Origin of the sequence: Chitinophaga sp. 22308 (assembly GCF_052045305.1) — a bacterium.
Classification (GTDB): Bacteria; Bacteroidota; Bacteroidia; order Chitinophagales; family Chitinophagaceae; genus Chitinophaga; species Chitinophaga varians_A.
The window spans coordinates 344,815-402,485 of sequence record NZ_JBQEOP010000008.1; the positions used below are offsets into that span (position 1 = coordinate 344,815).

A 57,671-nucleotide genomic window follows, 5' to 3' on the forward strand; every position below is an offset into this window, starting at 1 on the left:
TGCCATAAGGTTCCCTGGTGTTCTGGTCAAGTCCCATCAGGTTCAGCAGTGCGGCATTACTTGCGCTGGTGGGCACGGCGCCACCGGTACCATAGGTGATGCGCACGTCGAGGTTATTGAGCCAGTCCCGGGATTTCATAAAGTCTTCTGAAGTAACGTTCCATTTAACACCAGTGCTCCACAACGGCCTTGCACGCTGGCTGCGGGAAGCGCCGGCCAGGGAGAAATCGTCGAAACGCAGGCTTCCGGAGATAACGTAGCGGTTGTTCATCACAGACAAAGCACCATTACCATAGTAAGACAGGAACCTGTTGATGCCCCTGTTGATGCTGCCATCGGAGAAACCAAGGGTGGAAGACCATCCCATCACCGTTGTATAGCTTACGTTAGGGTTCCAGGACGCGGAGGCATAGGTGTCCTGGTCAAACCCGAAGCGGGTTTGTTGATAACCAGTGTATTTGCTTTCCCGGATTTCCGTGCCGGCGAGCGCATTCAGCGTTAAAAAAGGCGTCAGTGTTTTATTCACGTTTACCTGTCCGCGAAGGCCGTAGCTGATATCCGTCCGGTTGGTGCTGATCATTTTTCCTCCATAAGGCACGCCGTATACCAGTTTGCCGTTTGGCCCCACCGTGGTGGCGGTATTGATCAGCACCCTGCTGTCGTAGCTGTTCAGCTCACTAAGGTTGATCGTTTCCGTCAGATTGCGTTGCAGGCTGCCTGCCACGCTGACGTTCATCCAGTCGGTGATTTTGGTGGTGATGTCTGTGTTAAGGCGATAACGATTGGCTTTAGCAGTGGTATTGCCGTAGTTAAGCTCCTGCAGCGGGCTATAGGTCCATGGCAGGTACCCTTTGCTGAGAAAGTCTGCCGCCACTTCATCCCGGAAATCGATGGAACGGGCGATAGGATTGCCGGAAGCATCTGCCAGCATTTCATACGGGCGTAATGCCAACCGCCCGTTTCCGATGGCGTTTAGGGCCGCCATGTTGGAAACGGTGTTGGCAAAGTTATAATTGATGCCGGTGTTGATGGTCACACGGTTATTGAACAATTCATTACTGAGATTGGCGGTCACAAAGTAGCTCTCGCCTTTGTTGCTGCGGAACACCGGTACATCTTTCGTATAGTTGGTAGAAATATAATAGGTGCTGTGTTGTCCGCCACCGGAGAAAGACAGGTTATACTGTTGCGATACGGCCCGTTGCAAGAGCAGGTCGCGGATCTGCCCGCGGTTATCCTTCTGGCTGAGGGCAGACAGGGCAGAGTCGCGCTGACTGGCAGTGGCCGTGCCCCTGTCTACTTTAAACATCCACTCCAACGCTTCGCTGACAGGCTGGTTCTGGTTAAAGGTCATCCAGCTGTTGTCCCATTTGGCCGGGTCTGAGAAGAAGCCGAGGCCTTTCATCTCTTTTTCCAGGTCGATGTAATCCGCCGCGTTCATGCGGTTGAGTTTTTTCATATCGACAGGATTGGACAGGCTCAGATTAGTGCTGAAGTTCAGCTGGGAGGAATTTTTCTTCCCTTTTTTGGTAGTGATCACAATCACGCCGTTGGCGGCTTTGGCTCCCCAGATGGAGGTAGCGGCGGCATCTTTGAGGATGGTGATCGATTCAATGTCTTCGGGATTATACCTGCTTAATACAGAGCTGCCGCTGGCGCCGTTGATGGCACCCCTGGTTTCCAGGTCCTGGTCAACGGCCGGAAATCCGTCGATGACAATCAGCGGCGTGCTGCCATCTGAAGGCTGGAGGGTATTGACGCCCCGGATGGAAATTTTATTGTTGCGTACATCGAAGCGTACGCCGGGCGCCACGCCTTCGAGACGTTCCATCAGGCTCACCGCCGGCACTGTTTTAAGCTGTTTGCTGGTGATCTGTTCAAAAGCGCCGGTAGCCCTTTCTTTGGGCAGCGCCTGGTAACCGGTGGACATGACATTGACTTCCTGTAGCTGGCGCACATCGGTTTCCAGTTGCGCGTTGATCACTGTCTTATCGCCCACCTCCACTTTCAGCGGCGTCATGCCCATGAAGGTAAAGACGATGGCATTGGTCTTCTGATGCAGGCGCAGGGCGTATCTGCCGTCGCTGCTGGTGATGCTGCCGAAGCGAATGGCATAGCCCTCCGGGATGACGGTCACCCCTATGAGCGGACGGCCGTCTTTATCCGTTACCGTGCCAGTGATGGTTTGCACATATTCCTGTTCCGTTTTGAGCGGCGCCGCGTCGTCCGCCATGGGCATGGCGTCCTGGCTTTTGGCCGGCCGGGTGTCGCGGATGATGGTATAATAATTTTCCTGTACATAGAGGAAAATAAATCCTTTATTGTAGAGCAGTTCCTTCAGTACCGCTTCCACCGGCTCTTTCTTTGTCAGCGGCTTTTTCAGGCTGACGAGGATATTGTCCAGCAGATGTTCTTCATAGGAAAAGCGGGTGCCGTACACGGCCTTCACTTCGTCCAGGGCGGCTTTCAGCTTTATCTGCTGTTGTGCAAATAGTTTCCCCGGCAGTGTTACACAGAGGCAACACATGACAAATAACAATCGTCTGTACATGTAACTAATTTTGGCTGATAATTAAATGATTGGCTTCTCTTCTGATTTTCAGGTTAAATATTTTACGGACCACAAAAAGGATGTCTTCCGCGCTGTTGGCCGGCACCGTGCCTGACAGCCGTTTTTGTGCCAGCTCCGGCGGACCTTCGAGTATAATTTCATACCCGTAGTTGTCTTCCAGCAGGTCAATGATTTCCCGGAGGGAATAACCGTCCAGGTCCAGTTCGTTGACAGTCCAGGCTTTGTTGGCCTGCGGCTTTCTGTCCATGGCCGTCAGCTGTTGTTTGCTGCTGTCATAGGCAAAAGCCTCTCCCGGCCGGAGCACTTTGATAAATACACCGGCTTTCTCTATCCGGAGGCTGCCTTCCAGCAGGGATATTTCGGTATGGCCGCGGCGGTTGCGGACGTTGAACTTAGTGCCCAGTACCGTCAGTGACAGATCGCTCACGTGCACATGAAACGAATCCGATTGCTGCAGGCGGTTTTTGATGGCCACATGCCTGACTTCAAAATAAGCTTCCCCGTTGAGCCATATTTCCCTCGGCTTGTCCGTCTTCCAGGAGCGGGCATAATGGATAGAGGAATTACCATTCAGCGTAACAATGGACTCGTCTGGCAATAATACCTGCTGATGATTGCCAAATACAGTACGATAGGATTTCTCACCATGTGAAGACAGCTCCCTGATAAACAGCATGGACATCACCACTGCGGCCGCGGCGGCCGTCCATCTGAATATCAGCTTCAAAGGCCGGTAGTAGCGTTGGCGGCGTTGTTCATAGACCGCTATTTCCCCGCTGATTTTGTTCCAGAGACGGGACTCGCCCATAGCGGGCGCATACGCCTGCTGATTGTTCAGTAGCAGTATCCAGGCACGCGCCTCCTCCATGGAAGCCCTTTTGTCCGGATACTGTGCGGACAACTGCCCCCACCAGGCCTTTGCGTTCTCGTCCCACTTCAATACATGACGTGTAAACTCATCGTCTTCAAAAAAAGAAGCAGTGGTATACCGTGCATAGTTCCTGTCCTGTTTTTCCATACCTGTTTATAGATACACGACACTTTTAAATTTTATCCCTTCCTCCCGGAAGAAATTAAAAAAATCAATATAAAGGGCACAAAAATGAATATCATTCAATAACAATAGAGAAAAGGAATGCTGTATTAGATTTTTTTCAATGCAATAACAGCAGACAAAATAAGGAGATCAGTTTTGGACAGGTATTGCCGAAGCGTGTCAATGGCTTTGTAAACCAATTTATAGGTACTGGACACGGAAAGCTGCATGAGTACAGCTATTTCCTCGTATTCCATTTCTTCATAATAACGCAGGTGGATGATTTCCCGTTGGCGCGGCGTCATTTTTCCCAGCGCCGTGGCCAGGTCCCGGCTTATTTTCTCCAGCCGTTCACGGCTGATCATAGTATGCTCATAAGCCAGTTCCTGCGGTAATTCGGGCCAGTCGTCCGGCACCGAGAAGGTATATTTCCGTTGCTGCGCCTCCAGCATACGAAGCAACACCCGCCGGAAAGCCTTGTACAGGTAGTTCTTCACCGAACCTGTTTCCCGGATGCTTTCACGGTTCTTCCAGAGCTTCACAAACAGCTCCTGCAATGCATCTTCAATCAGATGATCGTCTGCGGAAAACCGGTGTCCATAATTAAAAAGCGGAGCATAATATTTATCAAAGACCGCCTGCAGGGAGGATTCATCTCCTGAACGAAAAGCATCCCATATATCTCTTTCATCCTGCATGACGTTTAGCTAATTCGGTTGGCAACGGTGCGAAGTTGCTGAAAATGTTTTACATTTCAAATATTCCACAGCAACCGGAACTGACAATTATTTACCGCCACCAATACGCAACACACTTAACGAATCAGGCATATATGTAAGTCAGGCAGTTTGTTTACCTAACCGGCAATTGCTTCTTTTTTGATGGCGTTATTTTTCTTCATAACATTGCACCTGAGAAGCAGTCAACGGATAATTTAAAAAAATTATTTGTCTTTTTTACAATTATTTTTAATTTACAGGCAGTCGGCCGCTTTGAGCCGGGGATACGTTTTAGCAGAGTTTTAGTCAATATTAGCTGTCGCCGCTGCATTTTATTTTAGAAGCCGGGATATCACAATAGCGTTCCTATGCTGCGACCATAAATTCCAAGTTCAACACGTTATGATGCGCGTTTTCCTTTTGATGGCCATGTTGGCGCTACCTTTTCAGGCTTTCACCCAGACGGCCCCTTACAACTTTTCCAAACTGGACATTTATTCCGGTTTGTCCCATAACCAGGTAACAGCCATCCTGAAGGACACCGCAGGTTATCTCTGGTTTGGCACCGTGTCGGGGCTGAACCGGTATGACGGCTATACCTGTAAGGTACTACGTCACCGGCAGAACGACAGCACCTCGCTGACAGACAACTACGTGCTTTCCCTATATGAACTTCCGGATGAAAAAATGTGGGTGGCCACAAAAGGCGGGCCCGCTGTTTATGACATTTACAGGGAATGTTTCAATACTAACTACAACGCCTATCTGAAATCTTTAGGGCTTCCCGAAGGGAATGCCTCCAATATCACCAAAGGACCTAGAGGAAGATACTGGTTCCTGTATGAGAACGGCGATTTATGGCTATATGCCGGCAAACAGGCGAAAAAAATGACAACCGGCCCCGGTGAGAAGATCATTGCCGTGCAGGAATCAGCCGACGGCAAACTGTGGGCACTACGCCAGAACGGCATTCTACTGGCGTATGACATCACTTCCGGCAAAACTGTCCTCACCAGCACCGCCGTGCAACAACAGGCCCAGGGACACAATCCCGCCAGCCTGTTTATCGACAGCGACGGCGATATATGGCTGTGGAGCTTCTCCGGCGGTGCCTTTCTTTATCATCCGCAGGACAATTCCGTGAAACCGTTTAATGAAAACTCCGCTCCCTCCCGTCTGCAATCCAGCCTTGTCAGCCAGATCGTGCAGGACAACAACGGTACCATATGGATAGCCACCGACCATGGCGGAGTAGCGTTAATTGACAAAAAGAACGGCTTTCATACCAGCTACCTGCTCAACGACCCCAAAAACCCGCAGAGCCTGAGCCAGAACAGTATCAACGCGCTGTATAAAGACAACAACGGCATCCTCTGGCTGGGCACCTATAAACAAGGGGTGAACTATCTGAACAGCAATATCCTGCGGTTCCCGTACTACCACCACCAGGACTCAGACAGCAAAAGCCTTCCCTATGATGATGTGAACCGCTTCGTGGAAGACAAACTAGGTAACCTCTGGATTGGCACCAACGGCGGCGGGCTTATTTACTTCGACAGAAAAAACAATACCTTCCGGCAATACCTCCACGATCCCGCTAACCCTAACAGCATCAGCAATAATGTGATCGTCAGCATGTGGCTCGACCATCAGAACGTACTCTGGATAGGCACCTACTTCGGAGGGCTCAACAGCTTCGATGGTAAAAAATTCACCCGCTACCGCCATAGTGACCAAGACACCACTTCCCTTGCTGATGATAAAGTATGGGAAATTTATGAAGACAGACACCACAACCTGTGGGTCGGCACCTGGGGATCGGGGCTGGACCTGCTCGACAGGAAGACCGGCCGCTTTACGCACTTCTACCGGGAAAAGACCGGCAACCAGTCGTCCAACTACATCTCCGCCCTGATGGAAGACCGCAACGGCAATTTATGGACCGGCACCACCTATGGTATCATGGTTTTTTCCCGCGACAGGAAACAAATTACCACCTACCGCCAGGGTACCGGCAAGAAAAACCTGAGCAGCAATAACGTGCTCTGCTTCCTGGAAGACAGCAAAGGCAGAATATGGATAGGCACCCATGAAGGACTGAACCTTTTCAACGAGAAGACCGGCGACTTTGAGCTGTTCACCATGGCCGATGGATTCCCCGACAATATCATCCTCAATGTACTGGAAGACAACCATCAAAGGTTCTGGCTTTCCACGCCCAGCGGCCTTTGCAGCGCCATGCCACATCAGAAAGGCAACTGCATTACGTTGTCTGTTGCCGGTTATGACGAATCCAACAACCTGCAGAACCGGGAATTCAATGACAATGCTGCACTCAAAACCAGCACCGGTGAACTGGTTTTCGGCGGTCCTTCCGGTTTCAATATCATCAACACCGGCCAGACGCAAAAACCGGCCAGTCATGCCAAACTGATCTTCACCGGCCTGCAGATACTGAACAACACTATCAAACCGGGAGAAACCGTCAATGGCCGCGTGGTGCTGGAACAGTCCCTGTCTAAGCTCCCCGGCATTGATCTAAAATACAGCGAAAATGTTTTTTCCATCGAATTCGCGTCGCTGGACTACGGCCACAAGACACACTACCGGTACGCCTACACGCTGGAAGGGTTTAATACCGACTGGCTTTATGCAGACGGTGATCAACGCAAAGCCACGTACACCAACCTGGACCCGGGACATTATACTTTTAAAGTCAAAGCGCTCAACAGCGACGGCTCCTGGAGCGAGCCCATATCATTGAACATCCATGTGGAACCGCCTTTCTGGCGAACGCCCTTCGCCTTTGTGATATACCTGCTGACAGCCGCGGGCCTGCTGCTGCTGGTCCGCCGCATTACTTTGGACAGGATACACATGCGGTACGAAGTGGAACAGCAGCGCCGCGAAGCCGAAAGGGCCCATGCGATAGAACAGGTCAAAACAAAATTCTTCACCAACGTAAGCCACGAGTTACGCACACCGCTCAGCCTGATCATCTCCCCTCTGGACACCATCATCAAAAACACGCCTGATGAAGGCCAGCAAAAACAACTGGGACTGGTGCTCCGTAACGCCAAAAGGCTGCTGAACCTCGTCAACCAGCTGCTGGACTTCAGGAAAATGGAAGTACAGGCGATCCGGCTGCACCTGGCCATGGGCGACATTGTACAGTTTATCCACGATATCAGCCGCTCCTTTACGGACATCGCCGAAAAGAAGAAAATCACGTTTAATTTCTCTTCCGCTATCGACAGCCTCGGGATTTATTTTGATAAAGACAAAATTGAAAAGATCCTGTTCAACCTGTTGTCTAACGCTTTCAAATACACGCCGGACGGCGGCGCTGTAGACCTTCGCCTGGCGTATGATCCATCCGGCAACGAAAACGAAGCCATGCTGGTGATAGAAGTGGAAGATACCGGCATCGGCATTGCCGACAACCAGCAACAGAAAATCTTTGAACGTTTCTTTCAGACAGAAGTGCCGGCAGATATGGCCAACCAGGGCACAGGGATAGGACTGGCCATCACCCGGGAGTTCGTCAAACTCCACCAGGGCATGATCTCCGTAAAAAGCACGCCGGGCAAAGGCACCTGTTTTACGGTACGGATTCCCGCCAGGAAAATGTATGACCACAGCATCCGCAGCACTACCCCACTGGTAACAGAAGAAGATGCCGCACAGATGCTCTCGGAAGAAATGCGGAAGAACGGTAAAATGAAAACTATTCTCGTGGTGGAAGACAACGAAGACCTGCGCTTTTACCTGAAAGACAACCTCAGAGGACAGTATCATATTGAAGAAGCCACGAACGGACTGGAAGGCTGGGAGAAAGTAAAACAATGCAACCCAGACCTGGTTGTCAGTGATATCATGATGCCTTTATCAGATGGTATCGATCTTGTCAAAAAAATCAGAACGGAAACCGGCACAGCGCATATCCCTGTAGTGCTGCTCACCGCCGTAGGCGATGAAGGCCGGCAGCTACAGGCATTTTCAGCCGGCGCCAACGATTATATCACCAAGCCCTTTACCTTTGAAATACTGGACTCCAGAATTAAAAACCTGCTGGCCCAACAGAAGCTATTACAGAAAAGATTCCAGAAGCAGATTGAAGTAAACCCGGCAGAAATAACCGTCACCTCGGTAGATGAAACCTTTTTACAGAACACCCTGGACGTGATCGAAAAACAAATGGACAACCCGGATTTTTCTGTAGAAGACTTCAGTGCGGCCATGCATATGAACCGGGTAACGCTGTACCGCAAAATACTGGCGCTTACCGGCAAATCCCCGCTGGAGTTCATCCGTTCCATCCGGCTGAAGCGCGCGGCGCAGCTGCTGGAGAAAAGCGGTATGACCGTCGCCGAGATTGCCTATAAGGTGGGATTCAATAATCCCAAACAGTTCTCAAAGTTCTTTAAGGAAGAGTTTAAGGTATTACCGTCGCAATATGCTGTCAGTAAAAAAGAGACAGACAGTTGATCGTTGTGGCTGCGTTATTCATCTTACTGAAAAAGGAAACAGCGGCCATAAAAATGACCGCTGCCTGCAAATAGGGGTTTATACAAAATATCATATCAACGTTTACGGGCAAACGAAATTCAATCATATCAAAACACCCGTCAACAGCATTATGGTTGTTGCGCAACGTAATTGTACACCATGAGCGCGGGCCCGTCGCACGAGGTCCGTATGACACCCAGCTGCATGGACTTTTCAGACAGTGAAATTAACCGGATGTTGCCCCATGCGCTCACGCAGGCGTCGCGGCCGGCATCGTGGATAGGCGTGGCATCCGTCATCGTGAGCTTTTTGGTATTGACGTCCAGGTAAAAAGTTCCGCTTTCAGTGCCCCTGGAAGGCACCTGGGTATGTACCACTTTCACGAAAGGACCTCCCTTCAGGCTAAACGTCATGGTACCATAATCGCCGGCCGGCATCAGCCAGGCATTGTCTGCGTATTTAGGCGCCCATGACCAGCAGTCGCCGCCGGTTTTCATACAATCGCCTCCCCAGCCGTTGTCAGTACCGTAGAAAAAGAGCGGGCCGTCAAACACGGTGGCCTTGATGTCCAGCACCCATGTTCTCTCCTGCCCCACACCACCGGTTAATGCGTTCCACATAGGGTCATTGACGTAGTTCAGGTTGTCGGCGGTCACATGGATAGTGACAGCATCCAGTTGCACCATACCGCCGCCGGTAAGTGCAGACCGCCGGACCACATAATCACCTTTGAAGGCAAAGTGAACAGTGTCTGTCTGGCGGCTGGACCTGCCGGTGCCATAATCCCATACCGGGATGATTTCACTGGTATGGTTGATCAGGTACAACGTGTTGCCGCCCGGATCAACGGTAAGGTCCTGTTTCACTTCCATATTGACCGCCGCTTTATCAGGCAATGCCGGCAGGCTGTATTCTTTCTTTTTACAGGATATTGATATCAACAGCAGCAATAACGCCGCTTTCAGGTATAGAGGCTTATGCATAAAAGTGTTTTTTGGATGATCACCAGCCGGCGTTCTGTTTCAGTACGCCATTAGACAGGGTCACCTGGGAATAGGGAATTTGTGACAGTCCTTGTGTTTCAGTGATTTTACCAGCCTGTATCGTTTTGGGCGTGCTCACATCGCCGTTTTTCACCGTGGTGGTTTCCGCGATGGCAGCGGCTGCCGTGGCAATGCCCTGGCGCAGCAGGTCCCAGTAACGGATACCTTCTCCGGCAAATTCCAATCTTCTTTCGTTCATGATATTATCCTTGCTGACCGGCAGCTGTACAAAACTATCGCCGAAAGCACGTTTGCGCACATTGTCAAAATACAGCTGCGCATTGGGGGAGCCCAGTTCCGCGGCCATCAGCAACACGTCGGCATAACGGATAGACACGTAGTCCTGGTACTGCCCGATCATAAAGTTGGTACCGCCCATTTTCACGGCGAGGCTGTTGCCCGCATTATCTACCAACGGCGTGTATTTCTTCATATAATAACCGGTATACTCACGCTGATCTTTACTATTGGTAAAAGCCAGCCCTTCATCTGCGATAGATATGATCGTGGCTTTCCTCCTGGTATCATTGGCCGCATAGGCATTCCAAAGCCGGGGCGCGACAGGGCTTCCGCCCCATCCCATGCCATAGGGAAAAACGCTCTGACCGCGCATTCCATTCATTACCATCCAGTAGTTACCGTCAGCGTTACCGTTGTAATCACTGGTATAAGTGTATTTAATGGCAAACACTGTTTCTTTGTTGTCCTCTCCCGCATAGTCATCGAGCGACGCAGCCGGCCACAGGTTCCCGAATTTTTCCACGAGCCCGAACCCGCCGTTGGTCACCACGTCTTCGAGATAGGACAACGCCTGTTGTTTGGATACTGTGCCCACGAGGTCTGTCTTGCCATAATAACCGGTATAATACAGATACACACGGCCTAACAGGGCTTCTGCCGCCCATTTTGTCACCCTTCCATGGGTGGCGACAGGCTGGCTGGAATAATTCACGGCAGGGAGATTATTGGCCGCAAACACCAGGTCGTCCGTAATGAGTTTATACACGCTGTCCGGACTGGCCTGCGGCAGATTGTCGGTGGTAGGTTTGGCCAGCAGCGGGATATTTCCCCACAGTCTCACCATATCAAAATAAAGATAAGCGCGGATGAACCTTGTTTCGGATTCATATACCGGGCGCAGGTTTTCGCTGCCTTTCCATTCCACCTGGTCCAGGTGCGTGAGCAGCATATTGGCCCGGTAGATGGCTTTATAGTAGGCGCTCCAGTTGTCACCGTACAAACTTTGATCGGAAGGAGAACGGAGCTTGTCAAACTCGTCGATCATCTGGTAACCGAATCCGTCGGCATTGCCTGTGCCGCCAAAAGCGTTATCAGACAATATTTCCGATGCTATCGGCAGTGAAACGCCGCCGTTCCATACGGTCTGCAGTCCGTCGTATACGCCTACCAGCGCCTTAAACGCATCGTTGGGCGTCTTATAAAAGTTCTGCTCTGTGGCGGTCGTCACATCTTCTGTGTCAAGGAAGCTTTTGCTGCAGGCGGCCAGTGATGCCAGCGCGAAGAGCAGTGTATATATGCGTAGCTTTTTCATCTTTCAGGTTGATTTTGGTTAGAAGCGAAGATTAGCGCCTATCATAACGGTCCTGGGCCTTGGGTAATACCCTATGTCCACACCGGTGGAGAATCCTTCATTGTAGCCAATTTCAGGGTCCATACCGTTGTATTTGGTAAAGGTGAAGGCATTCAGCACGGAAGCGTATATACGCAGTTTCCCGGTGTAGTTGCGTGATATCATTTTGGAGAAATCATATCCCAGCGTGATAGTGTTAATACGCAGGAAGCTGCCGTCATGGATGTACAGGTCGGAGAACTGTGTCCAGTTGCGGTTGTCTTCCGTTACCCTCGGCATAGTGTTGGACGAACCGGGACCGTGCCAGCGGTCTAGAATGGCCGTGGAATAGTTGCCCAGCGCGCTGGACTGGTTGCGCCATGACTGTACGATTTTATTGCCTGACACGCCGGAAGCCTGTACGAGGAAGTCGAAGCCTTTATAGTCCAATGCTATGTTAAAGCCAAAAGTGAAGTGCGGGTTCGGGTCGCCGATCATGGTCTTGTCATTGGCGTCGATAACGCCGTCGCCGTTGAGGTCCACGAAACGTACATCACCGGGTTTGGCATCCGGCTGGATAGGTTTGCCGGCTTTGCCTTTGTAGTCGTTCACTTCTGCTTCTGTCTGGAAGATGCCTGCGGTTTTCAGTCCCCAGAAATATCCGATAGGCAGTCCGTTGGCCGCTCTGTAAAACTCGAGCGCATTTTCATACAGCGTATTGGTATTGCCGTGGATGATATGATCGTTCGTAGGGATGTTACCGATTTTGTTTTTGTTGTAAGCGCCGTTGACACCCACTGTATAATGGAACGAGTGCCCGATGCTGTTCTGATAGGAAAGCGCCAGTTCCACACCGGTGTTGCTTACGTCACCGCCGTTGATCAGCGGTGCGTCAGCGCCGGCAGTGGCCAGTATCGGCGCGCTGATCAGCCAGTCCTTGGTCTTTTTGATATAGTAGTCGAACGTAACGCTGAGGTTTTTCATCAGTGATGCATCGAAGCCGATGTTGGTCTGTTCCGATGTCTCCCATTTCACATTGGGATTGGCCAGCCGGCTGGGATAAGCGCCTTGTGTATTGACGCCTTCCGTTGGCCCGAAGATATAAGATGCATTATTGAAAGCAATGGGTGACAGGTACTGATAAGCCGCTACGTTCTGGTTGCCCACCTGGCCCCAGGTAGCGCGCAGCTTGAAGAAGTCCAGCCAGTGCACGTCTTCCATAAATCCTTCTTTGTTGACTACCCAACCGGCAGACACGGAGGGGAAATACCCCCAGCGGTGGTCCGGCGCAAAGCGGGAGGAACCGTCTGCACGGAAGGTCATATTCAGGAGATACTTCTCTTTGTAGTTATACTGTAACCTGCCGAAGTAAGACGCCAGCGAGTTGGTGAACGGGCCGCCGCTCAGGCTCATGTACGGTGCGCCTCTGGTCACGTTCTGCGCCACGGAAAGATAGGCATGCCAGATGTCAGCGATGCGCAGATCACGGTTGTTGCCTGTCATGCTGACACCGGTGGCTTTCAGTGCCGAAGTACCTGCCATCACGCTGAAGCTGTGATCGTTGCCAAGCGTGAAATCATAGCTCAGGGAGTTATCAAACTGGATGGTCTGACCGCTGCCCATGGACTGCGTCACCCTGGAGGTATCGTTGAACGAATAGATAGAGAGATGATACACCGGCGTGAAGCCATGGCTTTGGTTGGCGTAGTAGTTCAGCCCAAGGCTGGAGCGGAACTTCAGCCCTTTGATGGGTTCTGCCTGAAGGTATACATCACCGAAGAGGCCCTGGCTGCTGTTGCGGCTCTGGTTGGAATAGTACATCACCGCATAGGGATTGGACTCGCCGTTATTCCAGGCTTGGTCAGGCTTTCCGGGATACCAGCCGGTTTTATCTGCGGCGAAGAAATTGCCGTCGCTGTCATACATCGGCAGGAAGGGGCTGGTGGTAAAGGCTGCGCGCAGCGAGTTGTTATACTGGTTGCCTACGCCGATACCATAGGTGTTCTGGTAGTTGAACGTCAGGTGCTCCCCTGCTTTGATGATGTCTTTATATAATTTATGCTCCGAATTAATACGGAAGGTGTAACGTTCCAGGTTGGAGATACTGGCGCCTCCCACGATACCGCCCTGGCTGGTATACCCTAACGACATCGAATATACGGAAGCGGCGCTGCCGCCCTGTACGCCAAGCACATAGTTCTGGGTAGGCACGTTGCTTTTAAACATCTCGTCCATCCAGTTGGTACCGGCTGACAAGTTGTTGATCACATCGTTGGTGAAATACGGCGCCTTGCCGGAGTTGACCGCCGCTTCATTCATGATCACTGCATATTCTTTTGCGTTGAGCAGTTTCGCTTTGCGGGCCACGTTTTGCAGGCCGTAGAAAACATCCAGCGTAACCTGCGCTTTCTGATTGGCTTTGCCGGTGCGTGTAGTCACGAGGATAACGCCGTTGGCCGCCTGAGAACCGTAGATCGCTGCGGAAGCGGCGTCTTTCAGCACATCGATGGAGGCGATATCAGCGGGATTGAGGTAGGTGATATCGCTGGTCTGTACGCCATCAACAATATACAGGGGCGCAAAATTGCCCACGGTGCCTTTACCGCGGATGACCACGTTCATGGCCGAACCGGGCTGACCGGAATAGCTGGTGAGCTGTACGCCCGGCGCCTGTCCCTGTAAAGCCTGTAAGGCGTTGGTGGTATTCTGTTTTTGAAGATCATCGCCCCTCACCTGCAGATTGGCGCCGGTGACGAGTTTCTTCTTTTGCACGCCGTAACCGATTACAACGAGGTCTTCGATCTGAACGACGGATTCCTGTAGTTGCAGGTTCATTTCTGTGCCGGTCACTTTTGCCTCCTGTGGCACATAACCAACAGAAGTCACCACCAGTACGGCGCCGGGAGCGGCTTCAATTTTAAAGAAACCGCTGTTGTCCGTAACAGCACCTTTGGTGGACCCTTTCAGGGTTACGGAAGCGCCCACTACTGACGCGGCTGTTTTGCCGGAAGTGACCCGGCCCGTTACCATGTGCGTTTGCGCGATAACGGAATGGCTTATCAGTAATATGACAGTCAGCCATGCATACAGCAATAACTGTCCTGTATTTTTTTGAGCTTTTTTCATAATAGTCTGGCGTTTGGATTTTGGTAGTAGATAAAACCGGTGCTTATATGCTGATCGTCAATTTTTTCCCTTCGTAACGGACTTCCTGATCGGCTTTCCCTCCAGGGTCCAGCGGTTTGGGCGCTGTTGCGCTCACCCGGACGATCCGGAAAGTGCGCTGTTGCAACATGCCGCTGAATGCCCCTTTACGCTCGCCGATGGTGAGTTCCCGGGTGCTTTCGTTGTAGTCGATCGGGATAATGGTATACTGTCCTTTCTCGTAGTTGTAGGAACTGCCATCATCTTCGTACAGGCGGAAAGTGCCGTTCTTACCGGCATAGACATACAGCGTAATGGTGTCTGCCGGTTTTTCGGACGTGTATTGCAGTTCCGGCCCTATCGGAATAATGGCCCCTTCTTTTGCGTACAGCGGCATACGGCCATAGGGCGCATCGGCGGTGATCCTTTTTCCGCCGGCATTCCGGACGCCGGTGTACAGGTCATACCAACCTTGTCCTGCAGGCAGGTACACTTCCCTGTTGCGTTGTTTGTACTGGTAAACAGGGTTCACCAGCAAGGAAGGCCCGAACATGAACTGGTCGCCGATGTTCTGCACGGCGGTGTCGCCGGCAAAGTCCATGACCAGTCCGCGCATGATCGTATAGTCGTTGTGGTAGGCTGCCCCGGCGAGTGAATAGCTGTAAGGCAGCAACCGGTAACGGAGCTTATCGTAGTACAGGAAACTTTCGTAGGCGGGATGGTCTTCCGGTGCGACGTTAAAAATTTCCCGGTAGGGGAACTGGCCGTGTGTGCGGAACAACGGCACAAAGGCGCCGAACTGTGTCCAGCGGGTGTTCAGCTCCCGCCATTCTTCCAGGCTTTCCGCGTCCGGCTTTTCAAATTTCGCCGGCACTACGAAACCGCCGATGTCCATGGTCCAGTAAGGCAGGCCGGACAGGGAGAAGTTGATACCAGCGGCGATCTGTGTTTTCATATCGCGCCAGGTGGCGCCGATATCACCGCTCCAGATGGCAGCGGCATAGCGCTGCGAGCCGCCGAAGCCGGAGCGGGTCAGCAGGAACACCCTTTTATCAGGGTCCGTCTGCCGTTGTCCTTCATAAATACCTTTGGCATTTTGCAGCGGATAGGCGTTCAGGTATTCCGCTGCGGGGCCCAGCGCGGTGGGCGTCATCTGCAGTTTGCGTTTAGCCGGGCTTACATTGGACAGGATATCCGGCTCACTGGCATCCATCCACCAGGCATCGATACCTTTGGCATACAGCTTTTCGTTGATCAGGTCCCAGAAACCTTTACGGGCATCTGCATTAAAAGCGTCGTAAAACGTAGAGACGTAACCTTGAGCGATCCAGTCCCGTTGTTCATCGGCTATATTTCTTTTATAGAGCCATCCTTTTTTATCAAACTCCCGGTAAGCGGGGATATCTTTATAAAACTTGGGCCATACCGATATCATGATCTGTGTATGGTATTTTTTGTGCAACACATCGATCATACTGTCAGGTGACGGGAACCTGGCCGCGTCAAACTCCTGGCTTCCCCAGGCGGCTTCTTTCCAGTAGCTCCAGTCCAGCACAATATTGTCCAGCGGGATGTTCTTTTTGCGGAACTGGTCCACCGTGGTCAGTATCTCCTCCTGTGTTTTGTAGCGTTCCCGGCTTTGCCAGAAGCCCATCGCCCATTTGGGCATGATCGGCGCTTTACCGGTGAGTGTGCGGTAACCAGCGATCACTTCGTCCATATTGGCACCGTAAACGAAATAATAATCCACCTGATGACCGGCTTCCGAAGAGAAACCAACGCAGCGCTGCTCTTCCTTGCTCAACGGCGCCTGCCACTTCAGCGACAGATAAGATTCCGGGCTTTCGGGCGTCCATTCAATTTTTACCGGCACTTTCACCCCTTTTTCAAGATGAACAGGCACCAGCGCCGGGGCCGGGTTCCAGGCTTTGCGCCAATGGTCCAGCACCAGTTTTCCGTTGAGCCATACTTTGAGCGTGCCACCGAAGGTAAACCGCAGTTGATGCAGCCCGGAAAGGTGACTGGCCACACTTCCCTCCCATGAGGCCACCCCGGTGGCCGGTGTGAACCCTTGCGGAAGCACGACTTTTGAATCTCCCAAAAACTCCATATTAATAGCTGATTCCGCCCTGGTAGCAACTACCTCCTGCGGCTTACGGGCGTCATTGGCATAAGCGGCCGTGAGCCATCCTTCTTCCCCGTTTTTGGAGAAAAGCTGTAAGTCGGACAGCGGGTGCAGCGGACGTATATCTCCTGCGGTAGTGAGCGAGTAGTTGTCCCACAGGATACCATAATTTTTAGGGGAGACGAGGAAAGGGATGGCCACCTCGGTGTTGTTCTGGAAAAAAGAGACCTGCTGGCCTTTATAATTATATACCCCGTCCTGGTGTTGTCCCAGGCCATACCAGGCATCATCATCCGTGCCCTCGAACTGTTGGGTCAGCTGGTAATATGAACGGCCATCAAATATAGCGGGTTGAAAAGTCCTGCCGCCGGCAGGTTTCTCCATCAGTATTTTTTTACCTTTGGCATCCAGGAAAGAGACGGCGCCGGTCTTCAGCTGCACTACTGCCGTCAGGTTTTTGGTTTTCAGGCTGACTGTTTCACCGGAAGCTGTCAGCTTCCATTGGGGAACCGGTCTTTTGGTGTCCACTGTCATCAGGCTCGGCGCGGGTGACAGTTCTTTTCCCGGTGCGGCCACTACCCTGATGATATCATCGCTAATAACATATAGCCGGACGGTGTTGGAAGTACCTGTAAAAGAGGGGTCGGTATATATGGTGACCCCATCTTTGGTTTGTAAATAAAACGGCGTGCCTGCCATCGAAACGTGGTAAACAAGCATAAGCAAAAGCCAGGCGACAGTTATCGTCCTTTTCATAACGTGGTAAAAATCTTGCGTGGAACAATGCTGTAAAGTTGGTTAATGTGGGGGAATATGAGGGGTGGCAGATGTTGCGTTTTGGGGTAATAAATGTTGCAACGGGCTCATTTTCATGCTTCCTGAAAATAAATTCATTCATATACAGTTATTGGAATGTTTTTTTAATAAACCCTGATTTATTATCTATGAACTTTGACACAATCAACCGGCGCCGCTTCCTGGCGCAATCCGGCACCGCTGTGATGGCGGCGCTGTTCTCCACCCCCAGCCTGGCCGCGCTCGCCCCTCCACGTTTTAAAATGGGACTACAACTGTACACCATCCGTGATGCGATGGAAAAAGACGTTACCGGTACCCTTAAAAGCGTAGCGAAAATGGGATACCAGGATTTAGAGACCTATGGTTTTGACCCTTCGCAGGTAGGATATTATGGCTTACGCGCCAAAGACTTCCGGACGTTGCTGAAAGACCTGGGGTTAACCACCACCAGCGGGCACTATGACCTGTTCAAATACCTGAACGCGCCTGAGGCAGACTTGCTGGCCTATGTGGACCAATGTATTGAAGGCGCCAGGCAGCTGGACCAGAAGTACATCACCTGGCCCTGGCTGGCCCCTGAAGACAGGGGCATCGATAAATTCAAACTGCTGGCATCAAAACTGAACCTCATCGGGGAACGGGTAAAAAAAGCCGGCCTGGGCTTCGCCTATCATAACCACGATTTTGAGTTTATCGATCACGGAGGGGAAAATGGTTACCAGATTATCATGAAGGAAACAGACCCTAACCTGGTAAAACTACAGATCGACCTTTACTGGGTTGTTCGCAACTCCAAAAAACAACCGGCGGATTACTTCCGGGAACAACCCGGGCGTTTTGTCATGTGGCATATTAAAGATATAGACCGTAAGACGCGGGACTATACGGAGTTGGGCAACGGCACCATCGACTATACGAAAATACTGCCGGACTACCGTACCGCCGGGCTGCAATACTATTTCCTGGAGCAGGGCGGTAATTTCCGCACCGGCAACGCTATGGACAGCATCGCAGAGAGCGCGGCGTTTTTCAAGCGCAAACTCAGCAAATTCCTGTAATGAAGCAGCGTTTCCGGTATATTCTTACCGGAAACGCGCTTTAAATGGCGTACAAGACGCCGCACAGGGAGATCATGATCAGGAAAGTGACCAACCCTCCGGCGATACCAATACCGATCGTCTCGTTTTTATACCTGCGTTTGAGATGGTCTTCCGGCTTTAATTGCCATTGTTCCATCCTTTTCAGGTAATGTACCGCAGCGATATGGGTGAAAACAGCCACGAGGGACAGCGTATAATACGGAATGAAAAATAATTTCTCCGGGTAGTGGTTTGCCACGCCGGCCGCAAAGTAGAAGCCGGTGTTCATCTTCCATTGGAAACGCCCTCGCAGCACAGCCTGTACATGATAGATCAGAAAAAAAGACAGATACAGCCCGCTCAGTACCTGGGCCACCACATACCAGGGTTGCCGTACAAATCCTTTCTTCATAACGAGGCCCAGCCCGCTGACTACCTGAAAACCCACGCACAACAACAATAACAGCTCCACCGGCCAAAACCGGTAAACATGTCTTAGTATATCCATGACCGTGATATGGCACTGCGGCCCGCCCAATGCGAACAGATGATTAGTGATATGCAACAACAGAAATGAGGCTAAGATAATACCGGACAGGCGGTGCAATCGTTTCAGGGATATCGGCATAACGTGGAAATAAGTTACCGGACCGCTGCTGAATTAATCAGCAGCGTATCCGGTATAAAATTAACATCGGGACACAAAAGTAAAAATCTATTTAAGCTCCAGTACTACCACGGAAAACGGAGGTAACTTTACTGACAGCGTATTATTTTTCAATACCGCATCTTTAAATGCCGTTGGTTTAATCTTATCAGGCTGCGTGAAGCTGTTGTAATCCTGCAATTTGGACGAGGCGAGGATACGGCCGGAAACAGTACGGTAGGCCGTGCCTGTCTGTACGGTGATCTCCTGGGCTTTGGCAGGGTCGATGTTCACCAGTGAGATATGCGTTGCGCCGGACTTGTCTTTGGAAGCAGAAGCAGTGACCGCTGGCAGTTGTTCGCCTTTGTAGGTATAGCTGTTGCTTTGCACTTCCACCGGTACCAGCGTGGCGTCCTGGTGTACGTTGTACATCTCCATGACATGATAGGTAGGCGTCAGCACCAGTTGCTCTCCTTTGGTTAAGATAACCGCCTGCAGCACATTTATCGTTTGCGCGAGGTTGGCCATGCGCACCCTGTCGGAATGATTGTTGAAGATATTGAGCGTCACGCCGGCGATCATGGCGTCGCGCATGGTGTTTTGCTGAAAGAGGAAGCCCGGGTTCGTACCCTCCTGCACGTTATACCAGCCGCCCCACTCGTCTACTACCAGCGCTACTTTTTTCTTCGGGTCGTATTTGTCCATGATGGCGGAATGCTTGCGCACCAGCGTATCCATCATACAGGTGCTGCGCATGGTCTGGAAATACTGTTCTTCCGTAAAATTAACAGCGTCTCCCTTTTTGCCCCAGTCGATAATAGAATAGTGGTGTAATGCCAGTCCGTCCAGCATGTGCAGCGGAATATTTTTCATCAGCACCTCTGTCCAGTTATAATCGTTGGAATTGGCGCCTGACGCTATTTTGAAAGTGTTGCCGCTCATGAAGGTGGCGTATTTGCGGTAAACGTCCGCATAATATTCAGGCCGCATGTTCCCGCCGCAGCCCCAGGCTTCGTTGCCAACGCCCCAGTAGCGGACTTTCCACGGCTGCTGCCGGCCATTTTGCTGCCGCAGGTCCGACATCGGGCTTTTTCCCGGGAAATTGACATACTGCACCCAGTCGGCCAGCTCCTGCACGGTGCCGCTGCCTACGTTGCCTGCCAGGTAAGGCTCTGCGCCCAGCTCCTCGCACATGTTCAGAAAATCGTGCGTGCCGAAACTGTTGTTTTCAGTGACACCGCCCCACCAGGTATTCACGATCGTGGGCCGCTTGTCCTTTGGCCCGATGCCGTCTTTCCAGTGATAGGTGTCTGCGAAACAGCCTCCCGGCCAGCGCAGATTGGGGATTTTCAGGGTTTTTAAAGCAGCAATAATATCTTTCCTGACCCCATTGACATGGGGGATGCGGGAGGTGTCCCCCACATAAAATCCTCCATAGATACAGTTTCCTAAATGCTCAGCAAAATGTCCGTAAATATTGCGGTTGATCGTCTGTGTTGGCGCGTCAGGATGAAAGGTGACTTTATTCTGCGCCCGTAATGCCTGCGAACATGCCAACAGACAGAAGATGCCGGTAATAAAGCGATGACGATAGGTTGTTTGCATAACGTGGAATTATAGCGATTCTTTTAAAGTGCTTCAAAGAAATAAAATATTTGTCAATTTTACAATTATTTTTTTTCAGCGGGATGACAGGAAGAAAAAAACCGCGGGCAATCAGCGTCACAGGCCTTGTAATACCAGCTACCGGGCCACCACCGTAATATTAGGATGATCTGCAATGATCTCCATCAGTATATCAAAGTAAGTCTGCCCCCTGCCGCTATCCAGTTCTGCCAGCTTCTCCTGAAAATACGTTTTGTTATAAGGCGACCCCGGCGACAACTTCCCTTCGTAATATTTCCTGGTGGTGGCAATGCCCAATGCCGCCCGGCTGTGCGCCATATCTTTCCAGACAAGCGTAACAGGCCCGTCACCATCAAGGGCGCCAAAACCACCATGCAGTAAATCATTGAAGCCATCCAGGCTGCCGCCCAGCTGCCAGTCTTCACCGGTCATGAACAAACGGTTTATTTCCGCATAGAAATCAGGAATATCATTGATCCGGCTGCCTTCGATGACGAATTGTTTTTGCTGCATAAAATATGTTCTGCGGCCAAGTTAATGAAAATGACAGGCTTTGTATTTTTTTGAAATTTGTTGTATATTAGTTAAATGATGGAACTCCCCCCGCCGGGAGAATTCCTTGTAGCAGAAAACCTGTAGACAGCCATTATAGAGAACAACAGACTATCCATTAAAACATCTCTTCATGCAGTACTTAAAAAAGAACCTGAAAGCAGTTATTTTCGTAACCTGCATTATTGTTGAACTGCTGGCACAATTATTTAAGCACAGCTGATCATTTCCTGCCTTACCTGGGTTGCTGCTGTGTCACGCAGTGTACCATTCCTCCGTTGGCAAACAGGTTGCGGCAGTCAATGCCAATAACCTTTCTTCCCGGATAAAGCGATTGGATGATACTATTGGCGACAGCATCGTTAGGATCGTTGTAGTTGGGTACCAACACAGCATTGTTGGCTATGTAGAAGTTGATGTACGACCCTTTCCCCACATTCTTTCCGTAAGTCGTTACCACGTTGTTTTGCGTAAGCGGCACCTTCACAAACTTATAAACCGTGCCTTTCCTGTTGACAGCGCTATACAGGGTACGGATATCCTGTTGCGGCACCTGCCAGTAGTCGAGGTCATCTGCTGACATGGTAATGATGGTATTACTGTCTGCGAACCGGGCAAAACCGTCGATATGCATATCTGTGATATCCAGTCCGGCTTTCCCATCCAGCCAGATAAAGCGGGTGACGCCGAGGTATTTTGTGAACAGCGCTTCCGCCTGTTCCTGTGTCATGCCGGGATTACGGTTTTTGTTCAGAACGGAGCTTTTGCAGGCCATTAATACGCCATCGCCGTCCATTTCCACGCTTCCGCCTTCATTGATCATCACGGTGTTAAGGTCTATGCGCTGCATGCCACTATTGGCGGCGATCACACCGGGTATCCGGTCGCAATTTTCGTAAGCTGCCTTATTGCCCCATCCGTTGAAGCCCCAGTCTTCCACAAGCAGGCGGCCATTGCCGTCTTTTACAAAAATGGGACCGTTGTCACGCACCCATACATCGTCTGTGCGGCTGATGGTAAAATCCACATTGGCCATTGGCACCTGTGCTGTTTGCAGCAAGTCAGCAACCCGTTCCCGTTCGTCCTGGTCATATACCACCAGATGGACTTTCTCTCCCGGCACTAACGCCTGTGTCATGGCAATCCAGGCGGCGTCGAGGCGGTTGCGGTAGGCCCTGCCGTACTGGTACTCGTGCGGCCATTGCAGCCAGGTACCTTCATGTGGGGCCGCTTCTTCCGGCATTTTGTAGAGAACAGCTGTAGTGTCGGCCGGGACTGCGGGTGTTCCGGCGTCTTCTTTGGCGCAGGACATCACGAGTGCAGACAGGACCATAAGTGTTGTTGTCATTTTACTTGTCATTAAAAACTAACATTTTGATAGCACAAAACTATCGCAGCGTACAACCATCCTGTTGTCCTAAATTGACAATCTTACTGGAGCGGCAACCATATGGCAGTTTCCTGTTCTGCTATGGAAGCTGTGTTATCGGGGTGCTTGATATATTTTTCAATGACCGGTGTCGGGGCAAATTCAAGGTGGGTGTCCAGTATCCAGCCTGCGTAAATTTTCTGATAGGTATCTTCTATGTTTTCATAGCTGCCATAATGCATAAAACTGGCGTATCTGCCAGCGGGGATTGTTTTTGATGGCAGCTTTCCTTTTATGCCCTGTGTGGAAGCACAGGCATCATACCGGCATTTCAGGCTTTCCCGTATCAGTGGCTCATCTGCCACGATGCCGTAAAATACCGTTCCGGCGCCGTCAAACTGGTGGAGCATAAACCGCTCCCACAGCGCCTCCACATCTTCATGGTTATAATCGATAAAAGCGCTTTGGTAATAGACAGTTACCGGTGGTACATAAATAATTTCCGGCATCAACCGCGTTGCTGTCTCCTGCGGAACAATCTCTGCACCGGCCAACAGCGGCAGTTTACGTTCCCTCGCTTCGCTGGGCGACATCCCAAAATGCAGCCTGAAAGCCTTGGAAAAAGAAGCTGCATTGGCGAAACCCACTTCCAGCGCGATGGAGGATAGTGTTTCCCGGGTATACAAAATCATTTTGTACGCATTCTCCACTTTAAGCCGTTGCTGATAGGCACCAATCGTCTCTCCACAGGTATACTTAAATATCCGCTGAATGTTCCGGTAAGAATAGTGGGACACCTGCTCCAGCTCTTTGACGGAAATAAGCCGGCTATAGTTCTCTTCCACAAAATTCAGCGTGTCATATACCCTGACCAGATTCGAGGTATCGCCGGTATTCATTTCGCGCTTTTTAAAACAAATTTACCCCAAAGCAGTCAAACTGCAGTTGCTTTTCCGGTATGCTATCGTAACATCACTTTCCGAACGATTAACAAATTATTAATTCCACGTATCTGATAATCAGAATCCAAAGTTTTTTTGCTCACTTTAAACAAACAAAAGTTCCCATGAAACACCCTCAATTTCTGCTGGCTATCGCCATCTGTGGCCTGTTTGGCTGTAAAAAAGACCTTACGGACAACATTCAGCCGGGCAAAGTGACGGCCGACAATCAGTCTGTCGCCAACAACGCCGCCCTCGCCTTTTCGCTCAACAGCTGGATGAGCACTATTCCGAATGACCGCAACCTGGCGGCCATCAGCATTCCCGGCACACACGACAGCGGCGCCCGTTTTGAGCCCATCGGTGGCACGGCCAAATGCCAGGACCTCACTATCGCGCAACAACTGGACGCCGGCATCAGGTTCCTTGATATCAGGTGCCGCCACATCGGTGATGCTTTTGCCATCCATCACGGCAGCATCTATCAGAACATGAACTTCAATGATGTGGTGACCGCCTGCTACGCCTTCCTGTCGGCCAATCCTACAGAGACCATCGTGATGAGCGTGAAGGAAGAATATGACGCGACCAACAACACCAGGACTTTCGAGCAGACATTTGACAGCTACACCGCCCAGCAACCTGGCAAATGGTATCTGTCCGCCACCGTGCCCAACCTCGGCGATGTACGCGGCAAAATAGTGCTGCTCAGAAGATTCGGCGCGTCCGCTACGCCTAAAGGCATTGAAGCCACCAACTGGGCCGACAACACTACTTTCACCATCAACAACAGCAATTCCACCCTGCGCGTACAGGACCAGTACCAGGTACCGGACAACAACGCCAAATGGTCCGGCATCACCACCCTGCTGAACGAAGCTAAAAACGGCACACCGTCAACGCTGTACATCAATTTCACCAGCGGCTACAAACCACTGATATTTGGCATTCCCAGCATTACCACCGTTTCTAACGCCATCAATCCGCAGATCAACACCTACTTTACCAACAACACACACGGCAGATACGGTATCCTGCCGATGGACTTCGCTACTTCGGACAGAAACAATCTCATTATCAGCACTAACTTCTAAAACAAAAAGGACGTCTCAAATACATGAGACGTCCTTTTACTATATCAGGTCCTGTAGTCTGCTTACTGTTTCACTATTTTCTTCAGATACACCTGCTTCACGCCGTTCTTCACCCTGATCAGGTAAACGCCCGGAGGCAGCGAAGAAATGTCCAGCTGTGAATTCACAAGCCCCACTTCCCTGCGCAACACCTCACGGCCATTCACGTCCAGCATGCTCACTTCAGATTTTCCGGTGAAACCGGTAAGGCTGATGTTCACGATATTATTGACAGGATTCGGGAAGATGTCCACCTTTTGTCCTTTGATTTCTTTGATATCTGTTCCTTCCTTGCTGACAACGACGTCATTGTCGGTGCGGCTGGCCGTACCTAACTGTACCCGTAAGGTATAGCAGGAAGTAGCGCTGTTGGCGCCATTGTAGCCATACACCTGTGCATAATAGGTACCCGGCGTAACGGTCCTGCTGATCGTTTCATTGGAAGTACCGGCAGCCTGTGATATCGCCAGCTGTGTACCGGCGCTGTTCAGCAGTTTCAAATCATAATCACCGGGCAAAGTCCGCAGCGTGATGGTAATAGTGCCACCGGTAGTGATCACAAATTTGTAATGGTCCACGTCTCCGCTTGGGCTGATCAAACCGGTAACATCGGTGTTAAACGGAATGGTAGCAGCGCCGGCTGTCGTTCCATTGGTGGAGTTGTCCAATGGGTTGGCACAACCGGAAGAGGTTAAAGTGGTAAACTGTGCAGCGGCGTAAGTGCTGCTACCACTGCTACAATTGGTCCTCACTCTCCAGTCATACAAAGTAGCGGATGTTAAACCGCTTATGTTCACGGAGGTGGCGGTGGTGGCAGTGGCTGCATTGGTCCAGGTAGACGAGGTATTAGGCTTGTAGTCTACATCGTACGATACAGCGCCGCTTGCGGCAGTCCAGCTGAGCGTAGCGCTGGCAGCGGTGACAGCGGAACTGGTCAGACCAGCCGGTGCATTGCAGGTACCGGTGGAAGTCGTAGTGAACTGTGATGCTGCATAAGCGCTGCTGCCGCTGCTGCAATTGGTCCTTATCCTGTAGTCGTAGGTAGTTCCGGAGGCAAGGCCTGTCAGGTTCACAGAAACAGCGGTGGTGGCTGTGGCGGCGTTGGTCCAGGTGGAAGAGGAAGTAGCCTTATAGTCCACATCATATGATACGGCGCCGCTCACGGCTGTCCATCCTACGGTAGCGGAAGTAGTGGTGATGGCGGAAGCTGTCAGTCCTGCCGGTGAAGCGCAACCAGAGCCGGAGGTAATGGTAAAGTCGGCATTGGAGATATCAAAAAAGATATTACCTACCGCTTCCACTTTTATCCTGGCATTGGTGGTAGGCGTATTGGGCACCGTGATCGCTTCACTGCCGTCGTTAGGCGTGCTGGCCACCAGTGTGCTGAAGGTATTGCCGCCATCTGTGGAGATGGATATTTTGACATTGGCGCAGCTGACCGCACCGGTGTTGGTATTGGCCACGTTCCAGGTAACTGTTTGTGATGAATTACCTGCCCATGATACATTGGTATTGGGTGCTGTTATAGCGAAAGGCCCGGACGTATTGGTCACTGTTATCGTGGCATCCGCGAAGTTGGTCTGCCCTATGGTCACCGGCGCCGTAGAGCTGTAAGGCACGTTGTCCCTTACTGTCAGGCGGAATTTCAAGGTTCTGCTAACGGAGCTCAATGCTTCGGTATTAGCACCTGCATCGCCGCCGGGCAATGGGCCGGACACCAGGCCGCCCGCCAGGATAGTGGCCAGTTTGGGAAAATACCTTACCGGGGAAGTGGTAGGCGCATAGGATATCCAGTTAGGGCCGGTTGCCTTGGTGGCGCTGGCCACGCTGGCTGATCCTGTTTGTGAAGAAGTGGCGTTGTCATTCTGCTCCCAGGAATAGGTCAGCGCATCACCGGGATTAGCATCGGTGGCTGAACCGGTCAGCGCAAACGGCGTGCTGATGGGAATTGTGAAATTGCCGCCGGCATTCACCACGGGTGTGGCGTTGGTACCCGAGATGCTGGTCGTTACCGGGCAGGTCTTGCCGGCAAGATTGGCCTGGATCTGCGCAATGGAAGCAGCATGATAGAAGGCGATGGAGTGCGGGGCAATATCCTGGCTGGTAATACCGGCATACCCCATAATGGTAATACCGGAACCGGGTTCCACGTTAACACCGGTGCCTTCATTGCTCATGGAGAAGGTATGGTTGGCGCCCAGCTGGTGGCCTACTTCGTGCACCACATAGTCGATATCGAAATTATCTCCCTGGGGGATGTTATCTGCGGGAGAAGTAAAACCGCTCCCCTTTTGATTATCGACACAGATACAACCGATACAGCCGGCATTACCGCCGCCGCCGGATGCACCAAACAGGTGGCCGATATCATAATTCGCCGCCCCTATTTTGGTGGTCAGCGTGTTCTGTAATTCACTGTTCCATGCTCCGCCGGCACCTTGTGATGCATCAGAATAAGGGTCTGTTGACGGATCATAAAAAATAATGTTGGTAACCCCTGCGATCAGGTTCAGATGGATGGCCAGGTCTTTTTCATAGACGCCATTGCAACGGGTCAGCGTAGCATTGATGGCCGCCAGTACGAGGTTGACCTGAGAAGCGCTGGTAGCGCCGAAATAGTTGGAGTATTCCGCTGTAACAGATTGTGCCAGGCGTAAGGTCTTCGCGTCGCCGGTAGACCGTGCCACAGTGCCTACCTGGTGGCCGATACCCGTGGCCAGTTTCTGTTCAGGAGTAGAACACTTCCAGGGTAAGGTTTTTGCTTGTTTTTTGAACACGGTGTATACCGTGTGGTCAGCAGAATAAGGCTCAATAAATTCGCTCTCTTTTTCAGTACGGAACACCATGGCCTGTACTCCCTGCGGGGAAATGCTCAGTTTTAAAGTGGCTTGTTTGTCGGTAATACCTTTACCGGAGAAAGCCCTTATCTCCGGAAAGCGTGCCTGTAAGGCAGGTTCAAAATTGGAAGCCTCCCTGATTTCGTATTGCTCAATTTGCCCGTCCGCATTGGGCAGGGAGATGATGGTGGTGCGGGCCTGTTTGCTGTCAACCGTTTTAAACACTTCACTCCGTAAAGGAGCGATGTTCAGGTCAAACAATTTGTAGGTGGCTGGAAATGCAAGCCGGGCAACGGCTTTGTCTTTAGTGATCCCGGCGGCGGCAGTATGCGGCCTCCAGTAATCCTGCGCAAACGCTGTTATGCTACACGACAGCGCCATTGCGAAGAGTAAAACTTTTCTCATGGCTAGTTGAGATTTTGGTGAAGAATGGTTGTTTCAATAATGGTTGTTTTAGTAATGGCTGCTTCAGTAATGGTTGCTTCAATAAATTTAGACCAACTCTCTGCGACAGAAATTGTAGCGGCGCAAAAATAATCACTGCGAAAACCGGCATCTTAACGTTGTCCCATAAACGAAAAGAGGCCGCCCGGAGCTTCTCCGGCGCAGCCTCTTATATACAAAGGGAGGAACTTTTCTACAGCACCATCGTTTTTCCTTTAGCGGCCGGCGTTGCAGGTTTCGGCAGGAATCCTTCCTGTTGCAACTCCCGGATACTTTCTTTCACCGCTTTCGTAATATGGCGGACATGTTCTTCTGTATGGGCATCAGAGAGGAAGCAGGTCCTGCCCTCCCATATATATACACCTTTCTCTAACAGGTGATAGAAAAAGAGGTCCATATTGGAAGTGATGGCAAAATAGAACAGGGAGCCAAAATTATGTACGTCCATGGGCACATTGTTTTCTTTAAAGAAAGCCGACAATTCGCTGACCAGCTTCGTGGTGCGGCTGTTCAGCTTTTCCTGCAGCGCAGGGCCCCGCTGTTGCAGTTCCTTCAGCAGTGCCAGCGTAGCTGACATGCTGAGCGGATGTTTGCAGAAGGTGCCGGCAAAGAAAGTGGTGTCTGTGGCCGGGAAGGAGTCGTCTCCATACTGCCATAGGCCACCGTCGAGTGCGTCCATGTACTTACGGGTACCGGCGATAATACCGATGGGCAGACCGCCTCCCGCGATCTTGCCGTAGGTGGCCAGATCAGCACGTACTTCAAAATGCGCCTGTGCGCCACCGGGATGGATGCGGAAACCGGTGATCATCTCATCGAAAATCAACGCGATGTCTTCTGCATTTGTCATATCACGCAATGCATGTAACAAAGCTTTAGGTTGATATCCCGGCTTGCGGCTCTGCACCGGTTCTACCAGTACGGCAGCCAGTTCGTGTTTGTGCGCACGGATCTGTTCCACCACATCGGGATGATGATAGTCGAACACCAGCACATCGGCCACCATGTTATGCATGATACCGAGGGCCATCGGAACGCCTGCATGTGATTTTTCCAGATCTTCCGGCGCCGCCAGCGTGCCGTCGAAGTGACCGTGATAGGCGCCTGCGAAGACAGCCACTTTTTTTCTTCCGGTAACGGTACGCGCCAGTCTGATGGCCGTCATCACCGCTTCGGTACCGGAGTTATGGAAACTGGCCCGTTCTGCGCCGGTGAGGGACGTCACCAATTCCGCTACCTGTCCGGCAAGCGGTGTTTGCGGCCCGAGCTGGAACCCTTGCTGCAGTTGTTCCTGGATAGCGTTCACCACTACCGGCGGGCAATGCCCCAGCAAGTCCACGCCAAAGCCCATCGCCAGATCGATATAGGTGTTGCCGTCTATGTCAGTGATGGTGGCGCCGGCAGACGATGCGGCCTGAATAGGATATACCAGTTCCTTGGTAGAGAAACGGAACCCTGCCGACGCACGGTTGTCCGCTAATACCGGCCGGTATTGTTGCGTGAGCGCTTTTGATTTTTGTGTTTTTTGATTATACCGCCGGATGAATGCGTCGAGGTATTCCTGCTGGGCGGCCGTATAGCCGGACTGGCCAGGGGTTTTTTCCATCTTGGGGAAGATAGAACGATGCTGCGCGGGCGCTTTTACCACTTCTACCGCCGCAGGCGCAATTGGCGTGTGCCCGTTTCCGTTAGTCTTCACCGCTTCCGGTGGTGCCGGTACCGCCGTGGAGAACTGCGGCAACTCTTCCGTGCCCAGGTGCTGTGATAACAACGCCAGCTGCTGTTCCAGGAAATTGAACAGGCGTGTGGACACCGCGGCGTCGGGTGATGTAGCCTGTGGCCGGACGCCGTTCGTCTTCACTGTACGGACCGGTGCCGCGGCATTGACAACCGGCTGTGCAACGATCTCCTGTATTGCTTCCGCCACCACCGGAGCAGCGGTAATTTCCGGCGCCGGGTTCTTCGCCACAATGTAGTCCGTTATCTGGTGAATGGTGGACAGTGTTTCAAACAACTGCCTGATAGAAAAATTCACATTGTATTTCTTCTCTATCCTTCTCACTGCGCTCGCCAGCACCAGCGAGTCTGCACCCATTTCAAGGAAACGGGCGTGTATGTTAATATCGGCAGCCGGAATCTTCAGCAGGCTGCTGAAGATATCCGTGATATCCCGCAGAATGGCGGTACGCTGAGCTGGTACATGATTTTTTTCAGGCATGATCTTACTTTTTTGTTCGTATTGCGGATGAATAATGGGTGTCGGTTCTTTTGTTTCGGTCCAATAACGTTGGCGGTTAAACGTATATCCGGGCAGTTTGATTTTGCGGTAACCAGGATGGTCAAACAGCTGTGCTATCCGCACAGGCAGCCCTTTCACGTATAAAGTCAGCAGTACCTGCAACATCATCTCCCAGGAGGAATGACCTATTTTCATACAGGGCAGCAGGTGATCTTCCGCATATTCAGCGCTAAGCTGCACCATGGACAACAAATTGGGCTGTGGTCCCAGTTCCATCAGGATATCGCCTCCCAGCCGCGCAATGGTCTGTATGCTTTGGGCAAACAATACCGGTGAAATGATCTGATCGCACCAGTACTGATGGTTGGGCACGGCGGAGACCACCTCTCCGGTGATATTGGAAATCAGTTGCAGCTGTGGCGCCCGGAACTCAATCTGTTGGGCCACCTGGCGGAACTCGTCCAACATGGACTCCATTAGCGGAGAGTGGGACGCATGGGCTATCAGCAGCTGGCGGCTGTTGATGCCGGCCGCTTCCAATAATTTCAATGCATCGGCCACTGCCTGTTTTTTGCCGGAAATAACGGTCAGCGCAGGGCCATTCACTGCCGCGATGGCCAGATCGTTGCCAAACGGCCGGATAATGGCCGCCACTTCCTCTTCTCCGGCGAAGGCGGTCGCCATAGACCCGGGCTCTTTCACGGCCTGCATCAGCCGCGCTCTTTCCGTTACCAGTTTCAGGCCGTCATCCAGGCTGAACACGCCCGCCACATAGGCGGCAGCGTATTCGCCCACACTATGGCCGGCCACAATGGCCGGTGATATGCCCCATGATTTCCACACTTCCGCCAGCGCACAGGAAATAACGAAGATGGCCGGCTGGAAATAAGTCATCTCCAGCAGTAATTCATTGGCAGCTTCTTTTTCCATTTTGTACAACAGGGAGGTCAGCGAAAATCCCCACTGTGCTTCAAGCCAGCGGTCGCAATGGTCCACCACCCCGCGAAAGACCTCATTGTGCTGATACAGCTCTGTCCCCATGTTCCAGTACTGGGAGCCGCCTCCGGTGAAAAGCCATACCAGCTGGCCATCGCGGGGCTGCACCATACCGGACAGCAGTTCTTCCGTATAAGGATTGTCTGCATAAGCCCGCAAACGGCGCACCGCTTCCGCGATCGTATCCGCCTGAAAGGCGATGCGGTAATTAAAGGCATCTCTTGTGGTGAAGGTGCTGTAAGCGATATCCGCCAATGTTTCGGGCGTATGTTCAAGGGCTGCCGCGTAACTGCCAGCCAGCGACTGTAACGCTGCCGGTGATTTAGCAGAGAGCGTCAGCGGAAAGGAAGGCCATGCAGGTAACGGTCCGGTATATACGTTGTTGATAACGGCAGGCGCTTCTTCCAGGACCACATGCGCGTTGGTGCCGCTCAGCCCGAAAGAGCTGATGGCCGCGCGTCTTAAGCCGCTGGTCGCGGGCCAGGCCGTCAGCCGGTCTACCACTTTCAGCCGCATATCATTCCAGGGGATGTAACTGCTCGGGATATTAAAATGCAGGGTAGCGGGCAGCTGCTGTTGTTGCAGCGACAAGACGGTTTTGATGAGCCCTGCGATACCTGCCGCCGCTTCGAGGTGACCGATATTGGATTTCACCGCCCCGAGCAGCAGCGGATTGTCCACCGCGCGGGACTGGCCATAGGCCGCATGCAGCGCCTGTGCTTCCACAGGGTCGCCCAGCTTCGTGCCGGTGCCGTGTGCCTCTACATACTGCACGGTATGCGGTTCAACGCCGGCCCGTTGCAAGGCTTTCCTGATCACCTGCTGCTGGGCGATACCATTGGGTGCCGTAAGCCCATTGCTTTGTCCGTCGTGGTTTACGGCCGAGCCGCTGATGACCGCGAGGACATTATCGCCGTCCTGCAATGCATCACTGAGGCGCTTCAGCACGATCATACCGGCGCCTTCTCCCCTCACATAGCCGTCTGCCTGCTCATCGAAAGCATGGCATTGCCCGGTGGGCGACAGCGCTTTCATACGGCACAGGCGGATAGTGGTATCGGGCGTCAGCATCAGGTTCACGCCGCCGGCCAGTGCCAGCGAGCACTCGCCCAGCAGCAGATGCTGACATGCCTGATGCACGCTCAATAAAGAAGAGGAACAGGCGGTGTCCAGCTGCACGGCGGGCCCATGGAAATCAAACAAATAGGCGATCCTGCCGGCGGCCACGCTTCTTTGCAGTCCCAGGCTGCTGAAGGCATCTTCAAACATGGCTGGTGGCGTATGCTCCTGCACGATCTGCTGATAGTCGTCTGTTCCCAGCCCGATAAATACGCCGGTGTCACTGCCTCTCAGCGAGGAAGGACGTATGCCTGCATGCTCCATGGCCTCCCAGCTGACTTCCAGCAACAGCCGTTGCTGCGGGTCCATGCCCGTGGTCTCTCTCGGCGAGATGCCGAAGAACAGCGGATCAAACTGGTCTGCCTGTTCTATGAAACCACCATGACGGGTATACATCGTTCCTGTCTCATCTTCGTCTGCGCTATAATAATCTGCTATGTTCCAGCGGCTTTCCGGGACAACGGTCACGCCACTACGTTGTTCACGCAACAGTTCCCAGAATGCAGCGGGACTGTTCACACCGCCCGGGAAACGGCAACCGATGCCGATGATGGCCACTTTCTCGCCGGCAGCCTGGTGCCGTGGCTGATCTGTTTTGGTATTACCGGTTTCACCGGAAAGATACGCCGCCAGGGAGGTGGCGGTAGTATAGTTATAGATGGCCGTCTTGTCTACCGGTTGCTGCAGCCACTGTTCCAGATCGGCCGCCAGCATGACCGCCTGCATGGAGGTAAGGCCGTATTCCGCAAAGACACGGTCGGCCGACAACACTTCATTCGTCAGCTTAAAGCGCTGTTGCAGCCATTGCTGCAACCAGTTGCGGATTTCTTCAAAACTGCGTGTATGCGTTGTATTGATAGCGGCGGCTTGTTGTTGTGCGGCAGCTATCTCGCCGATAATATCATTATAAACACCCTGCCGGTATTCTTCCATAAAAGCGTAACGCTTCACTTTTCCGCTGGTGGTTTTAGGCACCTTCCGGATCGGCAGCACGTGTTTTATTTCCAGCCCCAGCTGGGAAGCCACATATCTTTTTATAGTGGCAATAACAGGGAGAAATTTCTCTACAGAAGATTTATGGATAACAAAAACGACCACCGCTTCCGTACCAGTCTCTTCATCCGTTACCCCACAGGCCACCACCTTACCGGCTTCCAGCCCCAGCCCCCGTTCTACTGTATGTTCTATATCATGCGGGTAGATATTCAGGCCATTGACAAAAATGATGTCTTTCGAACGGCCGGCGATATACAGATAACCATCTATCATAAAACCCGTATCGCCCGTGTTAAGCCATCCATCTTTGATAGCGGCAGTTGTGGCCGCTTCATTGTTATAATAGCGGCTGGTGACAGCATCGCCTTTGATCTGAACAATGCCCAGATGACCGTCTTTCAAGGGCTTGCCTGCTTCATTGGTAATGCTGACAGCCACGCCGCCAATAATTTTTCCCACATTCACGACTTCGGTATTTTCAACCGATATGTCTTCGCCACTGGTGACAGCTACGGGCTGTCCCATTATCAGCGAGTCTCTCCGCACGAATACGCTGCTGAAAACAGTGTCCATATCGGCCAGGCTCACTTCCAGCGTGCCTTCTGCCAGGCCGTAACAAGGGAACATAGCTTTAGGGTCCAGCTTATAATCGCCCAGCACTTCTATAAACTGACGGCATAAAGGCGCCGCTATCGGCTCTGCCCCGTTGAAAATGATTCTCAGGGAAGAGAGGTCAAGCCCCTCTCCTTTTTCAGGCGTAAGCTGGTTCAGGTAATATTTATACCCGAAGTTGGGAGAACCCGTTATGGTGATGCGGTGTTCCGAAATTTTCTGCATCCACAATAAAGGGTTGCGGATAAACAGGTCTGTTGGCATCAGGTAATGGTTCAGTCCTGCGGCAAACGGATACAGGTGAAAGCCGATCAGTCCCATGTCATGTGTCAGCGGCATCCAGCTCAGGTGGCTGTCGTTCTCCGTAAGCCGGTGTGCCGTGATGGCTTCATATACATTTGTAATGAGGTTCTTGTGCGTGAGCACCACGCCTTTGGGGTTTCCTGTAGACCCGGAGGAGAACTGCAGGAAAGCGATGGTTTCCGGTGTAACGGGAACGACTATCCCTTTTTTATCGTTGTCTTCTTTGTCATCTGTAAAGATGATATGGTCGAAACCCTGACTATCGGCCGCAGCTGCGCCAGACAGCAGTTTTTCGTAATGGGCGCGTTTAACGGCCAGCACGGGTTTGTTGAGGAAGTTTTTGATCCGGTACAGTTTCTGCGCGTTTTCACCTTCATAGGTAACCGCAACGGGCACCGGTATGATAGCGCCGAGTAAACAGGCCCAAAAGAGCTGTAAAAAGGTTTTGCCGTCTTCCACCTGCAATACCAGTTCTGTGCCCGGCGTGAGGCCCTTCTCCTGCAGATGGGCCAGCCACGATAAAGCGTCTGCATACAACTGCTGATAGGAAAGAAACGTTTCTTTGTTGCTGCCCGTGACAAAGGTGATCCCTTTGTTTGGTTCATCTTTGAGTCCGGTCAATAACTCCTGCAATGTATCCGGACGCGATGTGTACTTCATAAATGATACAATTTTGTAAATAGCTCCGCCAGAAGGCTGCGCACAGGCAGCCCGCGAATGCCGGCATGTGAATGGTGAATGAGGATATATGATTTTTCAGCGCCGCGTACAACACAGCACTTTAAAGGGGTAACGGTACCGGCCAGGACATAGCTGTCGCTATACTGAGTCCAGTCGCTTCATTCAAATATATTTCTGGTGAAATGATCAGTGGCCTGGTGTAGCCATTATCAATAACATGTAGGTTATAGGACCTTCGATAGTATCACTGCGTACCTCCCGGTAAGAGGAATAGGCAGTAAGAAATAAATGGTTAAAAATTTTGAGTTAAAAAAGTATACGTTTACGCATACACCACTAAAGTAGTGAAAATTATTCATCAAAAATAAAAAAATTTGCTTGCTGATGGCCAAACCGCGTCATATATGTCAACGCGATCACCAGCCCGATCAGCGCCATGCCCACACCTACCAGCGACGGGTACGTATAGGCCATACCGTATTCCAGTGGTATCCCGCCCAGATAAGCGCCCAGTGCATTAGCGATGTTAAAGGCAGCCTGCATAAACGCAGCGGCCATCATTTCCCCGCCAGGCGCGGCCCGCATCATCATCATATTTACCGGCGCGGCAACAGACATGGATAATCCGCCACATAAAAAAGTCAGCACCACCGATGCTGCCGTGGAGGTGGAAAAGAAGAATACGCCAGCCAATGCCGTCATCATAAGAAACAGTAGCAGCGCGCTGGTGCGTGCAGCCCCTATCCGGTCGGCCAGGTAACCGCCCAGCAGATTGCCCACCACCATGCCGCCGCCTGCCAGCACCATGATATAGGCCATGTTGCCCTGCCTGATGCCGGATACCTCCGTCATCAGCGGCGTGATGTAGCTGAACCAGGTAAAAAGGCCGCCGAAGCCAATGGCCGTGATCAGCAGCACATACCAGCTCTGCTTGTTTTTCAGGAAACGAAGTTCCCCCGCAATATTGCCTGCGTCGCTCTTCCCGTCCATAGCGGGAAGCCACCATCGAAGCGATATCAACGTCAGCAATCCTATTCCGCTGACCACCGCAAAATACCAGCGCCAGTGGAACATATGCCCGATATACGTCACCAGCGGCACCATGGCCAGGTTGGCCACTGTAAGGCCTGTAAACATCAGCGCGATGTACCGGGCCTCCTTCCCTTCCCCTGCAATGCGAGAGGCCACTACCGCCCCTACGCCGAAAAAGGCGCCGTGTGGAAGACCGGACAGAAACCGCAGCAACATCATAGCGATGTACCCTGGCGCCAGCGCCGATAACCCGTTAAAAACGGTAAACAGCGCCATCATCGCCATCAGCACCTTCTTCGGTGGAAATTTCACCGAATAGCCCACCAGCAGCGGAGCACCCAGCACCACCCCGATGGCGTAGGCGGAGATAAAATGCCCCGCCTGCGGAATACTGACGTTAAAAGACCGGGCAATATCGGGCAACAGCCCCATGATCGCAAATTCTGTAGTGCCTATCCCCAGGCCGCCAATAGTCAGCGGCAATATCCTTTTATCTATTACGCTGTTTCGCATGCTGTTGCTTTGTGCTCATATGTTTTCCAATCAATGTAACCCTCCATTGTCAGGCCGTAGTGCAGCTCACGCTTAGGCGGCGTCAGCGGCCAGTTGTGCTGCAGCCGGTCCACCAGGTCGGGGTTGGCAATGAAAGGCTCGCCGAAGGCCGCGATGTCAATTGTGCCGGCATTGATCAGCCTTTCGGACTTTTCACGGTCCATGCCGCCGGCCAGTATAATAGTACCATCGTACCAGCTGCGGAACCTCTCCAGGAAACCTTCGGGCAAAGCAAAGCTGCCGCGTGACTGCTGGTCCATAATGTGGATATAGGCAATTTTCCTTGCGGACAATTCCTTTGCCAGATAGGCGTAGGTGGCCTCAATTTCATCATAATGCGGCAGTTCATGCAGGCCGCCATAGGGCGTAAGCCGGATGGCCACTTTGGAAGCCCCTATCTCAGCGATGCTGGCATCAATGGCTTCCAGCAGAAAACGGCTGCGGTTCTCTATGCTACCGCCATAACGGTCTGTCCGGTTGTTGACATGCGGATTCAAAAACTGCTCAATCAGGTAGCCATTGGCACCGTGCAGCTCTACGCCGTCAAAACCAGCGGCGGCCGCGTTTTTCGCTGCCAGCGCAAAATCCTGCGCAATGCCCGCTACCTCTGCTGTAGCCAGCGCACGGGGTTTAGAAGCGGTCACAAAGCCCTCTTTGCCGTTCCCGTCATATCCCCAGGCTTTGGATTGCGCCGCCTGTATGTCTGACGGGGCAACGGGCGCCTGTCCGCCTGGCTGGTTGGACGTATGGGAAACTCTTCCCACATGCCACAGCTGGGCAAATATTTTGCCGCCCTTTGCATGGACTGCGGCGGTGACTTTCTTCCAGCCTTCCACCTGTTCCCTGGTATACAGTCCCGGGATGTACAGCACGCCTTTGGCGGTGTCTGATATGGCCACGCCTTCTGTTATGATCAGCCCGGCGCCGCCACGCTGGGCATAATACAGGGCATTGTTGTCGTTAGGAATACCATCTGCGTTCCTGGCCCTTGTCATAGGGGCCATCGCGATGCGGTTGTTCAGTTGCAGCAGACCGACAGTGGCCGGTCCAAAAATGTTTATGCTCATGATATTTTCTTTTCTGTATCCATCCACGATTTCCGTGATTGACAGTGCAAATTTCCATTGTATTAATTCATCATCAAAATAATTTAACTTCTGGCTTTCTATTATAATTATTATAGCAAAAACAGAACGTTAAAATATTCCTGTAAAAACGCGTACTTTACCCCGCATCCAAAAAAAGAAGATCAACAGTGAACACGTATTATTCTCCACGAGCGCAGGAGAAGGACCACCGTTTATTACGGCGATACGCCGCATGGTGCCTGCTGCTGCTGACATTAACCACCGCCACCACCGCACAATCCCGTCTGTCTCCCAGACTGGTACTGGACTTCAACAGTAACTGGGCATTCTGTCAACAGGACGTCAGCAACGCTGCAGCGGCAGACTTCAACGATGCGTCATGGGAAGCGGTGACTATTCCCCATGTGATGGGCATCACCGCTAAACATAACGGAGGAGGCAAGGTATACCAGGGCATAGGCTGGTACCGCCGCTACTTCACCATACCGGCTGACTGGGCCGGCCGCCGGCTTTATCTCTCCTTTGAAGGTGTGCAGACAGACTGCGAAATATACCTGAATGGCGAAAAACTGGATGAACACCACGGAGGATATATGCGTTTCGGCACAGACATCTCCGGCAAAGTACGTCCCGGGCAGTCAAATGTGCTGGCCGTAAGGGTTTCCAATACCGACAACCCGCAAACGCCGCCCGGCAAAAAAATGTCCACGCTGGACTTTAACTATTACGGCGGTATCTACAGAAAAGTGTCGCTGGTCATCACCAACCAGCTTTACATTCCCGATGAAACAGAAGCCGGCAAAATAGCGGGAGGCGGTATATTTACCATGAGCAGAAACGTATCTGCAAAAGCCGCCGACCTGCTGGTCAATACGCAGGTCATGAACAGCGGACAGCCATCAGTTGCCACCACCCTGGTAAGCAAACTGACAGACAAAAGCGGGCGGGTTGTAGCGTCCTCCAGGCAGACGGTCTTTCTCAACGGCAGAAAGGACACCACGTTCCGGCAACAACTTCATATCACCGCCCCACAACTGTGGCATCCGGACCATCCCTATCTCTACCAGCTGGAATCGGAGGTCTACAACGGTAAATTGCTTGTCGACAAACGGGTAACGCCAACGGGTATCCGCACAATTTCCTTTAAAGCAGATGGCTTTTACATTAACGGAGAAAAACTCTACCTGCGAGGCGCCAACCGTCACCAGGTTTATCCTTATATCGGCGATGCAGCGCCGGCCTCCCTGCAATACCGCGATGCATGGCAGCTCAAAAAAGGCGGTTTCAACGCAGTACGGGCGGCCCACTACCCGGCGTCACCTGATTTCCTGCACGCCTGCGATGAACTGGGCCTGCTGGTCATCGAATGCCAGCCCGGCTGGCAACATTACAGCGAAGACAGCATCTTCAAAGCACGCACCTTCCGCGATATCAGGGAAATGATACGCCGCGACAGGAACCACCCTGCGGTATTTCTCTGGGAAACTTCCCTGAACGAATCCCCTACTCCTTCCACCTGGATGCAGGAAGCAGTGCGGATAGCACATGAAGATATGCCGGGAGACCAAATGTTCACCGCAGATGATTACAATAAACGCAGCCGCGATCATTACGATGTTTTCTACAAAGTGGTCAACCCGGACATGACAGACCCGGCGCCAGGCAAACCGTCCCTCACCCGGGAATGGGGAGATACCTGGGTGGCAGACGCAGCACAGGAAAACGGCCTGCGTGCTTCCCGTCAATACACGGCCCGGGGAATGATCAATCAGTGTATTTTGCGTCAGCAGGCCCTTAACGGGGAAACCAGCGAAGAACACGGCGGATACTGGGACCATGCCCGGCTGGATGCCAATCCCCGCATCGGCGGATATTTCGTGTGGAGCTACAATGACTATACCCGTGGCAGTGATCCCGTAACGGCGTTCAGCGGCGTGACAGATATGGACCGTTATGAAAAATTCAGCTACTACCAGCTGCAGTCCATGCAGTCAGCCCGTAATAAATCATACGGTCCCATGGTATTCATCGCCAGCTACAATAACCTGCCGGGCACCGATTCCACGATCATTGTTTTTTCGAACTGTGATACCGTGCTGTTGTACCGCAACAACCAGCTCGTGGGCCGTAAAACCCGCTCCGGCAACGCTGCTACAGCGCCCTTCATTGCTGCTAAAAACGGTAGTCCCCTATATGCGTTCGCGTTAGGCCGCTATGAGCCGGGCACGCTCCACGCCGAAGGCTGGCTCGACGGCAAACGGGTATGCAGCCACACTGTCACCACCCCTCAAACGGCCCACCACCTGGAAATAACAATACCGGGACCGACTACGCCACTCATTGCTGATGGCTCTGATATGATTCCGGTATACATCAAAGTATGTGATAAAAACGGTACCCTGGTCGCCAACACAAAGGCAGGACAATCGTACAGTGTCCGGCTGCACGTTACCGGCGCCGGTCACCTTGTTGGCGGCAACATCCCGGATGCAGCCATCGCGGTGCAACACACGGAAGGCGGAATAGGATATGCCCTTGTCCAAAGCAGCGATATGCCCGGTGAAATCACGATCACCGCGGAAAGCGAAGGACTGGAACGCGCTGTTAAAACCATCCGCACACAAGCCCGTACAACAAAAACTGTCCCCGACGCACCGCATGCCAAATGGGTGAATGACTATCAGCGGAGACATGCTGACATAACAGCCAAAGCAGGACAAGTCAATATACTCCGGGAAATTCCTTTAAACAACGTAAAAATTGCGATCAACGGCCAGGTGAGCCCTCCAGGTTCCGGGGCGCTGACAGACAAAAACAACGTCACCGGCTGGACAACCACCGGCAATACTTTCCCGTTAGTCATCACACTTCATTTGGGAAAGCCCTGTTCTTTAACCGGAAGCCAGGTCTTCTGGGGGAAAGACAGCGATTGGTACAACTACAGGATAGAAACATCGTCTGACGGGAATACGTGGACCGTCGCCAGCCCGGATAAACTGTCCAGCGGACAGGATTACAAAGCGGTGCTGTTTAGCAGTCCCGGCGTACAATACGTGCGGTACGTGATTACCGGTATCAAGCCGGAAAGCAGCCGCGTGGCAGTGAAAGAAATTTTGTTGTTTGGCACGCAGGACTGATAACCAAGCGCTAATATCCTCCGTACTTCCTATATTTAGATATGAATTTTAACCTTGACAAACTTATTCATACCGGCACATTCCTTGACAATACCGTTCATGTGGACTGGCTCAGGGAACACTGTGATGACAGTACCATGAACAAAATCAGATAGTCTTATACAAACGACAAAGCGGGTGCCTCGGTATTATTTCCGGGCACCCGCTTTTCATTTTCATCATTACCATTTTATCCGCAGCTCAGAACGCCTGTTCTGCTTATAATCTTCTTCTTTACAAGGCACGCCGTCCTTACAGCCGTTCACCGGATCTTTCTCTCCTTTGTTGCTGTAGTAAAGGCGTTTGGGATCGATGCCTTTGTTGGCCAGATAGTCTATTACCGCATAACAACGCAACGCAGACAGGTCGGTGTTATACTGGTCACTACCGCGGTTGTCCGCGAAGGAGGTGATCACCACCTTCCAGTCAGGATAACGTTTCAGTACGGCGGCCACTTGGTCCAGTATCCTCCGGGACTCTGTCAGCAGCGCGGTACTGTTGTAATCATAGAGGAACTTCAGTTCTTCCAGTTTCTTTTTGTCATCTTCCTCTTCAGGCGTATGGTGTTTCACCACCGGAACAGGTTTTCCGCCATCGGAACCGGACGGCGAACCGTTGCCCTGGGTTGACGGCTGACCGGGGTTTGGATGTATGTTCGGATTAGCATTGGGATTTGGGTTTGAATTTTCATTCTGGCCATTGTCAACCCTGCTGAAGTAATGCGCATCGGAGAAGTAATAAATATCGTCCCTTCCGAGGCCGCCTGTTCTGCTGGAAGCCAGGTAACCCTCATAGCCGTTGCGTTTCAGTATCAGCCCGATATCATCTGCACCGGAGTTGAACGGCAGCTTCATGTTCTGCGGTGCTTCCCAGGCGGCCTTGGCGCCTCTTATCCGGTAGATGTCATAACCACCCATACCGGCATGTCCCCTGCTGGAGAAGTAGAGAATGCCTTCTTCGTTGACGGTGGGGAAAGTCTCTGACGCGACGGTGTTGACCTGGCTGCCACAGTTGACAGGCGCGCCCCAGGAGCCATCGGCCTGTTTCTCAGAGTACCAGATATCTGTCTGCCCCAGTCCGCCCGGACGGTCAGACACAAAGTACAGGACGTCGCCTGTGGAATTGAGCACGGCATGACTGGAAGAATATCCTTCCAGGTTGATGCCAGGCAGCAGCACCAGCGGTTCCCATTTACCATCCTTTTTTACAGACTGGTAAAGCTGCAGATGACGTACGCCGTTGACAACGCCTTTACCCGTATAGGGTACTTCTTTGCCCTGTATGTTGATTGTGGCGTACAGTGTATCTTCAGTATTATTCAGGCATACCGGCCCGATGTTATAATCAAATTTACCCAGCAGTCCCGGCACCAGTTCTTCCAGATAGGCGTTGGAGTTATCACCGGCATATTGCTGATAAACATACGCCTTGTAATAAGGTTCCTCCGTCCGCTTGTCTTTGGGCGGTTTGGCCTGTGAGCCGCTGCTCAGCGCCATGGTGCGGTAGCCGTTCGACATCAGCAGCAGTCCTTTCTGTACTACGCCGCTCACCACTTCCGAGCCGGGGGTGTTCAGTTCTTTCAGCGGCTTCAGTTGCACAGGCGCGCCTTTGGCGGTCCATACCACCGCGCTGTCGCAACCTTTCAGCGCCATTTCCTTCAGCTGAAGGCTATCGGCATTACTGGTGGCGAACAGCGCATATTGCGCCTTCGCCTCGTCGTACTGCTCCAGCTGCCGCAGCGCTTCGCCGTAGGCGAAATAAGCGGCGGCGGGGCGGTCAGGGCGACTGGTGATCTCTTTGTATATGTCCGTCGCCTGTCTATAGTAACCGATCTCCTGGAAGCTACGGGCCATTTTCATCAGTTGCTCTACCTTCATCCTGTCTCCTTTCTGGCGGGCGATCCTGTTATAGAGCGCGCCGGCCACGGCATACTCCTGTCTGGCATAAGCTGCTTCCGCCAACTGCAACACACTTTTCTGCTCCTGGCCATAGACGTTGGCGGCAGACAACAACAGCAGCGGGATGATCATTCTTCTGGTATGTCGTATCATAGCGGGTAGTAACTAAAGTTTAAAAATACCGTGGGTTCTTAACTGTATAATTTTTTGAGGGGATCAGAAAGCCCAGGGATATCTCGTGGGAACCTCCCTGGTAACCGGCCATCTTATTGATGGTCAGATCGTAGGCATACCCGATACGCAGCTTTTCGGTGGCGTAAAACTCCACCATTACGCTGGCCGCGTCCAGTTCGCTCAGGTCTTTCTGCAAGTTGGTTTTTCTCCATATGCCCACACCGGTACGGTAAGACGCACCCACCCACAACTTCTCTCCTATCAACAGGAAGGCGTTAATGTCCACGTTGGTAGGTCCTTTAAAATCTTCCTTGATCAGGATCGATGGTTTCAGCTGCAGGTTCTCCCCCAGCGGGAACATAGCTCCGGTGGTAATATACAGGTGCTGTGTTTTCCGGATGGTGGAATAGTTGTTGCCTTTCCAGTTATAACGCGACGCATCGGTATAGAGTGAAAACAAGTCCATCACGGAAGCGCCGGCATAAAAGCGGGGCGTATAATAGTAAATGCCGAAGCGGGCATCAGGCACCCATACGCTCTTTTTGCCCAGCGGTATGGCCGCATCTTCATTATCGATGTATTGCAGCGCCGTACCATCGATAGAGTACTGGGTAACGCCGGCGCCTATACCGAGACAAAGCCTCCGGGTATCTTCATCGTCCAGCGGAATGCGGTACGAGTAAGAACCATAGAGCGACAACGCGTCCTGCGGCCCCGATTTGTCAAATAACATCTGCATGCCCAGGCCTACTTTTTTATCGCTGGCGGGCGTCACCCCGTCGAGCGATATTCCGCCCGTACGGGGTGCTCCGGGGAACCCGGCCCACTGATGACGATAAATGGCATTCACATACAAGTCTTCCTTATAACCCGCATAGGCCGGGTTAACACTTAACCCGTTGAAGATGTACTGGCTGAACTGTATGTTCTGTTGCGCCGCGCCCTTCATGCTTATTGCCAGCAGCAAGACCATTATTCCCGCTCTGAGTACTTTTTGCATCTTTTACTTTTTTTGTAGCAGATATAATTGTTATCTCTTACCGTAATATCGTTATCCAGCCTTTATACTTCTTGATACCGTCCGGCTTCCTTACTTCCAGGATATAGTAGTAGGTCGCTTCGTTCAGGTTGGAACCGTTCCAGTCGTTGCGGTAGTCTTTGGATTGATATACCATACTTCCCCAACGGTTGTAGATGTAGATAGCTGAACCAGGGTATTTCTCCAGTCCTCCGATAATGAACCTTTCGTTTTTACCGTCACCGTTAGGTGTGATCACATTCGGGAAGGACAGGTCAGAACCTTCTATTGCCACACTGGATACCGCCACGTTGTTGCTGCTGTCAGCGTCCGGCATGTTGGTGCTGTAGGCCGATGCTTCGTTGTTCAGCTGTCCGCCTTCTATTACGCGGCTGGTCAGCGTCATTTGTACGGTAGCGCCCACTGCGAGGTCACCGATGTTCCAGGTTACCAGTTTGTTGCCTGGTGTCACTATCACTTCCCCTCTTTCTGCGGAAGTGTGGGTAGGTATGTCCAGTTGTACCGGCAGACGGTCTTCCGCTCTCACGTTGGTCACTGGTATGTTACCCGCGTTCTGAACCGTGATACGGTATGTCAGGTTCTGTCCCATGCGGTAAGGCCCTGTTGCCGGAGCGACGATCTCTTTCGTGATGATCAGGTCACCGGCCATTTTATCGGTATCGGTGATGGTAACGGTAGCTTCCTTAGCAGTGCCCGGAGTGAAGGTGTAGCTGTTGGAGGTGCCACCGGTCAGCATGAATATCACGGTTTCCGGAGTTTCTATCTCTTTGTCGTCGAGCACGTTCACCGGAACGGTTACTTTGCTGGCGCCTGCCGGGATGGTGATGGTGCCGGTAATGGCCGTGTAGTCAGCATCCGGTGTAGCGCTGCCGCTGATCATATACTGTATGGTGATCGGTTCTGCGGTGCGTTTGCCGCCGGCCAGGCTGATGGTGAACTCTCCGTTCACTCCTGGTTCAACTGCATCCGGTTTGCTGGCGGTCACGATCAGGCTCAGGTCCGTGTTGTCATCATCCGCGATGTTGACTGTCGCTGTATTGTTGGCGCCTGCCGGGAAGTTGATATTACCTGATTTACCGTTAGCGATAGTAAGCACCACTGTTTCCACCGGTTCTATCAGGTCGTCGTCTGACACTGTAACGGGTATGGTTACACTGGTCTGGCCTGCAGGGATCACTACGGTACCGGTAAGGGTTGTATAATCACTGCCTGCGGTAGCAGTACCTGCCACGTTATAGGTCACGATGATGTCTGTTGTCGGTATTTTACCGCTGGCCAGGCTGATGGTGAATTCACCTGCGGTAGAAGGTTCTGCCGCGTTAGGCTTGCTGGCGGTTGCTACCAGGTCCAGGTTGGTGTTGTCATCATCGGCGATGATGACGGTAGCGGTGCTGCTGGTGCCTGGTTTGAAGACAAGGCTGCCTGCGGTGCCACCGGTGCCGGTGATGATCACTGTTTCATCTCCTTCAATCAGCTGGTCGTCGGTCACTGTAACCGGTACGGCTACACCGTCCTGACCTGCCGGGATGACTACTGTACCGGTGAGGGCTGTGTAGTCTGTGCCGCTGGTGGCAGTACCTGCTACGCTGTAGGTAGCGGTGATGTCCATGGCTGCGGTCACGCCGGCCGGGAGACTGATCCTGAAGCCGCCGTTCGTGTTCGGCTCTGCTCCGTCTGCATCTTTGGTCACATTCAGTACGAGGTTGGCATCGAGGGTTTCATCGTCCAGGATGTTCACCGTGGCGCTGCCTGCGGACGTGAAGGTGAAGTTGGCCGAGCTGGCGCTGGTTTGTGTCAGCACCACTGTTTCGGTGCCTTCTATTATTTTATCATCTATGACATTGACTGGTATGTTGACACTGTCTTTACCTGCCGGGATGACTACGGTACCTGCGAGTGTGGTGTAATCTGCGCCACTGGTAGCAGTACCTGTCACGCTGTAGTTCACTGTGATGTCTTCTGAAGATGTTACCCCTTTCGGCAGTTTGATGGTAAAGAAGCCGTTGGTGGACGGTTCCGCTGCATCAGCGCCGTTGATGGTGGTCAGCACCAGGTTGGCCGGCGTCTTGATTTCATCGTCAGCGATATTCACAGTGGCGTTGCCGTTACCTGTCAGGGTGAAGTGGGCCGATGTGCCGCCGTTGAGCGTCGCTATCACGGTTTCTGTCACCTCAATGATCTGATCGTCTGTCACAACTACTGGAATGATGACATCGTTCCTGCCTGCCGGGATCACCACGGAATTGGTGAGGGTCACATAGTCTGCGCCGGCGGTAGCGGTGCCTGTCACGGTATAGCTCACCGTAATATCTTCCGAAGAAGTGACATCTGTCGGGAGGCTCACTTTAAAGCCGCCGTTGGTAGACGGTTCTGCGCCATCGGTATCTTTGGCGATGTTCACTACCATGCTCGCCGGCGTGATGCTTTCGTCATCTGCGATGTTGACAGTAGCATTGCCGTTACCGGTGAAGGTGAGGCTGTTGGACGCGCCGCCGTTCAGTGTCATGATCACGGTTTCTGTTTGTTCAATCACCTTGTCATCTGTTACGGTAACCGGTACGTCCACGTCAGTGGCGCCCGCAGGGATGGTGATGGTGCCGGTGATGGCCGCATAGTCAGCGCCGCTGGTAGCGGTACCTGCTATGGTGTAGTTCACCTTGATGTCTTCGGAGGCACGGATGCCGTTCGGGAGACTGATGGTGAAGGCGCCATTGGTGGCTGGTTCTGCGGCATCTGCTTTCTTCACGATGTTCAGGACGCGGTTGGCCGGTGTGTTCTCATCATCGATGATGTTCACCGTTGCGCCGCTGCCACCGGTAAAGGTGAAGCTGGTGGATGTACCGTTAGTGAGGTCCATTACCACGGTTTCGGTGTTCTCCAGGAAGTTGTCGTCCAGTACCGGGACCGGAACGGTTACTCTGTCCACGCCGGCAGGGATTACCACGGTGCCGCTAAGTGCGGTGTAGTCTGCTCCGCTGGTGGCGGTGGAAGCGCCGTTGATGGTGTACTTCACAGTAACCGGTTCGGAAGAAGCAATTCCGTTTGGCAGGCTGATGGTGAATTCACCTGCTGTAGCCGGTTCTGCGGCGTCTTTGGTGGCGGTGACGGTCAACACGCGGTTAGCGTCAACATTGTCATCGTCCAAAATATTCACAGTGGCGCTGGTGTTACCGGTGAAGGTGAAGCGGGTTGAAGAGCCGCCGGCCAGTGTCATCACCACTGTTTCTGTATTCTCTATCAGTTTATCGTCAATTACCGGTACTTCCACATTTACACTGTCCTGGCCTATTGGTATGATGACTGAGCCAGCCAGTGTTTTGTAGTCTGTGCCCGGGATAGCCGTACCCGTGATATTGTAGTTGACGATCACATTTTCCGATACGGTGATGCCTTTAGGCAGACGGACCGTAAACTCACCATTGGTGGACGGTTCTGCGGCGTCTGTTTTTCTTTCCACTGTCAGCACACGGTTGGCCGGCACATCGTCGTCATCGGCAATATTCACGGTGGCATTGTTGGTGCCGGTGTAGGTGAAGGTGTTGGATTTTCCGCCGTTCAGTGTCATGATCACGGTTTCGGTGCCTTCGATGATCTTGTCGTCGACAACGGTCACCGGAACGGACACGCTGCCTGGCATACCGGCCGGAATGGTAATGGTGCCGGTGATGGCTTTGTAATCTGTGGCTGCCGTGGCGCTACCGGTGATCAGATAGTTCACCGTGATGTCTTCTGCAGCAGTGTACCCTGCCGGCAGGCTCACTTTAAAGCTGCCGTTGGTGCCTGGTTCTGCGGCATCGCCACCGTTGGTCACTGTCAGTACGCGGTTGGCCACTGCATCATCGTCATCCGCAATGTTCACGGTGGCGTTGTTGGTGCCGGTGTAGACAGCGCTGGCAGATTTACCGCCTTTCAGTGTCATGATCACGGTTTCGGTGCCTTCGATGATCTTGTCGTCGGCAACGGCCACCACTACATCTACACTACCAGGTGCGCCCGCCGGGATGACTACAGAACCGGTGAGGTTAGCGTAGTCTGTACCGTTGATAGCGGAACCGGTGAGGTCATAATCTACCGTGATCGGTTCTGATGCGGTATATCCTGCGGGCAGGCTGATGGTGAATGTACCATTGGTGCCCGGTTCTGCGGCATCTGCTTTTTTAGTCACCACCAGTACGCGGTTGGCGTCTACATTATCATCGTCAGCAATCGTTACGGTCGCCTTACCGTCGGTGGGGCTGGCCGTGAAGCTAAAGCTGGTGCTGATGCCGCTGTTGAGGGTCACCTCTACGGCTTCAGTGTTCTCGATGATCTTATCGTCTTTCACGATCACCGGTACGAATACGGTGTCTTTTCCTGCGGGGATGACTACCGTGCCACTGAGGGCGTTGTAGTCAACATCGCTGATGGCGTCTCCACCGGTCACGTTATAGGTGACAGTGATATCTTCGGCCGAGGTTACCCCTTTGGGCAGGCTGATGGCGAAGCTGCCGTTAGTTCCCGGCTCTGCTGCATTGCCATAGTTCGTTACGCTCAGCACCTTGTTGGCGGCCGTGTTGTCATCGTCTGCGATGTTCACGGTGGCGCTTGCGCTGGTGCTGCTTGCCACGAGCGTAAAGCTCTTAGAGGTAGCCCCTGTCGCCGTCATTGTTACTTTTTCTGTTTTTTCGATGATCTTGTCGTCGATCACTTTCACTGGTACTACCGTGCTGCCAGGTGTTCCTGCGAGGATGACCACTGTGCGGTCCATCGTCTCGTAGTCTTTGCCTTCGCTGGCATCACCGGATATGTTAACAGTCACGGTGATGTCTTCCGATGCGGTATAGCCGGTAGGCAGACTTACCGTGAAAGAGCCGTTAGTTGCTGGTTCTGCTGCGTCTACAGCATCTCTCACTTCAATGACCAGGTTGGCCGCCACATTATCATCGTCTGCGATGTTCACGGTAGCGGAACCGTTGCTGGTGCTGGCCGTGTACGTGAAGTTTTTGCTGGTACCGCCGGTGATGTCCATCACTACTGTTTCTGTTGTTTCAATGATCTTGTCATTAAGAACAGGTACGGTTACGGTTACCTTGCTATCACCCGCGAGGATAGTGGCAGTACCGGTCAGTGCGGTGTAATCCAGTCCACTGATGGCAGTGGAAGCACCGTTGATGGTATATTGTACCTTGATGTCTTCCGATGCAAACACATTCGCAGGGAGACTGATCGTGAACTCGCCATTGGTGCCTGGTTCTGCGGCATCTGCGGTTTTGGTCACAGACAGCACACGGGCGGCCGGGTTATTGTCATCATCGTCGATATTCACGGTGGCAGTACCACTACCGGTTAAGATAAAATGAGTGGAGCTGCCGCCTTTGAGTGCCATATCCACTGTTTCAGTAATCTCTATCAGTTTGTCATCGATCACCAGTACCGGTACGGTCACATTCGGGTTGCCGGCTTTAATTACCGCGGTAGTGCCGAGGGCTGTGTAATCAACGCCACTGGCGGCTGAACCGGTGATATCAAAGTTGACAGTGATATCTTCTGATGCAGTGTAACCTGCCGGGAGGCTGATCAGGAATGCGCCCGGAACATCCGGTTCTGCGGCGTCGCTGGTTTTAGCGACAGTCACTACCAGGTTGGCTGGTACATTGTCATCGTCAGCGATATTCACAGTAGCCGTGTTGGTGCCGGTGAAAGTATAGCTGTTGGACAAACCGCCTGCGAGGGTAACGTCTACGGTTTCTGTTGGCTCGATGATCTTATCGTCCACCACCAGTACCGGGATATCAACGCTGTCCTTGCCGGCCGGGAGGGTGACAGTTCTGCTTAAAGCAGTGTAGTCGGCAGCCTCGGTCGCGTCACCTGCCACAGTATATTTCACGATGATGTCTTCCGATGAAGTGATGCCGGTAGGCAATCCCACTCTGAAGGCGCCATGGGTAGACGGTTCTGCGGCATCTGCATGTTTCACGATGCCCAGTACGCGGTTGGCCGGATCGGCGCCCTCGTCATCTGTAATATTCACGGTAGCGATGCCGGCAGTGCTGCTGGCCACTAAGTTGAAGTTGCTGCTGCTGCCACCTGTTAAGGTGACAATAACAGTTTCTGTCGGCTCAATGATCTTGTCGTCCAGCACTTCTATCGGCAGGTCTATTTCTTTCGTATTCGCAGGGAATAAGAAGGTAGTTCCGATGGACTTATAGTCAGTGCCACCGAGGGCAGTACCGGCTACGTTAAAGCGCACCGTAATTGGTTCAGACGATTCATAACCTGTAGGCAGGCTAAGGGTGAAGGCGCCGTTGGTGACAGGCTCTGCACCGTCTGCTTTCTTCTTTATGCTCAGCACCAGCGCACCGGCGTCGTCATCTTCAATATCCAGGGACGCGGTATTGGCGGTCGGGCTGGCGGTGAAAGTGAATTTACCGCTGGCGGTGGTGCCGTTATTCAGTTGCATTACCACATCTTCGGTGGTTTCAATGATCTTGTCGTCTTTTACGATCACAGGCACGGTCACACCGTCGCTATTGGCGGGGATCACTACGGTACCGGTGAGGTTATCGTAGTCGGTGCCATTCAGCGCGTTGCCGGTGATGTTATAAGTCACGGTCACGGCTTCGGCCACGGTGATGTCTTTAGGCAGACTGATACGGAACGCGCCGTTAGTGCCTGGTTCTGCGGCGTCGGATGTTTTGCTTACGCTCAGTACCATATTGGCCGGGGTACCGTCATCGTCCGTGATGTTCACGGTAGCGGAGCCGGTGCCGGCGTATGGCGCAGCGCCGGTGCCGCCGGCCAGTGTCACGGTCACGTCTTCTGTTGGTTCGATGATCTTGTCATCTATCACATTAACGGGCACGTATACACCGTTGTCGCCTGGCAGTATCACTGCCGTATTGGTCAGGGCCGTGTAGTCTGTACCGGCAATGGCGCTTCCGGCTACGGTGTAGTTCACCGTGATAGGTACTGCTGCGGAATAAGTAGCAGGCAGGCTGATCAGGAATCTGCCACTGGTGCCTGGTTCAGCTGCGTCTCCATCATTTTTGATGGTCAGTACGCGGTTGCCCGCGATATCATCATCATCAGCGATGTCCAGGGAGGCTTTGCCGTTGGACGGGTCCACGGTGAAGGCAAAGGCCGGAGATGCAGCAGTGGTCAGCGTGATCTCTACGTTCTCTGTGCCTTCTATGATCTTATCGTCTGTTACCAGTATTGGCAGCGCTATCTCGTTGGTATTGGCCGGGATGATCACGGAAAGGGTAAGCGTTTCGTAATCTTTGCCTTCTGCGGCGGTTCCTGCTACGGTATAGTTTACTGTAACCGGCAACGCAGAGAAGATATTCGGCGGCAGGCTAACGATGAAGGCGCCATTGGTGCCCGGTTCTGCAGCATCATTTTTCTTTTTGATGCTCACGACCTGGTTGGCCACGGTGTTGTCGTTATCGGTAATATTTACTGTAGCGATATCGTTGCCGGCTGACGGTGTGAAGACCAGGCCGCTGCCGGTAGAGCCACCGGAGAGTTTCATGTCAACGGTTTCAGTACCTTCTATGATCTGATCGTCTTTTACGGCCACGGCTACGGTTACAGTGCCAGGGGTACCGGCAAGTATTTTCGCGGTACCTGTCAGGGCCGTATAGTCGTCACCGGCAGTAGCGCTTCCAGTAATGGTATACGTTACATCGATGTCTTCCGCTGCGGTGTAACCGGTCGGCAGGCTGATGGTAAACTCACCCGGAGTGCCCGGTTCAGCGCCATCGGCTGTTTTCTTCACTAACAGCACGCGGTTGGCCGCAGTGTTGTCATCATCGGCGATGTTCAGCGAAGCTACTTTGCCAGCTGCATCCGCCGTATAGTCGAAACCGTTACCATCCTTACCGCTGTTGAGGGTCAGTGTGGCGACTTCGGTGTTCTCAATGATCTTATCGTCTGTCACCACCAACGGAATGGTAAAGGTGTTGGTATTAGCTGGTATGGTGACGGTATTGATGGTGTAATCTGCACTGCTCGCAGTACCACTCATGGTATAATTGAGCGTGATCGGCGCTGCGGAGGTATAAGTGCCCGGCAGGCTCACGGTGTAGGAACCGTTGGTAGATGGTTCTGCCGCGTCTTCATTTTTCACCACTTTCAGCACCAGGTTGGCCGGATTGGCCGCGTCATCATCCGCGATATTAACGGTGACAGCGCTGTTGGCCGGATCAACCGGGAAGATAAGCTGTGTTCCGTTTGTAGCCGTGCCACTGCCAGACAGGAGGGTGATCTTCACGGTTTCATTCAGCTCGATGATCTTATCGTCGAGCACTTTGAGGTCTACAACAGTATTGTCTGTTCCCGCTTTGATCACAATATTGCCCAGCGCGGTGTAGTCCAGACCAGGTGTAGCGGTACCGGAAATCTGGTATCCTATGGTGATATCTTTCTGCGCATTGGCGCCGCCGCTCAGCTTCACGGTGAAAGTACCGTTAGTAGCCGGTTCGGCCGCATCTGTGCCGGCGAATATCTGTATCGGGCTATCGGTGGTCGCGTTCACATCAATGATGTTTACCACAGCTCCGTTACCGGAAGGATCAATGGTGAATGGTAAACCGGAAGACGTAGCGTTGGTCAGGTTCATCACCACAGTCTCCGGTCCTTCAGGAGCACCATCGTTTACAGCAACGACATCTATCAACACATCGTTGGCACCTGCCGGGATCACAAAGGTATTAGGGGAAGATAAGCCCTGTAAAGAGTAATCTGCTCCCAATGTTGCTGTTCCTCCCGTGAGGTTAAAGGTTACCACCACATCGCTGGCAGCGGTAATATTCGGCGGCAGGGAAATTCTGTATTGGCCATGGGTACCGCCTTCTACTGCGTCAGACACTTTCGTGAGCAACACAATATTGTTGTTCGCAGCATAATCATCGTCGGCGATGTTTACGGTAGCCGTGCCAACAGCCACGGTATAGGTGTATTTGGTGTCATTGCCACCGGTAATGGTCAGGTCCACTGTTTCTGTCGGCTCAATGATTTTGTCATCTATCACATTCACCGGAACGATCGCACTGGTCTGACCGACAGGGATGGTAATAGTACCCAGGTTCTGATAATCCGTGCCGGAAGTGGCCGAACCATTCACGTTATATGTCACGGTAATATCCCTGGCAGAAGAATAACCTGCAGGCAGGCTCACCTCAAAGCTGCCATGGGTGGCAGGTTCAGCGGCATCTGCTTTTTTGGTAACGCTCAGCACCAGGTTGGCCGTTACGTCATCGTTGTCCAGGATGTTACCTGTAGCGGTGCCTTCCGCTGCGTCAGGCGCAAAGGTAAAGTCCGCAGAAGATGCGCTGGTGACAGCCACTTCCACTGTTTCTGTACCTTCTATGATCTTATCATCTACCACTGTAGCAGTGATGGATGTGCTAAGCGCATTGGCAGGCAGCGTCACAGTGCCGGTAAAATCTGCCGGTGTGTTGCCGTTATAGTCTGTGCCTAAAAGGGCAGTACCTTTTATGGTATACTTAATAGTAACCGGTTGGGAGATGGTAATACCCGGAGCCGGGAAGAAACTGAACTTCAGTGCGTTTCCATCTTCAGAACCATCAGTATCCACTTTTACCCTGATCACACGGTTGGCGGGTGTATCATCATCATCCGCAATATTCACGGTAGCGGTATTCGCCGAAGCAGACGCTGTATAGGTAGTGCTGCCGCCCGTTCCGCCGGTGATGTTCATGATAACGGTTTCTGTTGGTTCAATGATTTTATCATCTGCCACTGTTACCGGAACGATCACAAACGGCTGACCGGCAGGGATGGTCACTGTGCCGGTGATAGCGTTGTAATCTGCACCGGCGCCTGTGCCGCCGGTAGCGGTACCTGCTATGGTATAGTTCACGGTGATCGGCTGGGTGGAAGTTACACCCGTTGGCAGACTGATTTTAAATCCGCCGTTAGTGGAAGGTTCTGCGGCATCGCCGTTTTTAGTGATGCTCAGCACACGGTTGGCCGGTACGTCATCATCATCGGCAATATCAGCAGTAGCGCTGCCGTTGGTGCCATCTACGGTATAGATGAACTTAGCAGAGCTGCCTCCGGAGAGGGTCAGTTTTACGTTCTCTGTACCTTCTATCTCTGTATCGTTCGTTACAACGACAGGTATGGTAATATAGTTCTGTCCTGCCGGGAAGGTCACGGTGGTGCCTAAAGTCGCATAGTCGGTACCGTTAGTGGCCGTACCATCAATGCTGTAAGTCACGGTGAGGTCTTCAGAAGGCGCCACATTTCCAGGCAGGCTGATCTTGAACGCTGCGTTGGATGCAGGTTCTGCGCCATCGTTCAATTTGGTGATGCTCAGCACACGGTTGGCCGGTGTATTATCATCATCATCGATGTTGACAACAGCAGTAGCGTTGGTTGGGCTGAGCGTATAAGTGAAACCGGTGGCAGTAGCACCTGTCAGCGTAGCAATCACTGTTTCTGTGTTTTCAATGAGTTTATCATCGATCGGGTTCACGAACACGTCCACGCCCTCTGTATTGGCCGGGATCACGGCGGTACCGGTGAGGGTAGCGTAATCCACGCCCGGAGTTGCGGTGGATGTACCTGCAACACTATAAGTCACGGTAATAGGCACCGCAGACGAATAACCGGTTGGCAGGCTAATGCCATAAGCACCGCTGGTAGCCGGTTCGGCGGCGTCCATCCTTGGCTTGATGCTGATCACGCGGTTGGCGGAGATGTCATCGTTGTCCAGGATATTTCCGGTAGCAGTAGTACCAGCCGGGTCAGGCGTGAAGGTAAAGTCGGTGGAAGCGGCGTCTGTGATGGTGATCACCACGTTTTCTGTTCCTTCTATGATCTTATCGTCCACGATGTTGCCCACGATGGCGGTAGATGTACTTCCGGCAGGAATGATGGCGGTCCTGTCGAAATCACTTGCATTGAGGCCGTTATAGTCTGTACCAAAGATGGCCGTACCACCTATGGAATAATTGATTTTTATGTCTTGAGAGGCAGTGATACCGGTAGGCAGCGAGAAATCAAATTTGATGGTAGTTCCGCCTTCGGCGCCGTCACGGGTGGCTACTACTTTCACCAACCGGTTTGCCGGCGTATTGTCGTCGTCTGCGATGTTGACCGTAGCGGTGTTAGCGGATGCTGACGCGGTATAGGCGGAGCCGCCACCTGTGCCGCCGGTAACGTTCATCACTACGGTTTCTGTCAGTTCGATGATTTTATCATCGGCCACTGTTACCGGTACGATCACAAAAGGCTGACCGGCAGGGATGGTGGCCGTGCCTGTTAAGGCGGCATAGTCTGCTGTGGCTGTTGCTGTTCCCGCGATGCTATAGTTCACGGTAACAGGTTTGGCGGCAATTACGCCTGTAGGCAGACTGATTTTAAATCCGCCATGAGTGGCCGGTTCTGCGGCGTCGCCATTGTTGGTCACGCTCAGTACCCGGTTGGCAGGTGTATCATCGTCATCGGCAATGTTGGCCGTAGCGATAGTTTTAGCCGGATTGAGCGTATAAGAGAAGTTGGCAGAGCTGCCGCCGGTGAGTTCTATCACCACGTCTTCTGTACCTTCTATCTCCGTATCGTTGGTCACTACCACCGGCAGCGTAGCAGTGTTTTGTCCTGCCAGCAGGGTCATCGTTCCTGTTAATGTAGTATAGTCGGTGCCGTTAGTCGCCGATCCTGTTACTTTATATGTTACGGTGATGGCCTCAGAAGGAGCAACATTGGCAGGCAGGCTGATTTTAAACAGTGCATTGGTGGCCGGTTCTGCGCCATCGTTCACTTTGTCGATGCTCAGTACGCGGTTGGCCGGTGTATTGTCGTCATCCAGGATATTCACGGTAGCAGTACCATTGGTAGGACTGGCGGTGAATAAGAAGCTGGTGCTCTTACCATCGGTCAGTTTCATATTCACCGTTTCGGTAGGTTCCATCAGCTGGTCATCGATCACTGTCACGGGAACGGTTACACTGTTCTGGCCGGCGGGGATCACTACTGTACCGCTCAGGTTCGCATAGTCGGTGCCGTTAATCGCGGAACCATTGATGGTGTAAGTCACCGTAATTGGCTCTGCCGCCACAATGTCGTCCGCAGGGGTAGCGCCTTTAGGCAGGCTGATAGTAAACTTGCCGTTGGTAGACGGTTCGGACGCATCTCCCCCATCGTTGACTACACTGAGCACGCGGTTGGCGGCTGTATTGTCATCATCAGCGATGTTGGCAGTGGCGCTGCCGTCTGTGGGGCTGACAGTGAAAGCAAAGCTGGTGCTGGCACCGCCACTCACCGCTGCAATGACAGTCTCGGTATTCTCGATGATCTTGTCATCAACAACGGTGAATGGTAAAGTAATGCTGTTCTGACCAGCAGGCAGCACAATGGTTGTTCCCAGCGCCGCATAGTCCGCGCCGCTGGTGGCGGTACCGGAGGATGTATAGGTTATGGTTACAGGTTCAGATGACTTGATCGTACCAGGGAGGCTAATGGTAAATAAGCCGTTGGTAGATGGTTCTGCGGCATCAGTTGTTTTTTTGATGCTCAGTACGCGGTTAGCGGCAGTGTTATCATCGTCAGCGATATTCACGGTTGCGGTACCATTGGTCGCGCTGGCGGTGAAGTTGAAGCTGGCGCTGGTACCGCCGTTGAGTTTCACTGTCACGTCTTCCGTGTTCTCAATAAGGTCGTCATTGATCACAGTAACGGGCAGGGTTACACTGGGCTGGTTGGCTGGGAATACAACGGTGCCGCTGAGGGTGTTGTAATCAGACCCACCTATGGCTGTACCGCTCACTTCATAGCTGACCGTGATAGGTTCTATGGACTTGATATTAGGAGGCAGGCTAATGGTAAAGCTACCATTGGTGGCCGGTTCTGCGGCATCTGCTGTTTTGGTGATGCTCAGTACCAGGTTGGCCGGTGTGTTTTCATCATCGATGATGTTCACTGTAGCAGTAGTGGCGCCTGCACGCGGTGTCAGCACGAAGTTGGTGGATTTACCATCTATGATGCTAACAATCACCGTTTCAGGGTTTTCCAGCAGCTGGTCGTCAGCTACCACCACTGGCACCATTACGCCACCCTGGCCTGCGAGGATCACCGCTGTTCCGCTCAACGGCACATAGTCCGCACCAGGCGTAGCTGTACCGGCAATGCTATATTTCACAGTGATGTCTTCAGCAGCTGTGATGCCTGTTGGCAGGCTGATATTGAATTCGCCGTTGACGTCCGGTTCTTTGGCGTCTTTAGACCAAACAACGCCCACAGTGGTTTTAGCCGGATCATTGCTGTCGTTGTCCGCAATATTGATGGTCGCGGCGGGCTGTGTGCTGCTGATAGTATAGGTGCCGCCACTGTTGCCGGAAGCGGCAGTCAGGGTCACGGTCACGTCTTCAGTGATCTCGAGGATATTGTCATCTGTCACCATCACCGGCAGCGGTACGCTGTTGCTACCGGCCGGGAATACCATTGTACCGCTCAACGTCGTGTAGTCCACGCCGTTAGCAGCGATGCCTGTCACATTGTAGGTTACTGTGATGTCTTCTGTGGCCGTAACTGTGCCAGGCAGGCTGACATTAAAGGAGCCGTTCTGGGCGCCTTCCTTACCGTCCTGACCTTTGGTGATGGCCAGTACGCCGCTGGCGG

At 52.4% G+C, this 57,671-nt stretch carries 23 protein-coding genes (2 of these 23 only partly in view); 4 read left to right on the forward strand and 19 right to left on the reverse strand.

Going from position 1 to position 57,671, the window contains the following annotated elements; translation table 11 throughout:
* The 3 genes from ACTJJS_RS29760 to ACTJJS_RS29770 all read right to left on the reverse strand — a co-directional run.
* A protein-coding gene (locus tag ACTJJS_RS29760; protein ID WP_440667309.1) for a SusC/RagA family TonB-linked outer membrane protein crosses the window boundary here: on the reverse strand, nt 1-2,551 show its 5' portion. 1,031 nt of this gene lie to the left of the window's left edge; 2,551 of the gene's 3,582 nt are visible here — the first part of the coding sequence; its start codon is at nt 2,549-2,551; the stop codon falls past the left edge of the window.
* 4 nt (nt 2,552-2,555) lie between these two features.
* The gene (locus ACTJJS_RS29765) at nt 2,556-3,590 is read right to left on the reverse strand and encodes a FecR family protein (protein ID WP_440667311.1); all 1,035 of its coding nucleotides are present in this window, start codon (nt 3,588-3,590) and stop codon (nt 2,556-2,558) included.
* A 125-nt stretch (nt 3,591-3,715) separates the two neighbouring features.
* Nucleotides 3,716-4,306, reverse strand: a complete 591-nt coding sequence (locus ACTJJS_RS29770; RefSeq protein WP_440667312.1) for an RNA polymerase sigma factor — start codon at nt 4,304-4,306, stop codon at nt 3,716-3,718.
* 423 nt (nt 4,307-4,729) lie between these two features.
* Between ACTJJS_RS29770 and ACTJJS_RS29775 the strand changes: the two genes are divergently transcribed.
* On the forward strand, nt 4,730-8,815 hold the full coding sequence (locus ACTJJS_RS29775) for a hybrid sensor histidine kinase/response regulator transcription factor (protein WP_440667313.1): 4,086 nt from the start codon (nt 4,730-4,732) through the stop codon (nt 8,813-8,815).
* Between the two features lie 149 nt (nt 8,816-8,964).
* On the opposite strand, the gene ACTJJS_RS29780 is transcribed toward ACTJJS_RS29775, so the two are convergent.
* The 4 genes from ACTJJS_RS29780 to ACTJJS_RS29795 are packed head-to-tail and all read right to left on the reverse strand — an operon-like array spanning nt 8,965 to nt 17,474.
* Nucleotides 8,965-9,819 carry a hypothetical protein gene (locus tag ACTJJS_RS29780; protein WP_168873562.1) on the reverse strand — a complete coding sequence of 285 codons (855 nt, stop codon included), beginning with the start codon at nt 9,817-9,819 and terminating at the stop codon, nt 8,965-8,967.
* A gap of 19 nt (nt 9,820-9,838) precedes the next feature.
* Nucleotides 9,839-11,431, reverse strand: coding sequence for a RagB/SusD family nutrient uptake outer membrane protein (locus ACTJJS_RS29785; protein WP_440667315.1), 1,593 nt, complete (start codon nt 11,429-11,431; stop codon nt 9,839-9,841).
* A gap of 18 nt (nt 11,432-11,449) precedes the next feature.
* Entirely contained in the window at nt 11,450-14,575 is a 3,126-nt protein-coding gene (locus ACTJJS_RS29790) for a SusC/RagA family TonB-linked outer membrane protein (protein ID WP_440667317.1), read from the reverse strand.
* A gap of 43 nt (nt 14,576-14,618) precedes the next feature.
* Entirely contained in the window at nt 14,619-17,474 is a 2,856-nt protein-coding gene (locus tag ACTJJS_RS29795) for a TIM-barrel domain-containing protein (protein ID WP_440667319.1), read from the reverse strand.
* A 188-nt stretch (nt 17,475-17,662) separates the two neighbouring features.
* Between ACTJJS_RS29795 and ACTJJS_RS29800 the strand changes: the two genes are divergently transcribed.
* Nucleotides 17,663-18,574, forward strand: a complete 912-nt coding sequence (locus tag ACTJJS_RS29800) for a sugar phosphate isomerase/epimerase family protein (RefSeq protein WP_440667321.1) — start codon at nt 17,663-17,665, stop codon at nt 18,572-18,574.
* A 40-nt stretch (nt 18,575-18,614) separates the two neighbouring features.
* Here the strand turns inward: ACTJJS_RS29800 and ACTJJS_RS29805 are convergent, their stop codons facing one another.
* The 5 genes from ACTJJS_RS29805 to ACTJJS_RS29825 all read right to left on the reverse strand — a co-directional run bounded on the left by ACTJJS_RS29805 (nt 18,615) and on the right by ACTJJS_RS29825 (nt 23,687).
* Nucleotides 18,615-19,223, reverse strand: coding sequence for a hypothetical protein (locus ACTJJS_RS29805; RefSeq protein WP_440667323.1), 609 nt, complete (start codon nt 19,221-19,223; stop codon nt 18,615-18,617).
* Nucleotides 19,224-19,310: 87 nt separating this feature from the next.
* Entirely contained in the window at nt 19,311-20,846 is a 1,536-nt protein-coding gene (locus tag ACTJJS_RS29810) for an alpha-N-arabinofuranosidase (protein ID WP_440667324.1), read from the reverse strand.
* 138 nt (nt 20,847-20,984) lie between these two features.
* Nucleotides 20,985-21,380, reverse strand: a complete 396-nt coding sequence (locus tag ACTJJS_RS29815) for a barstar family protein (protein ID WP_440667326.1) — start codon at nt 21,378-21,380, stop codon at nt 20,985-20,987.
* A gap of 274 nt (nt 21,381-21,654) precedes the next feature.
* On the reverse strand, nt 21,655-22,767 hold the full coding sequence (locus ACTJJS_RS29820) for an agmatine deiminase family protein (RefSeq protein WP_440667328.1): 1,113 nt from the start codon (nt 22,765-22,767) through the stop codon (nt 21,655-21,657).
* Between the two features lie 83 nt (nt 22,768-22,850).
* Nucleotides 22,851-23,687: an AraC family transcriptional regulator gene (locus ACTJJS_RS29825; protein WP_440667330.1), complete on the reverse strand. Its 837-nt coding sequence runs from the start codon at nt 23,685-23,687 to the stop codon at nt 22,851-22,853.
* Between the two features lie 167 nt (nt 23,688-23,854).
* On the opposite strand from ACTJJS_RS29825, the gene ACTJJS_RS29830 reads away from it, so the two are divergent.
* Entirely contained in the window at nt 23,855-24,823 is a 969-nt protein-coding gene (locus tag ACTJJS_RS29830; RefSeq protein ID WP_440667332.1) for a phosphatidylinositol-specific phospholipase C, read from the forward strand.
* A gap of 62 nt (nt 24,824-24,885) precedes the next feature.
* On the opposite strand, the gene ACTJJS_RS29835 is transcribed toward ACTJJS_RS29830, so the two are convergent.
* From ACTJJS_RS29835 to ACTJJS_RS29850, 4 genes are all read right to left on the reverse strand, one after another.
* Nucleotides 24,886-28,104, reverse strand: a complete 3,219-nt coding sequence (locus tag ACTJJS_RS29835) for a reprolysin-like metallopeptidase (RefSeq protein WP_440667334.1) — start codon at nt 28,102-28,104, stop codon at nt 24,886-24,888.
* Nucleotides 28,105-28,336: 232 nt separating this feature from the next.
* Entirely contained in the window at nt 28,337-35,068 is a 6,732-nt protein-coding gene (locus ACTJJS_RS29840; RefSeq protein ID WP_440667336.1) for an aminotransferase class III-fold pyridoxal phosphate-dependent enzyme, read from the reverse strand.
* A gap of 372 nt (nt 35,069-35,440) precedes the next feature.
* Nucleotides 35,441-36,634 carry an MFS transporter gene (locus tag ACTJJS_RS29845; RefSeq protein ID WP_440667338.1) on the reverse strand — a complete coding sequence of 398 codons (1,194 nt, stop codon included), beginning with the start codon at nt 36,632-36,634 and terminating at the stop codon, nt 35,441-35,443.
* Complete coding sequence (locus tag ACTJJS_RS29850) at nt 36,619-37,740, reverse strand: alkene reductase (RefSeq protein WP_440667340.1); 1,122 nt, start codon at nt 37,738-37,740, stop codon at nt 36,619-36,621. Before ACTJJS_RS29850 ends, ACTJJS_RS29845 begins: the two co-directional genes overlap by 16 nt.
* Nucleotides 37,741-37,928: 188 nt before the next feature.
* Here ACTJJS_RS29850 and ACTJJS_RS29855 point away from each other — a divergent pair, with 188 nt between their 5' ends.
* Nucleotides 37,929-40,898, forward strand: a complete 2,970-nt coding sequence (locus tag ACTJJS_RS29855) for a glycoside hydrolase family 2 TIM barrel-domain containing protein (protein ID WP_440667342.1) — start codon at nt 37,929-37,931, stop codon at nt 40,896-40,898.
* 221 nt (nt 40,899-41,119) lie between these two features.
* On the opposite strand, the gene ACTJJS_RS29860 is transcribed toward ACTJJS_RS29855, so the two are convergent.
* The 3 genes in view from ACTJJS_RS29860 to ACTJJS_RS29870 are tightly spaced (at most 37 nt apart) and all read right to left on the reverse strand, a layout consistent with a single transcriptional unit that may run on beyond the window.
* A complete protein-coding gene (locus tag ACTJJS_RS29860) occupies nt 41,120-42,988 on the reverse strand; it encodes an OmpA family protein (RefSeq protein ID WP_440667343.1) in 1,869 nt (622 codons plus the stop codon).
* Between the two features lie 19 nt (nt 42,989-43,007).
* The gene (locus ACTJJS_RS29865; RefSeq protein WP_168873548.1) at nt 43,008-44,009 is read right to left on the reverse strand and encodes a PorP/SprF family type IX secretion system membrane protein; all 1,002 of its coding nucleotides are present in this window, start codon (nt 44,007-44,009) and stop codon (nt 43,008-43,010) included.
* 37 nt (nt 44,010-44,046) lie between these two features.
* On the reverse strand, nt 44,047-57,671 hold the 3' portion of the coding sequence (locus ACTJJS_RS29870; protein WP_440667345.1) for a Calx-beta domain-containing protein. It continues 11,152 nt past the right edge of the window; the window shows 13,625 of its 24,777 coding nt (coding positions 11,153-24,777); its start codon lies beyond the right edge, outside the window — the gene reads right to left on this strand; its stop codon occupies nt 44,047-44,049.

Excerpts from the sequence above, each read along its gene's own strand:
- ACTJJS_RS29765 (WP_440667311.1), bottom strand. The coding sequence starts at position 3,590 with ATGGAAAAACAGGACAGGAACTATGCACGGTATACCACTGCTTCTTTT.
- ACTJJS_RS29770 (WP_440667312.1), bottom strand. The coding sequence starts at position 4,306 with ATGCAGGATGAAAGAGATATATGGGATGCTTTTCGTTCAGGAGATGAA.
- ACTJJS_RS29775 (WP_440667313.1), top strand. The coding sequence starts at position 4,730 with ATGATGCGCGTTTTCCTTTTGATGGCCATGTTGGCGCTACCTTTTCAG.
- ACTJJS_RS29780 (WP_168873562.1), bottom strand. The coding sequence starts at position 9,819 with ATGCATAAGCCTCTATACCTGAAAGCGGCGTTATTGCTGCTGTTGATA.
- ACTJJS_RS29785 (WP_440667315.1), bottom strand. The coding sequence starts at position 11,431 with ATGAAAAAGCTACGCATATATACACTGCTCTTCGCGCTGGCATCACTG.
- ACTJJS_RS29790 (WP_440667317.1), bottom strand. The coding sequence starts at position 14,575 with ATGAAAAAAGCTCAAAAAAATACAGGACAGTTATTGCTGTATGCATGG.
- ACTJJS_RS29795 (WP_440667319.1), bottom strand. The coding sequence starts at position 17,474 with ATGAAAAGGACGATAACTGTCGCCTGGCTTTTGCTTATGCTTGTTTAC.
- ACTJJS_RS29800 (WP_440667321.1), top strand. The coding sequence starts at position 17,663 with ATGAACTTTGACACAATCAACCGGCGCCGCTTCCTGGCGCAATCCGGC.
- ACTJJS_RS29805 (WP_440667323.1), bottom strand. The coding sequence starts at position 19,223 with ATGCCGATATCCCTGAAACGATTGCACCGCCTGTCCGGTATTATCTTA.
- ACTJJS_RS29810 (WP_440667324.1), bottom strand. The coding sequence starts at position 20,846 with ATGCAAACAACCTATCGTCATCGCTTTATTACCGGCATCTTCTGTCTG.
- ACTJJS_RS29815 (WP_440667326.1), bottom strand. The coding sequence starts at position 21,380 with ATGCAGCAAAAACAATTCGTCATCGAAGGCAGCCGGATCAATGATATT.
- ACTJJS_RS29820 (WP_440667328.1), bottom strand. The coding sequence starts at position 22,767 with ATGACAACAACACTTATGGTCCTGTCTGCACTCGTGATGTCCTGCGCC.
- ACTJJS_RS29825 (WP_440667330.1), bottom strand. The coding sequence starts at position 23,687 with ATGAATACCGGCGATACCTCGAATCTGGTCAGGGTATATGACACGCTG.
- ACTJJS_RS29830 (WP_440667332.1), top strand. The coding sequence starts at position 23,855 with ATGAAACACCCTCAATTTCTGCTGGCTATCGCCATCTGTGGCCTGTTT.
- ACTJJS_RS29835 (WP_440667334.1), bottom strand. The coding sequence starts at position 28,104 with ATGAGAAAAGTTTTACTCTTCGCAATGGCGCTGTCGTGTAGCATAACA.
- ACTJJS_RS29840 (WP_440667336.1), bottom strand. The coding sequence starts at position 35,068 with ATGAAGTACACATCGCGTCCGGATACATTGCAGGAGTTATTGACCGGA.
- ACTJJS_RS29845 (WP_440667338.1), bottom strand. The coding sequence starts at position 36,634 with ATGCGAAACAGCGTAATAGATAAAAGGATATTGCCGCTGACTATTGGC.
- ACTJJS_RS29850 (WP_440667340.1), bottom strand. The coding sequence starts at position 37,740 with ATGAGCATAAACATTTTTGGACCGGCCACTGTCGGTCTGCTGCAACTG.
- ACTJJS_RS29860 (WP_440667343.1), bottom strand. The coding sequence starts at position 42,988 with ATGATACGACATACCAGAAGAATGATCATCCCGCTGCTGTTGTTGTCT.
- ACTJJS_RS29865 (WP_168873548.1), bottom strand. The coding sequence starts at position 44,009 with ATGCAAAAAGTACTCAGAGCGGGAATAATGGTCTTGCTGCTGGCAATA.